The organism is Saonia flava, from assembly GCF_011927795.1.
GTDB classification, from domain to species: domain Bacteria; phylum Bacteroidota; class Bacteroidia; order Flavobacteriales; family Flavobacteriaceae; genus Saonia; species Saonia flava.
The window spans coordinates 2,416,131-2,473,801 of record NZ_JAATJJ010000001.1; the positions used below are offsets into that span (position 1 = coordinate 2,416,131).

At 36.8% G+C, this 57,671-nt stretch carries 50 protein-coding genes (2 of these 50 cut by a window edge); 23 read left to right on the forward strand and 27 right to left on the reverse strand.

Going from position 1 to position 57,671, the window contains the following annotated elements; all coding sequences use genetic code 11:
- On the forward strand, positions 1–1,897 hold the 3' portion of the coding sequence (locus tag GGR42_RS10565; RefSeq protein WP_167963650.1) for a ribonucleoside-diphosphate reductase subunit alpha. Its footprint begins 581 nt before the window's first position; the window shows 1,897 of its 2,478 coding nt (coding positions 582–2,478); its start codon lies beyond the left edge, outside the window; the stop codon is at positions 1,895–1,897.
- A gap of 614 nt (positions 1,898–2,511) precedes the next feature.
- Here the strand turns inward: GGR42_RS10565 and GGR42_RS10570 are convergent.
- Positions 2,512–3,162: a gluconate 2-dehydrogenase subunit 3 family protein gene (locus GGR42_RS10570; protein ID WP_167963652.1), complete on the reverse strand. Its 651-nt coding sequence runs from the start codon at positions 3,160–3,162 to the stop codon at positions 2,512–2,514.
- Positions 3,162–4,874: a GMC oxidoreductase gene (locus GGR42_RS10575; RefSeq protein WP_167963654.1), complete on the reverse strand. Its 1,713-nt coding sequence runs from the start codon at positions 4,872–4,874 to the stop codon at positions 3,162–3,164. Before GGR42_RS10575 ends, GGR42_RS10570 begins: the two co-directional genes overlap by 1 nt.
- A 125-nt stretch (positions 4,875–4,999) precedes the next feature.
- On the opposite strand from GGR42_RS10575, the gene GGR42_RS10580 reads away from it, so the two are divergent.
- From GGR42_RS10580 to GGR42_RS10595, 4 genes are read left to right on the forward strand one after another with little or no spacing between them, the layout of a single operon-like run.
- On the forward strand, positions 5,000–5,992 hold the full coding sequence (locus tag GGR42_RS10580; protein ID WP_167963656.1) for a sugar phosphate isomerase/epimerase family protein: 993 nt from the start codon (positions 5,000–5,002) through the stop codon (positions 5,990–5,992).
- Positions 5,993–6,012: 20 nt separating this feature from the next.
- Entirely contained in the window at positions 6,013–6,456 is a 444-nt protein-coding gene (locus GGR42_RS10585; protein WP_167963658.1) for a DinB family protein, read from the forward strand.
- A 47-nt stretch (positions 6,457–6,503) separates the two neighbouring features.
- A complete protein-coding gene (locus GGR42_RS10590) occupies positions 6,504–7,730 on the forward strand; it encodes an MFS transporter (RefSeq protein ID WP_167963659.1) in 1,227 nt (408 codons plus the stop codon).
- A gap of 39 nt (positions 7,731–7,769) precedes the next feature.
- Positions 7,770–8,906, forward strand: coding sequence for a Gfo/Idh/MocA family protein (locus tag GGR42_RS10595; RefSeq protein WP_167963661.1), 1,137 nt, complete (start codon positions 7,770–7,772; stop codon positions 8,904–8,906).
- Between the two features lie 55 nt (positions 8,907–8,961).
- On the opposite strand, the gene GGR42_RS10600 is transcribed toward GGR42_RS10595, so the two are convergent.
- Complete coding sequence (locus GGR42_RS10600) at positions 8,962–9,426, reverse strand: ASCH domain-containing protein (RefSeq protein ID WP_167963663.1); 465 nt, start codon at positions 9,424–9,426, stop codon at positions 8,962–8,964.
- Between the two features lie 147 nt (positions 9,427–9,573).
- Between GGR42_RS10600 and GGR42_RS10605 the strand changes: the two genes are divergently transcribed.
- The 6 genes from GGR42_RS10605 (at position 9,574) to nadD (ending at position 14,338) form a co-directional block, all read left to right on the forward strand.
- Positions 9,574–10,626: a sugar phosphate isomerase/epimerase family protein gene (locus GGR42_RS10605; RefSeq protein ID WP_167963665.1), complete on the forward strand. Its 1,053-nt coding sequence runs from the start codon at positions 9,574–9,576 to the stop codon at positions 10,624–10,626.
- Between the two features lie 14 nt (positions 10,627–10,640).
- Positions 10,641–11,384 carry a 3-keto-disaccharide hydrolase gene (locus GGR42_RS10610; RefSeq protein ID WP_167963667.1) on the forward strand — a complete coding sequence of 248 codons (744 nt, stop codon included), beginning with the start codon at positions 10,641–10,643 and terminating at the stop codon, positions 11,382–11,384.
- Between the two features lies 1 nt (position 11,385).
- Positions 11,386–12,198: a 3-keto-disaccharide hydrolase gene (locus tag GGR42_RS10615; RefSeq protein ID WP_167963669.1), complete on the forward strand. Its 813-nt coding sequence runs from the start codon at positions 11,386–11,388 to the stop codon at positions 12,196–12,198.
- A gap of 112 nt (positions 12,199–12,310) precedes the next feature.
- On the forward strand, positions 12,311–13,168 hold the full coding sequence (locus tag GGR42_RS10620; RefSeq protein WP_167963671.1) for a YicC/YloC family endoribonuclease: 858 nt from the start codon (positions 12,311–12,313) through the stop codon (positions 13,166–13,168).
- Positions 13,168–13,749: a guanylate kinase gene (gene gmk / locus GGR42_RS10625; RefSeq protein ID WP_167963673.1), complete on the forward strand. Its 582-nt coding sequence runs from the start codon at positions 13,168–13,170 to the stop codon at positions 13,747–13,749. Before GGR42_RS10620 ends, gmk begins: the two co-directional genes overlap by 1 nt.
- Positions 13,750–13,753: 4 nt before the next feature.
- Positions 13,754–14,338 carry a nicotinate (nicotinamide) nucleotide adenylyltransferase gene (gene nadD, locus GGR42_RS10630; protein WP_167963675.1) on the forward strand — a complete coding sequence of 195 codons (585 nt, stop codon included), beginning with the start codon at positions 13,754–13,756 and terminating at the stop codon, positions 14,336–14,338.
- Positions 14,339–14,341: 3 nt separating this feature from the next.
- Here nadD and GGR42_RS10635 read toward each other — a convergent pair whose 3' ends face one another.
- Entirely contained in the window at positions 14,342–14,806 is a 465-nt protein-coding gene (locus tag GGR42_RS10635; protein WP_167963677.1) for an Lrp/AsnC family transcriptional regulator, read from the reverse strand.
- A gap of 539 nt (positions 14,807–15,345) precedes the next feature.
- Between GGR42_RS10635 and GGR42_RS10640 the strand changes: the two genes are divergently transcribed.
- From GGR42_RS10640 to GGR42_RS10655, 4 genes are all read left to right on the forward strand, one after another.
- A complete protein-coding gene (locus GGR42_RS10640; RefSeq protein WP_167963679.1) occupies positions 15,346–18,294 on the forward strand; it encodes a TonB-dependent receptor in 2,949 nt (982 codons plus the stop codon).
- A gap of 22 nt (positions 18,295–18,316) precedes the next feature.
- Complete coding sequence (locus GGR42_RS10645) at positions 18,317–18,802, forward strand: hypothetical protein (protein ID WP_167963681.1); 486 nt, start codon at positions 18,317–18,319, stop codon at positions 18,800–18,802.
- Positions 18,803–18,829: 27 nt separating this feature from the next.
- Positions 18,830–20,023 (forward strand): pyridoxal phosphate-dependent aminotransferase, encoded by a 1,194-nt coding sequence (locus tag GGR42_RS10650; protein ID WP_167963683.1) that lies wholly within the window; start codon positions 18,830–18,832, stop codon positions 20,021–20,023.
- Between the two features lie 108 nt (positions 20,024–20,131).
- A complete protein-coding gene (locus GGR42_RS10655) occupies positions 20,132–21,262 on the forward strand; it encodes an AEC family transporter (protein WP_167963685.1) in 1,131 nt (376 codons plus the stop codon).
- Positions 21,263–21,268: 6 nt separating this feature from the next.
- On the opposite strand, the gene GGR42_RS10660 is transcribed toward GGR42_RS10655, so the two are convergent.
- Positions 21,269–21,991 carry a DUF6503 family protein gene (locus tag GGR42_RS10660; protein WP_167963687.1) on the reverse strand — a complete coding sequence of 241 codons (723 nt, stop codon included), beginning with the start codon at positions 21,989–21,991 and terminating at the stop codon, positions 21,269–21,271.
- A 44-nt stretch (positions 21,992–22,035) separates the two neighbouring features.
- Positions 22,036–24,282, reverse strand: coding sequence for an inorganic phosphate transporter (locus GGR42_RS10665; protein ID WP_167963689.1), 2,247 nt, complete (start codon positions 24,280–24,282; stop codon positions 22,036–22,038).
- Between the two features lie 173 nt (positions 24,283–24,455).
- On the opposite strand from GGR42_RS10665, the gene dgt reads away from it, so the two are divergent.
- Positions 24,456–25,799 carry a dGTP triphosphohydrolase gene (gene dgt / locus GGR42_RS10670; RefSeq protein WP_167963691.1) on the forward strand — a complete coding sequence of 448 codons (1,344 nt, stop codon included), beginning with the start codon at positions 24,456–24,458 and terminating at the stop codon, positions 25,797–25,799.
- A gap of 12 nt (positions 25,800–25,811) precedes the next feature.
- On the opposite strand, the gene GGR42_RS10675 is transcribed toward dgt, so the two are convergent.
- Genes GGR42_RS10675 through GGR42_RS10685 form a run of 3 tightly spaced genes read right to left on the reverse strand, consistent with a single transcriptional unit; the run spans position 25,812 to position 29,452 of the window.
- Positions 25,812–26,558, reverse strand: coding sequence for an arylamine N-acetyltransferase family protein (locus tag GGR42_RS10675; RefSeq protein ID WP_167963693.1), 747 nt, complete (start codon positions 26,556–26,558; stop codon positions 25,812–25,814).
- Positions 26,559–26,583: 25 nt separating this feature from the next.
- On the reverse strand, positions 26,584–27,702 hold the full coding sequence (locus GGR42_RS10680) for a DUF3078 domain-containing protein (protein ID WP_245201431.1): 1,119 nt from the start codon (positions 27,700–27,702) through the stop codon (positions 26,584–26,586).
- Positions 27,680–29,452: a 1-deoxy-D-xylulose-5-phosphate synthase gene (locus GGR42_RS10685; RefSeq protein WP_167963695.1), complete on the reverse strand. Its 1,773-nt coding sequence runs from the start codon at positions 29,450–29,452 to the stop codon at positions 27,680–27,682. Before GGR42_RS10685 ends, GGR42_RS10680 begins: the two co-directional genes overlap by 23 nt.
- A gap of 115 nt (positions 29,453–29,567) precedes the next feature.
- On the opposite strand from GGR42_RS10685, the gene GGR42_RS10690 reads away from it, so the two are divergent.
- Both GGR42_RS10690 and GGR42_RS10695 read left to right on the forward strand, forming a co-directional pair.
- On the forward strand, positions 29,568–30,017 hold the full coding sequence (locus GGR42_RS10690) for a nucleoside deaminase (protein WP_167963697.1): 450 nt from the start codon (positions 29,568–29,570) through the stop codon (positions 30,015–30,017).
- Between the two features lie 2 nt (positions 30,018–30,019).
- The gene (locus GGR42_RS10695) at positions 30,020–30,385 is read left to right on the forward strand and encodes a hypothetical protein (RefSeq protein ID WP_167963699.1); all 366 of its coding nucleotides are present in this window, start codon (positions 30,020–30,022) and stop codon (positions 30,383–30,385) included.
- A 53-nt stretch (positions 30,386–30,438) separates the two neighbouring features.
- Here the strand turns inward: GGR42_RS10695 and GGR42_RS10700 are convergent, their stop codons facing one another.
- The 4 genes from GGR42_RS10700 to aspS all read right to left on the reverse strand — a co-directional run bounded on the left by GGR42_RS10700 (position 30,439) and on the right by aspS (position 34,539).
- Complete coding sequence (locus tag GGR42_RS10700; protein WP_167963701.1) at positions 30,439–30,633, reverse strand: cold-shock protein; 195 nt, start codon at positions 30,631–30,633, stop codon at positions 30,439–30,441.
- Between the two features lie 91 nt (positions 30,634–30,724).
- Complete coding sequence (locus GGR42_RS10705; RefSeq protein ID WP_167963703.1) at positions 30,725–30,982, reverse strand: hypothetical protein; 258 nt, start codon at positions 30,980–30,982, stop codon at positions 30,725–30,727.
- Between the two features lie 11 nt (positions 30,983–30,993).
- The gene (locus tag GGR42_RS10710) at positions 30,994–32,694 is read right to left on the reverse strand and encodes a chloride channel protein (RefSeq protein ID WP_245201432.1); all 1,701 of its coding nucleotides are present in this window, start codon (positions 32,692–32,694) and stop codon (positions 30,994–30,996) included.
- Between the two features lie 93 nt (positions 32,695–32,787).
- Positions 32,788–34,539, reverse strand: a complete 1,752-nt coding sequence (gene aspS / locus GGR42_RS10715) for an aspartate--tRNA ligase (RefSeq protein ID WP_167963707.1) — start codon at positions 34,537–34,539, stop codon at positions 32,788–32,790.
- Positions 34,540–34,923: 384 nt separating this feature from the next.
- Between aspS and GGR42_RS10720 the strand changes: the two genes are divergently transcribed.
- Both GGR42_RS10720 and GGR42_RS10725 read left to right on the forward strand, forming a co-directional pair.
- The gene (locus GGR42_RS10720) at positions 34,924–35,277 is read left to right on the forward strand and encodes a toxin-antitoxin system YwqK family antitoxin (protein WP_167963709.1); all 354 of its coding nucleotides are present in this window, start codon (positions 34,924–34,926) and stop codon (positions 35,275–35,277) included.
- A gap of 116 nt (positions 35,278–35,393) precedes the next feature.
- Entirely contained in the window at positions 35,394–36,110 is a 717-nt protein-coding gene (locus tag GGR42_RS10725; protein ID WP_167963711.1) for a DUF4184 family protein, read from the forward strand.
- 32 nt (positions 36,111–36,142) lie between these two features.
- Here GGR42_RS10725 and GGR42_RS10730 read toward each other — a convergent pair whose 3' ends face one another.
- The 6 genes from GGR42_RS10730 to GGR42_RS10755 all read right to left on the reverse strand — a co-directional run bounded on the left by GGR42_RS10730 (position 36,143) and on the right by GGR42_RS10755 (position 43,850).
- A complete protein-coding gene (locus GGR42_RS10730) occupies positions 36,143–39,634 on the reverse strand; it encodes an efflux RND transporter permease subunit (RefSeq protein WP_167963713.1) in 3,492 nt (1,163 codons plus the stop codon).
- Between the two features lie 4 nt (positions 39,635–39,638).
- Positions 39,639–40,808 carry an efflux RND transporter periplasmic adaptor subunit gene (locus GGR42_RS10735; protein ID WP_167963715.1) on the reverse strand — a complete coding sequence of 390 codons (1,170 nt, stop codon included), beginning with the start codon at positions 40,806–40,808 and terminating at the stop codon, positions 39,639–39,641.
- A 28-nt stretch (positions 40,809–40,836) separates the two neighbouring features.
- Positions 40,837–42,171, reverse strand: a complete 1,335-nt coding sequence (locus tag GGR42_RS10740) for a TolC family protein (protein WP_167963717.1) — start codon at positions 42,169–42,171, stop codon at positions 40,837–40,839.
- Positions 42,172–42,777: a TetR/AcrR family transcriptional regulator gene (locus GGR42_RS10745; protein WP_167963719.1), complete on the reverse strand. Its 606-nt coding sequence runs from the start codon at positions 42,775–42,777 to the stop codon at positions 42,172–42,174.
- 107 nt (positions 42,778–42,884) lie between these two features.
- On the reverse strand, positions 42,885–43,295 hold the full coding sequence (locus tag GGR42_RS10750) for an aromatic acid exporter family protein (protein WP_167963721.1): 411 nt from the start codon (positions 43,293–43,295) through the stop codon (positions 42,885–42,887).
- 18 nt (positions 43,296–43,313) lie between these two features.
- Positions 43,314–43,850, reverse strand: a complete 537-nt coding sequence (locus tag GGR42_RS10755) for an RNA polymerase sigma factor (protein WP_167963723.1) — start codon at positions 43,848–43,850, stop codon at positions 43,314–43,316.
- 163 nt (positions 43,851–44,013) lie between these two features.
- On the opposite strand from GGR42_RS10755, the gene GGR42_RS10760 reads away from it, so the two are divergent.
- The gene (locus tag GGR42_RS10760) at positions 44,014–44,988 is read left to right on the forward strand and encodes a polyprenyl synthetase family protein (RefSeq protein ID WP_167963725.1); all 975 of its coding nucleotides are present in this window, start codon (positions 44,014–44,016) and stop codon (positions 44,986–44,988) included.
- On the opposite strand, the gene GGR42_RS10765 is transcribed toward GGR42_RS10760, so the two are convergent.
- Together GGR42_RS10765 and GGR42_RS10770 are read right to left on the reverse strand one after the other, a co-directional pair.
- Complete coding sequence (locus GGR42_RS10765; protein WP_167963727.1) at positions 44,985–45,182, reverse strand: hypothetical protein; 198 nt, start codon at positions 45,180–45,182, stop codon at positions 44,985–44,987. The two genes, GGR42_RS10760 and GGR42_RS10765, sit on opposite strands and share 4 nt — an antisense overlap.
- 9 nt (positions 45,183–45,191) lie before the next feature.
- The gene (locus GGR42_RS10770; protein ID WP_167963729.1) at positions 45,192–47,459 is read right to left on the reverse strand and encodes a TonB-dependent receptor; all 2,268 of its coding nucleotides are present in this window, start codon (positions 47,457–47,459) and stop codon (positions 45,192–45,194) included.
- A 90-nt stretch (positions 47,460–47,549) separates the two neighbouring features.
- On the opposite strand from GGR42_RS10770, the gene GGR42_RS10775 reads away from it, so the two are divergent.
- Both GGR42_RS10775 and GGR42_RS10780 read left to right on the forward strand, forming a co-directional pair.
- Positions 47,550–48,206 (forward strand): metal-dependent transcriptional regulator, encoded by a 657-nt coding sequence (locus tag GGR42_RS10775; protein WP_167963731.1) that lies wholly within the window; start codon positions 47,550–47,552, stop codon positions 48,204–48,206.
- 2 nt (positions 48,207–48,208) lie between these two features.
- The gene (locus GGR42_RS10780) at positions 48,209–49,030 is read left to right on the forward strand and encodes a ZIP family metal transporter (protein WP_167963733.1); all 822 of its coding nucleotides are present in this window, start codon (positions 48,209–48,211) and stop codon (positions 49,028–49,030) included.
- Positions 49,031–49,058: 28 nt separating this feature from the next.
- Here the strand turns inward: GGR42_RS10780 and GGR42_RS10785 are convergent, their stop codons facing one another.
- The 6 genes from GGR42_RS10785 to GGR42_RS10810 all read right to left on the reverse strand — a co-directional run.
- The gene (locus GGR42_RS10785; RefSeq protein WP_167963735.1) at positions 49,059–50,204 is read right to left on the reverse strand and encodes an efflux RND transporter periplasmic adaptor subunit; all 1,146 of its coding nucleotides are present in this window, start codon (positions 50,202–50,204) and stop codon (positions 49,059–49,061) included.
- Between the two features lie 10 nt (positions 50,205–50,214).
- Positions 50,215–54,534: a CusA/CzcA family heavy metal efflux RND transporter gene (locus GGR42_RS10790; protein ID WP_167963737.1), complete on the reverse strand. Its 4,320-nt coding sequence runs from the start codon at positions 54,532–54,534 to the stop codon at positions 50,215–50,217.
- A 70-nt stretch (positions 54,535–54,604) separates the two neighbouring features.
- Positions 54,605–55,003 carry a hypothetical protein gene (locus GGR42_RS10795; RefSeq protein ID WP_167963739.1) on the reverse strand — a complete coding sequence of 133 codons (399 nt, stop codon included), beginning with the start codon at positions 55,001–55,003 and terminating at the stop codon, positions 54,605–54,607.
- Between the two features lie 167 nt (positions 55,004–55,170).
- Positions 55,171–55,638: a nuclear transport factor 2 family protein gene (locus GGR42_RS10800; RefSeq protein WP_245201434.1), complete on the reverse strand. Its 468-nt coding sequence runs from the start codon at positions 55,636–55,638 to the stop codon at positions 55,171–55,173.
- A gap of 66 nt (positions 55,639–55,704) precedes the next feature.
- A complete protein-coding gene (locus GGR42_RS10805) occupies positions 55,705–57,129 on the reverse strand; it encodes an SDR family oxidoreductase (protein WP_167963741.1) in 1,425 nt (474 codons plus the stop codon).
- A 32-nt stretch (positions 57,130–57,161) separates the two neighbouring features.
- Positions 57,162–57,671, reverse strand: the 3' portion of a protein-coding gene (locus GGR42_RS10810; RefSeq protein ID WP_167963743.1) for an acyltransferase family protein. 594 nt of this gene lie beyond the right edge of the window; only the last 510 of its 1,104 coding nucleotides appear in the window; the start codon falls outside the window, past its right edge — the gene reads right to left on this strand; it ends in the stop codon at positions 57,162–57,164.

Sequence of the window (57,671 nt, forward strand, 5' to 3'; positions counted from 1 at the left end):
AAAGTATTTTACCCACGCTACACCAACTCTTTTTAATTCTGGAACACCAAAACCACAAATGTCCTCCTGTTTTCTTTTGGCAATGAAAGATGATAGTATAGATGGGATATACGATACTTTAAAACAAACAGCAAAGATTTCACAGTCGGCTGGAGGTATAGGATTGTCTATACATAATGTTAGGGCTACAGGTTCTTATATTGCGGGAACAAATGGAACCTCTAATGGGATTGTACCTATGTTGCGTGTTTTTAATGATACAGCAAGATATGTTGATCAAGGTGGCGGAAAGCGCAAAGGTAGTTTTGCTATTTATGTAGAGCCATGGCATGCAGATATTTATGATTTCCTAGACCTTAAAAAGAATACTGGTAAAGAAGAAATGCGAGCAAGGGATCTTTTCTATGCCATGTGGATTCCGGATTTGTTCATGAAAAGAGTGGAAGCAAATGAAGATTGGACATTAATGTGTCCAAATGAGTGTCCAAATCTTTTTAATAACCACAGTGAAGCTTTTGAAGAATTATATTTAAAGTATGAGTCTCAGGGTAAAGGGCGTAAAACAATTAAAGCAAGAGAACTCTGGGAAAAAATATTGGAGTCACAAATAGAGACTGGAACTCCTTATATGTTATACAAGGATGCTGCTAACCGTAAAAGTAACCAAAGAAATTTAGGTACTATTAGGTCATCCAATCTTTGTACAGAAATAATGGAATATACATCTCCCGATGAGGTGGCAGTATGTAATTTGGCTTCTATAGCGTTGCCCATGTTCATTAAAAATGGTGAATTTGATCATAAGGAATTATTTAGAGTTACCAAGAGAGTGACTAAAAACCTCAACAGAGTAATAGATAGAAATTATTACCCTGTTAAAGAGGCCGAAAATTCTAATATGCGCCATAGACCAATTGGTCTTGGGGTTCAAGGTTTGGCGGATGCTTTTATTATGCTGCGCTTGCCTTTTACCAGTGACGAAGCAAAGAAATTGAACCAAGAGATTTTTGAGACGTTATATTTTGCTGCTGTTACAGCTTCAATGGAAGAAGCTAAAACAGAAGGGGCTTATTCCTCCTATGAAGGTTCTCCCATATCCCAAGGTGAATTTCAACATAATTTATGGGGAATTAAGGATGAAGAACTTTCTGGACGTTGGGATTGGGCAAAGTTGAGGAAATCAGTAAAAAAACATGGTGTTCGCAATTCCTTGTTGGTTGCTCCAATGCCTACAGCTTCCACTTCTCAAATATTAGGAAACAACGAATGTTTTGAGCCTTATACATCCAATATATATACCCGAAGAGTGTTGTCTGGGGAGTTTATTGTGGTAAACAAGCATCTTTTGGAGGATTTAGTAAAACTGGGTCTGTGGAATGAGAATTTAAAGCAGGAATTGATGAGGGCCAACGGTTCTGTTCAACATATAGATGTTGTTCCTGATGATATTAAAGAGCTTTATAAAACGGTATGGGAACTAAGTATGAAAGATATCATTGATATGTCCAGACACAGAGGATATTTCATAGATCAAAGCCAGTCTTTGAATTTGTTCATGGAAAACGCCAACTATTCCAAACTTACTTCAATGCATTTCTATGCTTGGAAAAGTGGACTTAAAACGGGCATGTACTATTTAAGGACTAAATCCGCTGTAGACGCTATTAAGTTTACCTTGGACAATACCAAAAAGAAAGAAGTGCCAGTGAGTATAGCTGCGGAAGCTGAGGTGACTGCTGCGACTCCAGAGGCTGCGGCAGCCCTTAAAGTTGATGTTGAACCAGCAAGCCAACAAGAAGTGGATATACAGCCTATGACAGCTGAAGAAATGAAAGCAATGATTGCAAGGGCTAAAGAAGGCCAAGCAGATGATGATTGCCTCATGTGTGGGTCTTAAACCCAAAGCAAAGCTATTAAAAAAATGCCTTAGAAAAACTCACCCCACCATGGAGTTTCTAGGGTGTTTTTTGTTATATGAAGTTTGTATATGATTATTAAAAGTAGAACAAATAACCACCTACTACTTCTTCAGAAATGTTTTTAAGACTCTAGTTGAAAACACAAATAGGGTAGCATAAATGACCAAGAAAAGAATGTAATTGTCCATAATTAGGGGTTTTTTAGAAAATTTCTTATTATATGTACGTTTAAAATCTATTTATGGATTAAGAAATCCTTAAAATAATATGTTAAAACTGATATTAACGTATTTATTTATGTGCTTTTTTACATTTAGCATAACCTATTTTAACGATTATATAAACAAAACAGTAAGGCCAAAATACTATTGGATACTATCCCATTGGAATTTTGTTTTATTTAAGCATAAAATTACTTCAATGGAATATTAATGCTGTAAATATTTAGGCGGATTGCTTTTTTGGCTCGTCAAGTAAGTAAATAGTGTAGATGAAAGAATTTTTGTAAAAAAATGCTGTTCACTTAAAACATATAACCCCCACCAGCATGAAAAACAGATGAGGGTTATTATTTCAAATAAATATTATTCTATTATATAGACCAGGCTTTGCCACCTGTAAGTTCTTGTAAGTCGCCACAGGCAATATACTCAGGCCCAGGTACTGGTAAGTACGCTAGAACTTGTTCGCCAACATATTCAGAGGTCTTATAGGCATATATGGTATTCTCCCTAAGATTGTTTGCAAAAGCAAATCTTGCGGCAGAATCATCCAAAACAACCGTTTCATCTTCGGAAAGGGCTTCCATGTAGGCTTGGATACTCTCAAAATAAGTTTCTTGCTCCTCTTTGCCAATTTTTAAAGAACTGGCCAAAACGGGCTCTAAGTCATCTGCAGTAAGGTCTAAGGCATTTGTTTTGTTAGAGTCTGTCAAAGCTTTGTCAATAAACTTCCCCATGGTCATTTTTATGAAGTCCTGTTGTTCTTTTTCCATCACTTCATTCATGAATTTATCCAAAAAAACATGGACATTTACTTCTGAGGCAGAAGGAGTGTCTGTTTTGGGAAGAACTATATCTACCAATTGTTTTAGGACAGAACCTTCATCTGGAGTTAAATAATCTGGAACCCACTCTGCAACTTTTTCGTTCTTACAACTTTGTACTAGACCTAACAAGGTGGGTGCAGCAATGGTATACCCCATGGCAAGTCCCATATTTTTTAGTGCAATTCTTCTATCCATTATATATTTCCTTTTTTAAGTTCGTTTACAGCATGTTCAGCAGCTCTTGCTGTAAATGCCATGTAGGTTAATGATGGGTTTACACAACTAGCGGATGTCATAAAAGAACCATCAGTTACATAAACATTTTTTACAGCATGTACTTGGTTGTTTCCATTTAAAACGGAAGTTCTAGGGTCTCTTCCCATACGCGCTGTTCCCATTTCATGTATTCCAAGACCAAGTGCACTTTGTCCATCAAAAGGTTGAACATCTCTAAGGCCTGCTTTCTCTAGCATTTCTACACCTTGAATTTTGATGTCCTCTCGCATTTTATATTCATTTTCACCATATTGTGCATCAAAAGTAACTGTTGGCAGTCCCCAAGCATCCAATTTATCATAATCCAAGGTCATTTTGTTGTCATGATAGGGAAGGACCTCGCCGAAACCACCCATTCCAAAAGTCCAGCCGCCTGGCTTAAGAATACTTTCTTTAAGGTCTTTTCCGTAAGACATTTCTGCAATGGAATTTTCCCAATTGCCCCTTCCAGCTGCGCCTTGATATCCGTATCCACGGATAAAATCCTTACTATTTGTCTTACCTCCTAAATTTCTGAATCTAGGAACATAAACACCTCCCGGTCTACGACCTTTATAATATTTATCTTCATAACCATCCATTTTTCCACCAGCACCAACATTTAAGTGATGGTCCATAATATTTCTTCCTAATTCACCAGAATCGTTGCCCATTCCATCAGGGAATCGGTCTGATTTTGACTGCATCAATATAGAAGTAGATGCTATTGCAGAAGCACAAAGGAAAATTACTTTTGCCTTAAACTCATAGGTCTCTTTTGTTATTCTATCTATTACTTTTACTCCTGTTGCTTTTTGGGTATCGGCATCATACATTATCTCATGCACAATACTATCGGGTCTCAATGTTAAGTTTCCAGTGCGTTCCGCTGCCGGCAATGTAGAAGAATTACTACTAAAATAAGCTCCAAAAGGACATCCCCTACTACACCTATTTCTATGTTGGCAACGTGTACGTCCATCAAATTGTTTGTCGCTGTTTATGTGGGCAACACGTCCTGAAGTAATTACTCTGCCATCAAAATTTTCCGATACTTTTTCCCTAACATGTTGTTCAACGCAATTCAATTCAAACATGGGTTCAAATTGTCCATCTGGTAACTGGGGCAATCCCAATTTTTCTCCTGTAACACCTATATAAGACTCTACTTTGTCATACCAAGGAGCAATGTCTTTATATCTTACCGGCCAATCTACGGCCATGCCATCTACTTTGTTTGCTTCAAAATCTAAATCGCTCCATCTATAACTATGGCGTCCCCACATAATGGATCTTCCACCAACGTGGTATCCCCTCATCCAATCAAATCGTTTGGTCTCATTGTAGGGATGTTCTAAATCGTTTACAAACCAATCTCTTATGGAAGCATCTGTAGTATAACCGGTCCTGTTTTGTTTTTCTTGTTTGGAAAGGTCTTCTCTACTTGGTCTTCCATTATTTGGAAAATCCCAAACATCCATATGGGCAGTTTTGTAATCCTCAATGTGTGTTACCATTCTCCCACGTTCCAGGACTAATGTCTTTAACCCTTTTTCACATAATTCCTTGGCTGCCCAGCCACCACTGATACCTGTACCTACAACAATCGCATCATACGACTCCTGTTCTTCGTTAAAATAGAATTTACTCATTTATAAAATTGTTTATTTCATAAATTTATTAAATATAAAATTAATTCTTTACATTTATTCGCTACTCTTTTTAGTAGAGTCACACTATAACGTTGTAGAGCATTGATTAATATTAAAATACAAAAATGAAGTTAAGGAGTATTTTTAAATACATATGTGTTTTTGGCATGATGTCATTGTTGTTGGGAGGGCTTTCATGTAAGGATTCAAAGAAAAAAGAAGCTGAAGTTGTTGAGGAGACTGTTGTAGAAGACAAACCTTTCTTTAAGATTTCATTGGCGCAATGGTCTATTAATAAAATGATTAGACAGGATAGCGTGGACCCGTACACTTTTGCAGAAAAAGCAAAAAATTGGGGTTTTGATGGCTTGGAATATGTTAGCCAATTATATTATCCAGAATTGGAAGCTGCTAATTTTTCGGAGGAGGCCATGGCCTCCTTTGTGGAAAAATCCAATGCTGAAGCTAAAAAACATGGGTTGGAGAATATTTTGATAATGATAGATGGTCAAGGTGATTTGGCAACTTCTGACACAGAGAAAAGAAAAGAAGCTGTAGAGAACCACTATAAATGGGTGGATGCTGCCGCTGACATGGGATGTCATTCTATCCGTGTAAATTTGGCTGGGAGCAACGATGAAGAGGAATGGATAGCGAATTCAGTGGATGGACTAACCCAATTGGCTACCTATGCAAAGAAGAAAAATATCAATGTCATAGTGGAAAACCATGGGGGCTTGTCTTCTAAAGGCAATATGCTGGCAAAGGTTATGGATGAAGTTGGCATGGATAACTGTGGAACCTTACCAGATTTTGGTAATTTCTGTGTTAAAATGGAAAGAAAAGATGATAAATGGGAATGTGCGGAAATGTATGACATATATAAAGGTATATCAGAATTAATGCCTTATGCCAAAGGAGTTAGTGCAAAAGCATACAATTTTGACAAAGATGGAAATGAAACAAGAATGGATTACGAAAGAATACTTAAAATTGTTAAGGATGCTGGATATAATGGTTATATTGGAGTAGAATATGAAGGATGGGACCTAGGTGAAGAGGAAGGTATTTTGGCAACAAAAGAACTTTTGTTAAATGCCGTAACCAAACTAAACTAAAACCTGTTGTAAAAGATTACATGAAAGTTTTTTTTAACCAACTGTTTGACTACAATTTTTATTGCAACAAAAAACTTATAGATGAGTGCAGTACCTTGAACAGCGCTCCAGAGAAAAGCACCCAATTATTTAGTCATATGCTAAACGCGCACCATATTTGGAATGCAAGAATTATTGATAAAAAACCAACGTATGGTGTTTGGGATGTTCACCCCATTAAGGATTGGGGAGATATTCATTATGAAAACCAAAGAAGTTCTTTCGAAATTATAACCAATGCGGACAATTTTGAAAAAAGAATAGATTATGAAAACTCACAAGGGAGATTGTTTGCCAATACACTTAACGATATTTTGTTTCATATTATAAATCATTCAACCCATCATAGAGGACAAATTTTGATGGATTTTAGAAACAATGGCATAGAACCGCCTTCATTGGATTATGTCTTTTACAAACGATAACTTAAGATTAACTAACGATAAATTAAACAACCAAAAAACAAGTAATTATGAGTAATGATGTAGTAAATAAAAACAAAATTTTCTTAGCTGCGTGTATCTCTTTGATAGTAACGTCAATGACGTTTGCAATTCGTGCGGGAATACTTTCGCAATTGGGCCTAGATTTTGAAATTTCAAACGAGAAATTAGGGTGGATAAATAGTATGGCTTTTTTGGGCTTTCCCCTAGCAATGATTTTGGGAGGGTTAATCTATAATAAAGTTGGAGCAAAAAAATTGCTTTTTGTCGCATTTATATGCCATATTTTGGGCTTAGTTCTCACTATTTTCGCAGGAGGCTTTTGGACTCTAATAATTTCTACGTTTTTTATAGGTTTTGCCAATGGTTCTGTGGAAGCCGCATGTAATCCATTGATTGCGGATATGTATACCAATAACCGTACGGCTATGTTGAACAAATTCCATGTTTGGTTCCCTGGGGGGCTTGTTATTGGTTCTTTGGTGTCAAAGTTTATGACAGATGCTGGTATGGGTTGGCAATTGCAAATTGCCACTATGTTTATACCAACCTTAATTTATGGTTTTCTAGTTTTTACCCAAAAATTTCCAAAATCAGAAAATATAGAATCAGATACATCTGCAAATATTAAAGCTTTGGCCAATCCCTTGTTTTGGTTTATGATGGTTTGTATGACTTTAACGGCCACCTCAGAGTTTATTCCACAACAATGGGTAGAAACAATATTAGGTAGTTCTGGCGCTAGCCCTATGCTGGTATTGGCCCTTGTTACAGGTATTATGGCTTTAGGGAGATTTTTTGCAGGGCCAATTGTTCATAGATTAAATCCAATAGGTGTGCTATTTATGTCGGCCATTATTACGGCCTCTGCCATTTACTTTATGAGTGTTGCAGAAGGCGGTATGATATACTTTGCAGCAGCTTTGTTTGCATTGGGTGTTTGTTATTTTTGGCCTACCATGATTGGTTTCACCTCTGAGTACACTTCTAAAACTGGAGCCTTAGGGATGTCTTTAATGGGAGGTGCCGGTATGTTCGCCACTTCCATTTGGAACCCAATTATAGGTTCCAGATTAGATAATGAAAAAGCTACAGCATTAGCATCAGGCCTTGAAGGAGCGGTTGCAGACGTTGCTGCGGGCAAGGCGGTCTTGGGCTTTATGGTCTATTTCCCACTGACCTTAGTAGTGCTTTTTGGAATCCTGTTTTTTATGAGAAAAAAAATAGAGAAGAAAAGAATAGGGCACACAGCATAAAAGAGAATATAGTATAGTTTTTTAAAATTGAATTGAAATATGCCAAAGAAGATTAGATTAGGAATTTTAGGAGGGGGAGGAGATTCCCTTATTGGAGTGTTACATAGGGTTGCATCCTTCATCAATGATAATTATGAAATTGTAGGAGGATGTTTTAATCCGGATTGGGATGCCAACATTGCTTTTGCAAAAGAAATAGATGTCCCAACAAATAGAATATATAAGGATTTTGACACCTTGGTTGAGGAAGAACTAAAGCTTCCAGCGGAAGAACGAATACAGGTTTGCTCTATACTTACGCCCAATTTTCTACATTTCCCAATGGCTAAGAAGTTGTTAGACAATGGATTTCATGTTATCTGTGAAAAACCTATGACAACTACATTGGAAGAGGCCAAGATTTTACAAGAAGCCCATAAAAAGGCAGGTACTGTGTTTGCACTTACACATACCTATACTGGATATCCTATGGTGCGCCAAATGCGGGAAATGATTAAGGCTGGCGTCTTGGGAAAAATACATAAGGTAGATGCTCGTTATTATCAAGGATGGATAAATACCATTATTCACGATAAGGAAAAACGTTCATCTGTCTGGAGGTTGGATCCTAAAAAGGCGGGGATCAGTTCCTGTATGGGGGACATTGGGGTACATGCCTTTAACTTGGTTGAATTTACCACAGGTTTAAAGGTAAAATCTCTATTATGTGATTTTAACTATCTCTATGAAGACAACCAAATGGATGTGGATGGTACAGTTCTTATCCGTATGGGAGACCATGTAAAGGGAGTAATACGTGGTAGCCAGGTTGCTACAGGTGAAGAGAACGGGTTGGCTATTGCTATCTATGGCGAAAAAGGAGCTTTCCGTTGGGAGCAGGAAAAACCAAATTTCTTATATAAAATGAGTGATACAGAACCTTTACAAGTTTATAAACCAGGGCATGCCTATAATTCTGAACTGTCGTTGGATGGAACAAAACTTCCAGCAGGTCACCCAGAAGGAATCTTTGATTCCATGGCGAATATTTATAAAGGAGCAGCAAAGGCCATTAGAGGTGAGAAATACAATGATGGGGAATTCCCAACTATGATTGATGGTGTAAGAGGAATGAACTTTATAGAAAGCACCGTGGAATCTCACAAGAATGGAAATACTTGGATAGAAATGGAATAGAATTCCAAAAAATTTAAAATAAAAAAAGCCGCTTTATAGTGGCTTTTTTTATCAATTATCTTTCAAAAACCTTCTCGAATTTTTCACATACAACAATCATACTTTCTCTAGGCACCCGACTAAAAGGCTCCAATTCCCTTTTGTAATATTCCCAATGGGTTTTTTTCCAATAATCAAGGCTTTGGTCGCCTTCCCCCTCTATTTGAGCATATGAAGCATCAATACTAAAAAAGGGCTTTAACCTAACTTCGGTCGTTCTCAGGATGCATTGTGCTTTTCCTTCCCAATCCGTCATTATGGTAAAGTCGCCTAACTTGGGAAGGGCTTCATTTCGATATTGTAGCCCCAGTAGAGAATGCGAAGTGGCTTTCTTTTTGTTCGCCATGACTAATTTTGCACATTCGTTGGCATCTTTTTCATTATCGCAAAAATGCACCACCTTGGGCGTATTCACAAAAACATGCTCTAAATGGGTGTCTAAATAATCTCCCCATAAATTTCTGGCCGAAGCGTTATCCATTGTAAATTATTGTTCTAAATTCCTTAGTAATCCCTATATTTATAACTTTCCTTTTTGAAATTTATTGAGTAAATAAAAATCAACTAAATATAAGGCATAATTCTTAAACACTACCAGAATACAAAACGACCATAATATATTGAATGAATGAAAACAATTAAAGGACCTGCCGTTTTTTTGGCACAATTTGTAGATAGTGAAGCACCCTATAATTCTTTGGACGGACTATGTAAATGGGCATCCGATTTAGGGTATAAAGGAATTCAAATTCCAACATGGGAATCATTTTTAATTGATTTGGATAAAGCTGCAGAAAGTCAAACCTATTGTGACGAGCTTAAAGGGAAAATCAATTCCTATGGACTGGAAATAACGGAACTCTCAACTCATTTACAAGGGCAATTGGTAGCTGTGAATCCAGCTTATGATGCAATGTTTGATAGTTTCGCCCCAGATGCTGTAAAAGGGAAGCCCAAGGCCCGTACAGAATGGGCAGTAAAGACAGTAAAGAATGCAGCAACAGCAAGTAGACGGTTGGGTCTTAATGTCCATGCAACATTTTCAGGCGCATTGCTTTGGCATACAATGCACCCTTGGCCACAACGCCCTGCTGGATTGGTTGAAATGGGATTCGCAGAATTGGCAAAAAGATGGCTTCCCATCCTAAATCATTTTGATAAAGAGGGTGTAGATGTCTGTTATGAAATCCATCCCGGAGAAGATTTGCACGATGGGGATACCTTTGAGCGATTTTTAGAAGCAACAGGCAACCATAAAAGTGTAAACATCTTATATGACCCTAGTCATTTTGTTTTACAGCAGTTGGATTACATTACTTATATAGACCATTACCACGAATTTATTAAATCTTTCCATGTAAAGGATTCGGAATTTAATCCTACAGGTAAAAAGGGAGCATTTGGAGGCTATAATGATTGGGGAAACCGAGCAGGTAGATATCGTTCTTTGGGAGATGGACAAATAGATTTTAAATCTATTTTTTCAAAATTAACTCAATATGGATGTGATGTTTGGGCCGTAATGGAATGGGAATGTTGCATAAAGAGCCCTGAACAGGGGGCTAGAGAAGGCGCCAAATTTATTCAAGACCACATCATAGAGGCCACTGAAAAGACATTTGATGATTTTGCCGGAGGAGATACAGATAAAGAATTGCTTAAAGGAATCTTAGGATTATAAACCGACTTAGATATATGAAAAACATTTTATGGATGACAGCATTGGTGATTGTATTAACAAGCTGTAAGGAAAAAGCAAAGGAAACCCTTGAAATTACAGAAACAGAGGCTGTTACTGAGGAGGTTAATGAGAAATGGATTACCCTGTTTGATGGAACTTCTTTTGATGGTTGGCATGTGTATAACGGAGAAGGTGTTCCTGACGTTTGGAAATTGGAAGATGGTGCTATGGTATTCTCTCCAACTAAAGAGGGGCATGGTGAAGGAGCCAATATAGTGACAGATAACGAGTATACAGATTTTGTACTCTCTATAGATTGGAAAATAGGAGAAGGAGGCAATAGTGGTATCTTTTGGGGAGTAAAGGAGTTAGAGGCTTTGCCGGAAGCATATCAATCAGGACCAGAAATACAAGTATTGGATGATGAAAGACATCCAGATGCAAAAGTGGGAGCTACTCATCAGGCAGGGGCCTTGTATGATATGGTAGCACCTTCCTCCAAGGATGTTGTGAACCCCGCTGGGGAGTGGAACACCTGTGTAATTACTATTAACCATAAGACCAATGAAGGTATTATTGTATTGAACGGTGAAGAAATTGTTACTTTTCCTGTTAATGACCCTGAATGGTCAGAAATGGTTTCCAAGTCAAAGTTCAATGGCTGGGAGCATTTTGGAAAATATGCTACAGGTAAAATAGGCTTGCAGGACCATGGAAATATGGTGGCCTTTAGAAATATAAAAATCAAAGAACTTTAGTATGAAAAAGTATTGTGTAGGGGCATTGGCCCTATTATTATTTATTGCTTGTCAAGAGCAAGCAAAAGTCGAGTCAGTTGTTGAAGAAGGCCCAAAAGTAATTGTTCATGAAGAGTATATGGGCGAGGGTGAGCCGACAAAACCTGAAGAAACCGAATTTTACGAACCCAAGGTGCCACAAGTATCCCCAGCTGTCAATGGAACTCCTCCTAGTGACGCCATAGTCCTTTTTGATGGAACCAATTTTGATGAATGGGTCATGTTGAACGATAGTACAGAGGTTGTATGGCATTTAAACGAGGACAAAAGCATGACGGTGAAGGACAAGACTGGATTTATACAGACCAAAAGAAATTTTGGGGACATACAACTGCATATAGAATGGAGATCCCCTGCCGAGATAAATGGAGAGAACCAAAGTCGAGGAAACAGTGGTGTTTTTATTTCAGGATTGTATGAGGTACAAGTTTTGGACAATAACAATAATCCAACCTATGTAAATGGGCAAGTGGCGTCTTTGTACAAACAGCATGTCCCTTTGGCCATGGCTTCCGTACCCACAGGAGAATGGAATTCGTATGACATTATTTATCATGCCCCTGAGTTTAATGACGAAGGCGGAAAGATTAAATCTGGTACGATGACCGTAATTCATAACGGTGTATTGGTACAGGACCATGTTGAACTTAAAGGAACCACACCTTATATTGGATGGCCAAAAAACCCACCACATGGAAAGGGACCTATTCAATTGCAAGATCATGGTGATAATAGTAGGGTAAGCTTTAGAAATATTTGGGTGAGAGAGCTATAATCAACGAACAAATATTCAATCAAAGAAAAAGAAAACATCCCCAAGTTTCTGACTTGGGGATATTTAGTTTCAAAAAATCTTTTATCTACCTTTGCCACATTAAAATCAGTTTATGATTCAGTCCATGACAGGCTTTGGGAAGCATGTAATACAACTTCCATCAAAAAAAATAACTATTGAGATTAAATCTTTAAATAGTAAAAATTTAGATTTAAATGCCAGAATTCCATCTAATTATCGAGAAAAGGAATTGGAGCTCAGAAAAATAATAGCCAATTCTTTACTAAGGGGAAAAGTAGATTTTGGGCTGTATATAGAGCTAACGGGTAATGAGACAACCACTAAAATAAATGAGGAAGTCGTAAAAACATATATGGACCAATTGGGAAATATGGCCAATGGGGATAATCTTAGGTTGTTGGATATTGCCATGCGGTTGCCAGATGCACTTAAAACAGACAAGGCGGATATAGATGAAGAAGAATATAAAACCATTCAAGAAGTACTTAAAAAGGCATTATCCGAAATAAACATATTTAGGACGGAGGAAGGAAAAGTCTTGGAAAAAGACTTCATAACACGCATATCATCTTTACAAGAGTTATTGGAAGAGGTTAAAAAGATGGACGTTGAAAGAATTGGCACTATACGGGAGCGTTTGGAAAAAGCAGTGGCTGATTTAAAGGTTGAATTGGATAAAAATAGGTTTGAACAAGAACTTATCTATTACTTGGAAAAATATGATATTACCGAGGAAAAAGTAAGATTAAAGAACCATTTGGATTATTTTTCATCTACTTTGACTTCAGCGGACTCCAATGGAAAAAAACTTGGGTTTATCTCCCAAGAAATAGGAAGGGAAATTAACACAATTGGTTCCAAGGCAAATTTTGCTCCCATGCAGCAATTGGTTGTCCAAATGAAGGATGAGCTAGAAAAGATTAAGGAGCAAATGCTAAATGTTCTGTAATGAAAGGGGGTAAGCTTATTATATTTTCGGCACCATCGGGTAGTGGTAAGACCACCATTGTACAGCACCTATTAAAACAGGAGGAGCTAAATCTTGCTTTTTCGGTATCTGCTACATCAAGGCCTAGAAGAGGAAAAGAAAAACAAGGGGTAAATTACTATTTTATGTCCATTTCCCAGTTTAAAAAGCATATAAAGGAAGATGATTTTATAGAGTGGGAGGAAGTGTATAGAGATAATTTTTATGGCACTTTAAAAACCGAGGTGGAACGACTTTGGGCAGAAGGTAAGAATGTTATTTTTGATATTGATGTAGTAGGGGGACTGCGTATAAAAAAGAAGTTTCCAAAAGAAACATTGGCAGTTTTTGTAAAACCGCCAAGTGTTGACGAGCTTAAAATTCGTTTAAAAAAGCGCAGTACTGAAAGCGAAGAAAAAATAAATATGCGAATAGCTAAAGCCTCTGTAGAATTGGCAACCGCACCACAATTTGATAAAATCATAAAGAATTACGATTTGGATACCGCCTTGGATGAAGCCCATCAATTGGTTGCGGATTTTATTGGAGTAAAAAGAAAATAAAAAGATGGCAAGAATTGGACTTTATTTTGGCACGTTCAATCCTATACACATTGGTCATTTGGCAATTGCCAACCATATGGTAGAGTTTTCCGATCTAGACGAAGTATGGTTAATCATTACTCCACAGAGTCCTTTTAAAACAAAAAAAACACTGTTAGAAAATCATCATCGATATCAGATGGTTTATGAAGCCACTAAAGAATACCCTAAATTAAAGCCCAGTAAAGTAGAGTTTGAACTTCCTCAGCCAAATTATACTATCAATACATTGGTTCATTTGGAGGAGAAGTATGGTAAGAGACATCAATTCTCATTGATAATGGGGGAGGACAACCTAAAAGGGTTTCATAAGTGGAAAAATTATGAGGTTATCTTGGAAAACCATGATATTTATGTGTATCCCAGAATAACAGATGATATTAATGAGCATCAATTTAAGGGTCAATCAAAGATTCATGTTGTAGACGCTCCCATCATGGAAGTTTCATCTACTTTTATTAGAAAACAGCACAAAGCAGGAAAAAATATCCGAGCATTATTGCCAGATGCTGTTTGGAAGTATATGGACGAGATGAATTTTTATAGATAGAATCTACTCCTCAAAAAGAATATGCCTATTTAGGTTTTCTTCCATGGAAATAAAGGCTTCGGTCTTTTTAATCCCTTTAATGGTCAAAATCTCTTCTTGGTAAATGGTTCTGTAATGATGTATGTCCTTGGAATGTATTTTAATGAATAAATCGTACTTACCTGTAATATGATGAATTTTAACCACTTCTGGTATAATTTTCAATGCATCTATGACCTCATCATAAAAACGGCTCTCTTTAAGATAAACCCCAATGAACACAGTTAATTTCCACCCCATGTGGGAATAGTCCAAACAAAGTGTTGTACCGTTGATAACACCCATATCGCGCATTTTTTTAATTCTCATGTGCACGGTGCCGGGAGAGATGTCTATGCTTTTGGCAACTTCGGTGTAGGGCATCTGGGCATTTCCAGATAACTGGGAGAGGATACTTAGATCAACTTTGTCCAACTTATTTTTCATCATTTAAAGATTTGCTAACCACAATTTAACAAGATTGGGACATATTTTATCCAGAGAATGCCTTTCAGGAGGGCCTTAAAATCTATTTAGATTATTTCTAAATTATAATTGACAATATTTTGGTAAAATTTTGATCGATGTCTTAAAAAAAACGCCAATAATATAATTTTTTATTGATTTTTCGCCTTCATATTGGCAAAATGAAAAAAATATCAATCTCAATTTTCTTGATTTTTCGATAAATTTTAAGAAGGGATATTTATTGATTCTAACAATATGTCAATTTTTCAATATATAATTCCCATATCCTTAGCTTTTTTCAAAATAGCAATGAATACAGGTAGCCCCATGACTTTTAAGAATCTTTTAATAATGGGATTTTCTCTTTAACATTGTTATGGCCATTCAACATTGTGTTGTTTGGATGGTGGTAACCGGTTACTTCTCACATAAGACATATATGCTTCTCATCTTAAAAAAGTTGGGATGGTGTGGTATTGTCAAAACTAAAACTCAATAACTCAACCTTTAAAATATTTTGTATGAAACAATTATTACTAATGTTGTTGTTTATATCAGGCTTTTTTTCGACACTCCAGTCACAGGAGATTGGAGTTTCGGGAAAAATAACGGATGACAGCGGAGAACCATTGCCTGGAGTAAATGTTGTAATTAAAGGAACTTCTACTGGTACGACATCTGATTTTGATGGGAACTATGAAATTGATGCGCCAAGCACTGGCACATTAGTATTTTCTTCATTGGGATTTGGAACTAAAGAAATGCGAATTGCTGGAAAAACCACATTAAATGTAATGCTATCAACTTCTGCCCAAGCATTGGAAGAAATTGTAGTTGTGGGGTCTAGGGGCCAAGCAAGAACCAAGCTGGAAACACCGGTTCCTGTGGATGTTATTAATATTGCCGAGCAATCCATTAATATTCCACAAACAGACTTGTCTCAAATGCTTGCCACAACCGCACCTTCTTTTACCGCATTTGTTTCACAAGGAGGAGATTTATCGTCACATGTGGCTCCACCCTCATTAAGGGGCTTGGCTCCCAACCAAATGTTGGTGTTGATCAATGGTAAAAAAAGACATAGTTCTGCACTACTTCTTGGAAATCAAACAGGAACTCCTGCAAATGCCGTTGATATGAGCCTTATTCCTTCTGCAGCAATTGAGAGGGTAGAAATTCTAAGAGATGGTGCTTCTGCACAGTACGGGTCGGATGCCATTGCGGGGGTAATGAACATTGTCATGAAAAAGGGCACAAACAAATTTACAGGAGCTCTTACGGTAGGAGGCTATCCAAACTCTCCTCCGGACTTGAGTGATTCTGATTTAACAGATGATGAAAAGGCATTGGACAGGGATACTGGCGCGGATGGGTTTAACTACCAATTTGATGGAAACTATGGTTTTGGTTTTGAAAATGGAGGGTATTTAAATATTACAGGAATGCTTAGACAAGCAAAACGTACCATAAGGCCTACAGTATTGGCTTTGTCCAGAGCGCCTTTGTATAGCTCTAATTATTTAAACAATGAATTAACAAATACAGATGGAAACCCAATTATAACCAATCCAGAGTTAGTTGTCGCACTGGCCAACGGAGATGCTGCAGCGGCATCAGAATTAACAACAGTTGCAGGCCTTATGAATGCAAGGGGAATAGAACAAAAAGATGTTGCGACCTATGCAGGGCTTCCGGCAATGAACATTGGAACACTTGCTTATAATTTTGAGATTCCGCTTAATGATGAAGTTAATTTTTATTCATTTGGTGATGTAGGTTTTAAGTTTACTGAAGGGTTTAGCTGTTTTTATAGAAGGGCAGCGCAAACAGACCGATTTAGCTATGAACTTTTCCCCAATGGATTTAGACCCCAGATATATTCCAATCAAACCAACTTGGCCTTTTCTGCTGGTGTAAGTGGCATGTTGGGAGAGTATAAATTTGATTTGAGCAATACTTTTGGAACTAATGGAATGAACTTTAATATGTTCAATACATGGAATGCAAGTTTAGGGAACGCTTCTCCAACTGAAATGGATTTGGGAAAACATTCTTTTACTCAAAATACTGCTAACTTGGATATTTCCAGATATTTTGATAATGTAATGGAAGGATTCAATATTGCTGCAGGTGTTGAGTATAGAATGGAGAACTATAAAATAGAAGAGGGACAAGCTGAAAGTTTTACCGCAGGTGAGGCAGGAGTTTATACTGCAACCGAGGACAATGAATTGTTAATAGGGCCAGATGGTTTTCCATTGGAGGACCTTGGGGGCAACCCAATAGTCGATGATAGCGGCAACCCTTTGGTTTTGCCTTATGCAGGAATAAGTAGGGAATTGGTAAAAAGTTTTGCCCTGAACTGTCAGTGCTTTAGTGGGTTTTCTCCAGAAAATGCAAGTGATAGCTTTAGAACAGTAATAGCGGCCTATTTGGATGCCGAATTGGATGTGACCGATAATTTCTTTGTTGGTGCTGCGGTTAGAACGGAAAATTATTCAGATTTTGGAAGTGTATTTACTGGAAAAGTGGCATCTAGATTATCACTTTCAGATAATTTTGCTTTAAGAGGGTCCTTTAGTACTGGTTTTAGAGCACCTTCCTTACAAGAACTTAATTACTCGCATAGTTTTACATTCTTCGTTAACTTGGTGCCTTTTGATGGTACTTTATATCCTAACAGCAGCTCTGCAGCAAGGGCCATTGGAGTTGGGCAATTAACAGAGGAAAAATCTACAAATGTCAGTTTTGGATTTACAACCAAATTGTTCGATAAATTGGATTTAACAGTAGATGCATACAAAATTGATATAAAAGATAGAATTTTTCAAACAAACACGTTTAGCTCAGCAGATGCGCCTGCATTAGGCCCAGTAATAGGCTCAGGATTGGCAAACTTTAGAATCAATGGAGGAGATATCAGTACAAAAGGGATAGAAGTGGTGGCCAACTATAACACCTATGTAGGTGAAAATAAGCTGGGGTTAGTTTTGTCGGGAACCTTTAGGGAAAATAAATTTGAAGGCGCCACTGTGCCAGATTTAAATACGGCTTTGACCGATGAGGAGTTGGAGGCCAAATATGTTAGTAGAGCTTCAATAGGTCAATTCGAGACCGGTACGCCAAACTCCAAAATTATTGGAACTGTAACGTATGATTTTGGAAAGTTTTCAGCATTACTCAGAGGAACAAGATATGGATCGGTTACAGATTTGGATAATAATCAGGCGGATTTACAGGATGGGACTTTTGGATATCCAGATCAAACCTATACTCCTGAGTTCACTACGGATATAGGGCTTACCTATAAGTTTTCTCCAAGCCTTAGTCTAACTGTGGGTGGAAACAATATATTTAATGAATATCCAGAGATACAAAGGTATGAACAAAGAACTTTCTACTTGTATTCTACCTACCAACAAGGCTCAAGTGGAGCATATTATTTTGGCAGATTAACATTTAGTCTATAGTAAAATTGCAAAAAACATAATTATGACAAAATTTATAAAAAAAATATCGTTTTTGTTCCTGATAATTTCTACCTTTTCTTGTGAACATGAAAGATTGGAGCCCGTACTTACTACAGCAGAGGGAGGTGGAACGTTAACAAAGTTCATAGCCTATACTATAGAATCTGTAGATGCTGGAACTGATATATATGGTAGGGTGGTATTCTGGGAAGATACAGCTGGGCAGACATTGGTTCAAGTTTCTGTTTATAACACGGTTGCTGGAGAAATGTACCCAACAAGTATAATGATGGGAGATATTGGAATGGAAACATCAACTATGTTAGATTTATATGATGTTTCTGGTGATAGTGGGGAGTTAAGCGACACCAAGTTTTATGCTATTACAGATACCTCTTTTTATGACACTGTTCCAACAATGGATTCACACATAAATGTTTATTCGGGGACAACTATTGTAGCTGCTGGAAGCCTTGGAATCAACGCAGAGCCGGTAGAATCAAATTAAAAATCATTTTAGAACAATAACCACATCATGGAAACAAAAAAGTTAAGCAGAAGAGATTGGATTAGAACCGGTGCCTTAACAGCAGGCGGTATGACATTATTACCTTATCTAGGGATAAGCGAGACTCCTAAGGCACCATTACTGCTAAATGAGCTTGGCAATGTGGAATATAGCCCGTTTTTCCAAGAATTTGTTTTAGAGGAGTATCCAAAACCAGATGCCCTATTGGCAAAATTAAATGCCAATGAAAACCCTTACGGCCCATCACCTATGGCTGTAGATGCTTTGAAAAAAGTTGCAACAAAAGGGAACAGATATGCTTGGAGAGAGCTTTTTGATCTTATAGACAAGATTGCTGCTCATGAGGGAGTAAAAGCAGAAAATATTATTATGGGTCCAGGCTCGTCGGATATTTTGGAAAAAACTGGAATGGTCTTTTTTAAAGGAGGAGGAAATGTAGTATCTGCAGATCCATCTTATATGTCCTTGATGAGAGTGGCAGAAGCTACTGGAGGAACATGGAAACCAGTTCCTTTAAAGGATGATTGGTCGCACGATCTGGATGCAATGGAAGCTGCAGTAAACGAATACACGAATTTGGTATACATATGTAACCCTAACAATCCAACAGGGACTTTAACAGATCCTACCAAGCTTTTGGATTTTTGTTCTCGTGTTTCTGAAAAAGTTCCTGTTTTTGTTGATGAAGCTTATCTTGGGTTTTTAGGAGATGGTACCAAACAAAGTATGGTGTCCTTGGTCAATGAGGGTAAGGATGTGATAGTAGCAAGAACATTTTCTAAAATTCATGGAATGGCGGGATTACGAGTCGGTTATGGTGTGGCTCAACCAGAAACTATTGCGAGAATTCAGGAAATTACACGAGGGGGTATGGGAATATCTTATACTTCTATTTTTGCCGCAATGGCCAGTATGGATGATGTTGCATTCCAAGACAAGTCAAGAACTTTAAATGCTGCGGCTAGAGATTATGTCTTTACTAGTTTAAAGGATATGGGACTGGAGCCAGTGCCCTCGTATACTAGTTTTATGATTTTCCCAATTGAAATGGAAGGAAAAGATTTTCTTGAGAAAATGACGGCTCTTAAGGTGGGAGTTAGGGCATTTCAATTTTTAGGAAAGAAATGGTGTCGTGTTAGCATGGGCACCATGGACGAAATGAAAATATTCGTAAGTGCACTTCAAAAAGTGCTTGTTTAAATAATCAATTAATAGCTGAATCAGATATTGGATAATGGAATTTATACCATTGTCTGGTTTGGCTATACACTTTAGTTTCGAGTTTCAATTTTAAACTTTTTGTTTTCTATGAATATTGCTTTGCAAAAAACATTTGAACTGCTTCTCATTATTCTTTTAGGGATTCTGCTTCAAAAAAAAGTGCCTAAAAAAGAAAGTCTTGGAGGCTTAAAAACCATTATACTTAGTATAGCACTGCCTGCGACTATCTTTTTGGCCCTTTTAAAAATAAAGTTGGATGAGTCTTTGTTGGTATTGCCCTTGATGGCTCTTTGTTTTAACTTTTTAATGTTTTTTGCTGTTAGGTATCTATTGGATTTTTCCATTCCTATTCATGATGAAAATAAGAAAAGAACCTTGAATATGTTATTGCCTTCCCTGGCACCGGGATTATCCTGCTTTCCGTTTATTATTGCATATTTAGGGGATGATTTTTTGGCGCTGGCAGCATTGGCAGATGTTGGAAACAAGATTTTTGGTCTCATTATATTATATATGCTTGCCATGTATTGGTATAGAAAAAGAGCAGAAAAAAGCAATGCCAGTAATAAGAGCAAACTTAAAAGCCTGCTACTTTCCTTATTGAATGAGCCTATAAATATGGTTATTATAATTGCCTTATTGATGTTGGCTTTTGGTTTTAACATTACTTCGTTTCCAGAATTTTTACAAAATACAATAGGTAGATTAAGTGTGATCATGGTTCCGTTGGTGCTTCTCTTTATTGGAATGGCAGTTAGGATAAAGTTTTCTGATTTTAGGTATATATTTCAGATGTTGACTTGGAGAGCTGGAATTACATTTTGTATATCGGCGGTTTTTATATTTTTATTACCAGAGCTTTCCACAGGCATGATGCTTCTTTTGATTGTTTTTCCACAGAGTTCTTGCAGTTTTTGGCCTTTTGCCCACATGAGTGCCGTAAAGGGCCTTGAGGATAAGGATGGTCAAGATAAGCCTACTTTTGATTTGGATTTTGCTGTTTCTATTCTGGCATGCTCACTACCTTTTTCCACACTTTTAATTATTTCCGTGTTTTATTTTGGGGATTATGTTGCAAATCCTATGGCACTTATTATTTTGGGAATAGCCATGATTTTATTTTCACTTATTCCAAAAGGAATAAAAGCAGTCAAAAAAAAAACTAAAAAACCGGAGTGGAAAAATGGAATTATAAAAGAGTTGGAACTGGATGAATAACGGTCTCTAAAGAGAACTTGTCTTGGTTAATATGTCTGTTCCAAGATATTTATCATCTTTGTTAAAGTACCAAGCTCTGGTTTTAGGCATTTTTATTCCCTGAACTTCCTCGATTCCATTTAAAATGATGAATTCACCATCATTTTTTCTTTCATCGTGAAAAAACTGATAGATTTCCATGGCATAGGTTTCCGGATCAAAATAAAAATACCAAGTGTCTTTACCAACACTTTCGTCATAGGTTACTTTTATTGCCAAATAGTCTTTTCCTCTAAAATGTTTTGGATACACCTTGGGGGCTACATGGGTCCCTGGGTCTCTTAATTTCATGGGTAGACCATATAAGTAGGTATAATAATCCTTCATCATTTTTGTGCGGTCACATGTTAGCCTATGATTTTTAATATCTTTGGGGGATAAACTAGTATTGCCATTTAGGGCCAGCTCACATTTTTCTTTGTGTAGCGTTTGTTCCGTGATGTCCCCATCCTTCTTAACGGTAAGACTAAAGTACTTTTCGGGGAGGTCTAAAATAATATCACTTATCCTATTACTTTTATCAGGGGTTTTCATAGTAATGGAAAGTTTTCCTTTAAAGGTTTTCCAAGTTCCATTGGGATCGTGGTATTCTATTGCACGATTTAGAAGTTTAGGGCCTGTTAATTCTTGTCCAACGGATAATAAAGGACAAAACAGAAAACAGAAAAGTACAATATAAAGTGTCTTCATTTCAAAAGGGGGGAGAATTCACCTCCAAATTACAAAAATTCCCTTTAAATGTTTACATGCTGGTCATAGGTTTCCAAAAGATTCATAGTGGCAACAAGTAAATCTTTGGTTTCCAATAGAAGACTAAAATACAATGCGGTATTCTTGGGACTAGATTCGTCGGCCCTTGTTCGAGCCACCTGTTTTTGAATTTTTTGGTCTACTTTACTAAATAAGGCCTCTTTATTTATAATGAGGGGCGTTAATTCCGAGAAGTTTTTTGTTCTAAAAATATCGGCAATCTTTGAGAAAAGTTCATCAACATAAACATCTGTCTCTTTTAAATCTTTGATTTGATTGAATCTTAGTTTTTTATGGTTGTTGTTTACATGTTTATGACCAGCTCTGGAAATATATTCCAAGGATTGTGTCATGTCCTGTAAAAAACTCAAAGAAGTAATATAAAAATTACTGGCACCAACATTGGATTCATCCAGGTTTTTAATAAAGTAGAAGATATTATCCCTTAATTCTTCTACCTCGTCATTAAGCTTTCCAATGCCCTTTTTGCTCTTTTTAAGTTCCTCCAAATTGTGCTTGGCCAACCCCTCAATACTTTGGGTGTATATTTTATTGGCTCTAGTTATTGCCAAGGACACATTGCTGGTACTTTCATCTATTAAACCAAGAATGGAATTACTTTCTGCTTTTTGGAGTTTTTCCTCTAGCTTGGTCTCTTTTATTTTTTTGTTATGGGACAAATAGTTTTTGCCAATCAATAGAAAAGCAACAATTAATAAAATAATAATGGCAACTATACCACCAAGATGGATAATATAAGCAATGACAGCCGCTGCAAAAAAAGCACTTATTGCTGTAAAGAACCATCCACCTATAACATTTAATACCCCAGCTACTCTATATACCGCACTTTCTGGCCCCCAAGCCCTATCTGCCAAGGATGTTCCCATGGCCACCATAAATGTCACATAGGTAGTGGAAAGAGGTAATTTCATGGATGTGGCAATGGAAATAAGAACACTTGCAACCATTAGGTTTACTGATGCTCGAATTAGGTCAAAGGCAGGTAAGTCCTGAACCCTACTTTTTGGGACATAAACATATGGTTTTTCAAACTGACGGTCTATTTTATTGTTCAATGAAGTTGGAAGTATTCCTCCCATACTTTCCGATGCTCTAATAGAAAATTTTACAATTTGACGGGATAAAAAATTTGGTTCAAAGCGCTCATCTCCTTCATCTTGTCTGGAAAGATCTACACTGGTTTTTACTACATTTTTAGCCTTTGAGGAGAACCAAAGGGTAATGACCATTACAATTCCGGATAACAACAATAAAAGAGTGGGGGTTCTTACTGCGCCGGTTGCAAGGGCATCCATGGAGTAATCAGAGGCCATAACACCTGAAGCTTGCCAATCTTGGAAAGACTGTAAGGCGGCAATGGGAACTCCAATAAAGTTTACCAAATCATTTCCGGCAAAGGCCATGGCCAAGGCAAAAGTACCCAAGACGATAATGATTACATAGATGTTCCATTTAGTTACAGAGGTCACCAGCCAAGAAGCAAGTGTCCAAAATACAAAATTCGCCAACAAAAATAACTCAGGGTTTGTGGCAATATACTCGGTTACTGAGCCTCCTAAAATAGAGGCGCTTTTTAAGCCTTTAACAATAATGAAATAGATTATAGCGGTAATGGCAAAACCACCAAATAAGGCACCAACCCATTTAGGTTTTTTATCAAACTTAAAAGAAATTAATACACGGGATATAAATTGGACCACAGCTCCTATTGAGAATGCTACCACAACTGAGAGAAGAATGCCAAAAATAATTTCAGTTGCTTTTTCTGTGTTAATATAATTGGGCAAATCTGAAAAACCACCTCCGCTACCAATAATTTTAACCAATGAAATGGCCACCGCTGCACCCAAAAGCTCAAATACGATGGAAACCGTTGTAGAAGTGGGCATTCCCATAGTATTAAAGAAGTCCAAAAGCAGAATGTCGGTAATCATTACTGCCATAAAAATGATCATGATTTCAGAAAAGACAAATTCAGTAGGATTAAAAATTCCCTTTCTGGCCACCTCCATCATGCCACTTGAGGTCATAGCACCAAAGGCAATACCCACACTGGCAACAATCATTATAGTTTTAAAAGAAATGGCTTTGGAGCCAATAGCGGAATTTAGAAAGTTAACTGCATCATTACTAACACCTACCACCAAATCTGTAACAGCAAGGATTGCTAGAGCAGCAATCATGAAAACATAAATATTTTCGCCCATAAAATTTCAAATAATCACAAAAATGCCACTATAATTTGGCTCTAAGGTTAAAATAAGGTTATCAAACACATTTGTGAGAACAACCCATTATGCAAATTTAGCTTTTACCATATGGTTTGGAAACAAAAAGCATCCAATTTCATGTATCTTAGCCTTAAATTTTTATTTGAACCATGAACTGGGAGCAATTACTATCCTTAAAACGCCAAGGCGATACCCTTAAAAGACTTAGAAAAGAACAAGATGAGACCCGTTTGGGCTTTGAGGTAGATTATGATCGCATTATATTTTCTTCTGCTTTTAGGAGTTTGCAGGATAAAACCCAGGTAATACCGCTTTCCAAAACAGATTTTGTACATACGCGCCTTACACATAGTTTGGAAGTTTCCGTTGTTGGCCGAAGTTTGGGGCGGATTGTGGGCAAAAAATTGCTGGACAAGCATCCATATCTCTCAGAAGTCCATGGTTATAGATTTAGTGACTTTGGCTCTATTGTGGCGGCAGCGGCTTTGGCGCACGATATTGGGAACCCTCCTTTTGGACATAGTGGTGAAAAGGCTATTGGGGAATATTTTAAGTCGGGTAAAGGGGCAAAATATCAAAAAGATTTAACGAAGAAAGAATATCGGGATATCATAGATTTTGAAGGGAATGCCAATGGTTTTAAATTGCTTTCAGAATCCAAGGAAGGAGTAAAAGGAGGGCTTAGACTTAGTTATGCGACCTTGGGCGCTTTTATGAAATATCCAAAGGAATCCCTTCCTAAAAAGCCTACAAAACATATTGCAGATAAGAAGTTTGGTTTTTTTCAGTCGGAAAAAGATTTTTTTAAGGAAGTGGCAGATGAATTAGGGTTGATACCAACAAGAACGGGAGAGGATTTTAGTTTTTCTAGGCATCCACTTACTTTTTTGGTTGAAGCTGCGGATGATATTTGCTATACTATTATAGATTTTGAGGACGGAATTAACCTTGGACTAATTCCAGAAGATTATGCTTTGGAGTATTTAATAAAATTAGTGAAGGATAAGATTAATACAAAAAAATACAATGCTATTGCCTACATGGAAGATAGATTAAGCTATCTAAGGGCATTGGCAATAAACACCTTAATACAGGACGCAGCTGACATTTTTGTTGAGAATGAAGATAAAATATTAAGTGGTGATTTTGATGTTTCCTTGCTGGATAAAAGTAAATATATAGCACAGACCAAGGATATAATTAAATTGAGTGTGGAGAGAATTTACCAATCCCATGAAGTGATAGAAAAGGAAATAGCCGGGTATAAAATTATTTCTGATATTTTAGATGTCTATACTGGTGCCTTGGTTAGAAAAAAGGAAGGTAACAGTTCTAATTATGATGGGTTATTAATACAGACCTTACCAGAATTTTATCAAAGAACAAATATGTCTTTATATCATATTTTGCTAAATACCTGTTGTTATGTTGCGAGTTTGTCTGATAGTGCCGCAGTGCATATTCATAATAAAATTATGGGGAAACAACTATAGAAACTTTTAGCCTTACATTTCTATATTAAAATATTCTTTTAGCTTTTTTTCAAAATCTCTTTTTTTAAATTGGATTACTTTTTCCACCCCAGAATGAGTAATTTTAAGTTGCTCATTGTTCAAAGTAACTCTTCCATCGATATTTACAATTGAGATTAATTTTTTCTGGGTAAAATGGGAATGTTCGCTAGTTTGGTTGTACTCACATCTTTCCTTAAATTCTGATAGTTCTCGAGCTTTGGTCTTAAAAATATATACGGGTGCCAACTCTTTATTTTTTAGCTCATTTATTCTAAAATAATCTAAATCATATTTATCAAATTGAAAGTACCCAAAACTATCATTGATTTGTTTGCCCATTTCAATTTTAAGAGGCTCCAATGAAAATTTTCCAAAACCAACATCCACCAAGTATTCTTCATTGTTTAAATGGACTACAATGGCCAAATGATCAAACTCGGGATAATAGGTCCCATTCTCATAAACTCTAGCTGAAATCAACTTTGAGTTAAAACCAATTTCTTTAAGTAAGTGAAAAAATAATCCGTTGAGTTCATAACAAAACCCGCCACGTTTGTCAACAACAATTTTTTTATAAATGTTACTTACCTCAAGGCTTATTTTTCTGTCATAATGAATATCTAAATTTTCAAAAGGGACATGTAACAGATGGTTTCTTTGAAGTTCAAAAAGAACCTCTTTGCTTACTTGTGGTGACTTATGAAAATTTATTCTATGCAAGTAAGGTTCAATATTCATAGTATGGGAGAATAATAAAATTCTGTTAGAAAATATAACCTATCCCAACTCCCAAAAGTTGTTTAAACTGTATTTTTGGTTCACCAGGATTAATTATCGTTCCATCATTGGCAATTTCTTCATCAAATTTAATGTCATCATCAAATATAACATGGGTTCCAATAGAGGCATTTACATATTGGTTTACTTTAAGGTTGAGGTTTAATTCCCAATCTAGGTCCACATTCCCAAAACTGTGCAAATAATCTGTATAAAGATTAATTCTGTTGTTTAAGAGAATATTTTCTGCCACTGTAGTCTCCCAGGAATTGGTAATTAATATTCCCAGTTCCATATACCTGCTTTCACCTTCCTTAATAATGTTTCCCTCATCATCTATCAAAGCTTTTTTTACTCCAAAAGCTCCTTGATTGGCCAAGTCTTGGTCCAGTACGTAGGTTGCTTTGTGGGTTATAGGGGAGAAGTAAAAATTTAATTTTTTTCCTTCAGGAATGTAAGAGGTTCCCGCTCCAAGGAACACATATCCAGGAGCCATAAATCTGGATATGGGATTATCCCTGTCCGGGTATTTATATCCGTTGGAAAATTGGGTATTAAAATTTGCTTTAAGTGAATAGTACCAGTTTGTGATGGTGTCCTTTCTAAATCCAAAAGTGGAAGCAAATCTTATCTCGTCATTTGTCTTTCTTACTTTACGACCATCTTGGGCATTTAGTCCATATCTAAACCTAAGGCTGTTATCCCATTGTATATATCTAAATTTATAATTTCTTTCAAACTCCATATTTCCCAGGGTAGAAATTGAATTTTCACCCCCGGCATTCCAGTTGACAAAGGCCACTTCGCTTAATTTTATATCCAATTGGTTTTTTTTTGTCCAAAAAGAAGGAGGTATAAAGGGTTTGTACTTTTCTGTTAAGGGTTTAGTCTTTAAAAAGGATGGAAAGGGAGTGGCAAGAAAAACGCCACGAGGTCTATTGGCAATTTTAATATAGACGGGCCTATAGCCATTGGTCTTAATGCTTACAGTGTCCAATTTGGAAAGCGCAGGAATACGCTGTGCGCTAATTTGTCCAAAGAATAAAGCAATAAAAACAAACAAAATTGTTTTTGGTAATGGTTTAGTTGGTATTAAGTGTATCAAGAATAAAACTTTTAAGTGTTCCTACATCTATTTTTGCAATCTTATAAAGCTCATCGACTCTTCCATGTTCTATAAAAAAGTCTTCGAGCCCAAAAATGGTTATGGGTTTTGTATGTTGTAATTCATTGGCATATTCCAGAACAGCGCTGCCAAAGCCGCCTATTTTACACCCATCTTCCAGGGTAATGATATGCTCGTATGTATCAAAAATAATATCCAGTTGTTTAACATCCAAAGGTTTTATAAAGCGCATATTATATTGCCCAATTTCTTTAGGTTGGTTTAATTCTTCCAAAAGTTCTGCAACATGGTTTCCAATTGATCCAATAGAAAGTATGGCCAGTCTAGAACCTTTTCTGAGCTCTTTAGAAGTGCCAATTTCAATCTTCTCAAAAGGAAATTTCCATTCTTTGGTTACACCGTGCCCTCTGGGATACCTTATGGCAATGGGATTTGGTAATCCCAACTGTGCTGTGTACATAATGTTGCGCAATTCAACCTCATTCATTGGGGCAAACATAATTAGATTGGGAATACATCGTAAATAGGACATGTCGTACACTCCATGATGTGTGGCACCATCTTCACCCACTAGACCCGCTCTGTCCAAACAAAAGATAACAGGTAGATTTTGAATGGCCACATCATGAATGACCTGGTCGTAGGCACGTTGTAAAAATGTGGAGTAAATATTACAGAAAGGTATCAGGCCTTCAGCAGCCATACCGGCTGCCATGGTAACTGCATGTTGTTCTGCAATACCAACATCAAAAGCTCTTTCTGGAATCTGTTCCATCATAAATTTAAGAGAACTCCCGGTTGGCATAGCAGGGGTAATGCCCACAATTTTTTCATTCTTACGCGCCAATTCAACTAAGGTGTACCCAAATACATCTTGATATTTTGGCGGCATTGCCTCCTTACTTTTTTGAATTAATTCTCCAGTTGACGCATTAAACTTTCCTGGAGCATGATAGGTTACCTGATTCTCCTCGGCTTTTTTTAAGCCTTTTCCTTTTGTAGTAATTATATGAAGCAGTTTGGGACCATTAATATGCTTTAGGCGTTCCAGTTCTTTTAAAAGACGGGGTAAGTTGTGCCCATCAATTGGACCTGTATAATTTAAGTTAAGACATTCAAAAACATTCTCGTCTTTGGCCGTTCCTTTTTTAACATTGGTCAGGTATTTTTTCAGCGCGCCCACACTGGGGTCAATTCCAATTGCGTTATCGTTTAGAATAATAAGAACGTTTGTATCTGTAACTCCCAAATGATTTAACCCCTCAAAGGCCATTCCACTTGCAATGGATGCATCACCAATAACAGCTATGTGTTGAGTGGATTGATCTCCTTTTAATTTGGAGGCAATGGCCATACCCAATATTGCAGAAATAGAAGTGGAGCTATGTCCCGTTCCAAAAGCATCATATTCACTTTCACTTCGTTTAGGAAAACCACTGATGCCCCCAAGTTGTCTATTGGTGTCAAAAATCTCTTTTCTGCCTGTTAATATTTTATGTCCGTAGGCTTGGTGGCCTACATCCCAAATAAGTTTATCATTGGGCGTGTCAAAAACATAGTGCAGGGCAACAGTGAGTTCCACCACTCCTAAACTTGCTCCTAAATGGCCTTCTTTAGCTGCCACAATATCAATTATGAACTCTCTTAATTCCTTGGCAAGTAGAGGTAGTTCGGAAGTGTTTAACTGACGAAGATTTTTTGGAGAATCAATTTTTTTAAGTAGTTCCATCAATGACTAACAAAGGTACGTTAAATAGATGTTTTAAAATGCTAATAAAAGAAGGGCAAAATTGTATTTTTAATAGGAAAAATATAATAGTATCTTGGCTTTTTAATTTCTATTAATGATACTTCCCTTTGATGATAATTATTTTATGAAAAAGGCCTTGCAAGAAGCTGAAGCGGCTTTTGATTTGGGAGAGGTGCCTGTTGGAGCTATTGTGGTTGTGCAGGATAGGATCATAGCAAGAGCTCATAACCTAACAGAGCAATTACATGATGTCACTGCCCATGCAGAAATGCAAGCCATTACCGCTGCGGCCAATTTTCTAGGAGGAAAGTACCTACACAATTGTACTTTGTATGTGACCTTAGAACCCTGCCAAATGTGTGCTGGGGCGCTATATTGGAGCCAAATACCTAAGATTGTGTACGGTGCAACGGATACAGAAAGAGGTTGTGGTGTCATGGGGACCACACTTCATCCAAAAACCAAAATAGTTGGGGGAATAATGGAGGACGAAGCATCAGAATTGTTAAAAAAGTTTTTTATCAAAAAGCGTAACCTAAATTGAAAATGAGAGTATTATTAAGTCTAGTTGCCTTAATTTTCTTGGTTTCCTGTTCTGGAGAAACCATGGAAGAAAAAATTGTTTCTATCTGGAAGGTGGATAAAATGAAGCGAAATATGGGCGGTGGCTTTCAAAATATGGTCATAAACCCTAAAATGGAATTTGAATTTGAAGAGACGGGAGATGTCAGAATTATTACGCATTTGGGACAGACCATTAGAGGTACATGGTCGTATTCTGAAGAAGAAAAGGCAATTCATGTGAGGGCGGAAAATGAAGTCAAAAGTTTTGTGGTAGATAGCATCCTAAACAATATGCTTTACTTAACATCGGCAGATGTTAAGCTACACTTAAAAAAAGAACAGAAATAAAAAAACGCCCTATTTTTATAGAGCGCTAAATCTTAAATCAAAATAAAATATTATTAGCTGACCACTTGCACTTGTGCAGCAACCATTCCTTTTCTGCCTTCTTCTTCTACGTATTCTACTTTGTCGCCTTCGTTTAATTCAACTCCGTTCAACGCAGTTACATGAACAAAGATGTCTTTTCCGGTTTCGTCGTTGGTAATGAATCCGAATCCTTTGGACTCATTGAAAAATTTTACAGTTCCAGTCATTAAATTAAGTATTTGTAATAAATAGGTTAAAGTACTAAGATATGTTTTTTTGTGCAGAAGCGCTTTGATTGTGTATTAAATAAGCTGAAAATTATTGATTCTCAGGTTTTTCCATTTCCTTTTTTTGCATTCTTCTAATATTTTCTTCTGTTAACATATAATCTTTCATTTTTTTCCCTTTACTTTCCTTAAAAAGAAAAAGTGGCATTGCAACGAGGAAAAGGCCAACAGTGCCAAATCCAATAAATTTATGGCTTAGGGCCTCCGTCTCTTCCTGTATTGAAAATCCATAACCAATAGCTCCAAAAGAAGCCAATACAATGAGTAGGATAAAATATTTTAGTTTCATTATCGAGGTCATTAAGGCGTAAAATTAATTAACTTTCTTCTATAGGCGGTCAATAGCTTGGATTTGGACACAAACCCATAGTATTTCCCTTTTTTAATAACAGGGAGATTCCAAGCACCACTATCCTGAAATTTCTGCATCACTTTTTGCATGGTATCCGTTTCATAAAAAATGTGTTCTGGTGCACTGTGCATGTAGGTCTCTACTGTTGAAGTTGTATATAGGGATGTGTCAAACATAAACTCTCGTATATCATCCAAAAGAACAATACCTTTCAGTATGTTATTTTCGTCCACCACAGGAAAAATATTTCTAGTTGACTTAGATACAGATTGGTGAAGCATTTCGCCTAAAGTCATTTCAGGATGAACGCTTTTAAAATTTTGTTCCACCACATCATCCAATTGCATTAACGTTAATACCGTTTGGTCTTTGTTGTGTGTCAATAACGCCCCAGCTTGGGCAAGTTCCCGGGTATAAATAGAATAATCTATGGCGTTTTTTGTAATTAGAAATGAAATGGCTGAAGTAATCATTAAAGGGACAAAAAGTTCATAGCCACCGGTTAGTTCAGCAATCAAGAATATAGCCGTAAGAGGGGCATGGAGTACGCCTGCAATGAGTCCGGCCATTCCTATTAAAGTAAAGTTGCTTTCACTTACATTGAATCCAAGGCCTAAATTATTGATTACTTTGGCTACCACATTTCCCAAAGCACTGCCCATAACCATAGTAGGAATAAATATTCCCCCAGATCCGCCAGCGGCGAATGTGGTTGTCATGGCAACTGCCTTAAAAATTGTAATGCCAAATAATAGGGCAATAACCACCCAAATATTGTAGGTAAACTCGTCAAAAGGAGTTTTTCCAAGTGCCTTTATATGATTGCCTTCCAATAGACTGTTTATGAACCCAAAACCTTCACCATATAGAGGTGGAATAAAATAAAGCATGACTCCAATTGCCATGCCCCCTACCAACAATTTATATTTTGGACTTTTAAAAGGTTTAAAAAGAGATAAAATCCAAAAATACATTTTGGTGAAATAGATGGAAGCAAATGCAGTTCCTACTCCCAATAAGATATAAAACAAGGTGTCCTTTATTTCAAACTTATCCGTAATGGTGAAATTAAAAAGGACTTCGTTTCCTAGAAAAAAATAGGATGTTAATACTCCAGATATGGAAGCCAATAACAAGGGCAAAAGGGAAAGCATTGTTAAATCTAGGCTGAACACTTCTACAGCAAAAATAATAGCTGCAATGGGAGATTGAAAAATTGATGCAATTGCGCCGGCAGATGCGCAAGCAATGAGCAAAGAACGGGTCTTTGCATTAATGTGCAACAATCTGCCTAAATTGGAGCTTATCGCAGCACCGGAAGCAACAGCAGGCCCTAGCAAACCAACAGAACCTCCAAAGCCCACGGTTAAGGGGGCTGTAATCAATGGAGTGTAGATTTGGATAGGCCTAATCAACCCTTTTTTCTTTGACAGCGAAAAAAGAATGGAAGAAATGGCATGTTCCAAAGGTTTTTTAAGAATAAATTTTACATATAGAAATACAAGGAAAAGGCCAATGATAGGTAAGATGAAATATAATTGATTGTTAGAGAATATAATTCCTTGCTCCAGTAAAGCTTCAATAAAGTATGTTAAGTTTTTTAGAAAAACGGCCCCAAGCCCAGCCAAAAAACCAACTAAAACGCTCATGATTTGAGTAAATGTCTTACTAGAGATATGTTTATACCTCCATTTCAAAAAGCGGGTCGGCCAATTTTTCTTTTGCGTTGGCATACTTACATATTATTGGGTATTTAATTTAAGATTTAATTCTTTTAGTTGTTCTTCATCAATTGGTGCTGGAGCATCTATCATAACATCACGACCCCTATTGTTTTTGGGAAATGCAATGAAATCCCTTATTGTTTCTTGTCCTCCTAAGATGGCAACCAATCTGTCCAATCCAAATGCAAGTCCCCCATGAGGCGGTGCCCCATATTGAAAAGCATCCATAAGAAAACCAAATTGTGCTTTTGCTTCTTCTTCCGTAAATCCAAGATGCTTAAACATGGTGGCCTGGGTTTCTTTATCGTGAATACGAATAGAACCTCCCCCGATTTCATTGCCATTTAACACTAAGTCATATGCATTTGCCTTTACATTTCCTGGATTGGAATCCAATAGCTCCAATTGTCCGGGCTTAGGCGATGTAAAAGGGTGGTGCATAGCGTGATAATGACCAGTTTCTTCATCAAGCTCCAGCAAAGGAAAATCTACAACCCAAAGGGGTGCAAATTCTTTAGGGTTTCGCAATCCAAGTCGCTCTGCCAATTCCATGCGCAAAGCACTTAACTGCGCTCTTACTTTGTTGGTAGCGCCGGATAGGACACAAATTAAATCACCTGCTTTTGCTCCTGTGGCTGCAGCCCATTTGGCCAAATCATCTTGGTCATAAAATTTGTCCACAGACGATTTAAAGGAGCCATCTTCATTGCACCTGCAGTATACCATTCCCAAGGCTCCAACTTGTGGGCGTTTTACCCAATCTGTTAGTTTGTCAATCTCTTTTCTAGTATAGCTGTTCCCTCCGGGAACGGCAATACCAACAACCAATTCGGCAGAATTAAAGACGTTAAAATCTTTGTGCTGAGCTACAGCGTTTAATTCTCCAAACTCCATTCCAAAGCGAATGTCCGGTTTATCATTTCCATATTTGGTCATGGCATCATCAAATGTCATTCTAGGGAAGGATCCAATTTCTACGCCATTGATTTCTTTGAGTAAATGGCGGGTCAATCCTTCAAAAACAACTAAAATATCTTCTTGTTCCACAAATGCCATTTCGCAATCTATTTGCGTAAATTCTGGTTGTCTATCCGCCCTTAAATCTTCGTCCCTGAAACATTTTACAATTTGAAAGTATTTATCCATGCCTCCCACCATCAATAATTGCTTGAAGGTCTGAGGAGATTGTGGAAGTGCATAAAATTGCCCCTCGTTCATACGACTGGGAACCACAAAATCCCGGGCTCCTTCTGGAGTGGATTTTATAAGATATGGGGTTTCTACCTCAATGAACCCTAAGTCCGAAAGATAATTACGAACTTCAATAGTGACTTTGTGTCTAAAGATTAGACTGTCCTTAACAGGATTTCTTCTGATATCCAGATAACGATATTTCATTCTGATGTCTTCTCCACCATCAGTTTCATTCTCAATGGTAAAAGGAGGCACCAGTGCTTTGTTTAAAATTTGAAGTTTGGAAACCAAAATTTCTATCTCTCCAGTCGGGATATTGGGGTTTTTGGAAGACCGCTCTATCACGGTTCCATGAGCCTGTATGACAAATTCCCTACCCAAGGCCTTGGCTTCTTCCAGCAATTGCTTGGAGGAACGTTCCTCATCAAATACTAATTGAGTGATTCCATAACGATCGCGAAGATCGACCCAAACAACAAAACCTTTGTCACGTACCTTTTGTACCCAACCACTTAATACAACTTCTCTATTTATGTGTGATGCTCTTATTTCACCACATGTATGGTTCCTAAACATAAAAATTATTCTTGGGGCAAATTTAGTGCGAATGGATATAAATTTTGCAGGATATACAAACTTTCTGACAGGATATAAAATTTTATAGTATTTGGATAGTTATTAACTGGATATTTATAGCAACATTAACTTTACATTAAATTCACGTTGAAATATTTTTTATCCTATTTTATTGGGAATTTGAATGATATTGAAGAATTCTCAATAATATTTTCGTTTAAAACCACTATTTGGAATATAGTAATATATTGTAAATAAGCAAATTACAAGTTTAATGTTAAGTTAATGTAAATAAAAAGTTAGGTAAATATATATTTATTGTAAAATATTTGTACATTTGTATCGTTAATGTAAATGAAGTACTAATTTTAAATCACAGGTACAATGAAAAAAGCAATATTATTTTTAGCCGTTATATTTTCAATTTCTACTATATATGCACAAGGCGAAAAACCTACTTTTAAAAAAGAAGGTGATTTGGTAAAAGCTACTTATTTCCATGGTAATGGAGAAGTGGCCCAAATGGGATATTTTTTGAATGGAGAGTTGCACGGAGAATGGAAAATGTTTAACGAAGAAGGTCTTAAAATTTCCTCTGGAGAATATTTGAACGGTAAAAAAACTGGAAAATGGTTTTTTTGGAAGGGAGAAGAATTACAAGAAGTTGATTTTGTTGACAGCAGAATCGTAAATGTTACCAAATGGAATAATTCGGAGCCTGTTGTATTGAACAAATAAGGATAGATTATTTCTTAAGAGATTTAAAACCCGGCACGGAGAGTGCTGGGTTTTTTTATTTTCCTTTTTTTATCTTCACCCTCTAAAATGTCCATATTTGGACCATTATTACAATTATGCCATTTACTGCTTCCCACCCCGCTATTATACTTCCTTTTTTGAAGAATAAATATTTATCTGCATCTGGGCTGATTATGGGAAGTATGGTACCAGATTTTGAATTTTTCATAAGAATGAAAGCGGAAGGACCATATGGACATACATTTTTAGGGATGCTTTGGTTGAATATTCCCTTGGCAATGGTGTTTCTTTTTCTATATCACAATGTGGTGCGGAATGAGTTGATATATAGCTTACCTCTATTTTTTGAGAAAAGATTCAATGATTTTTTGACATTTAATTGGAACAGATATTTTGGCAAGAACTTTTTAATAGTTATAGTTTCCATCCTTTTAGGAAATATGAGTCATTTACTATGGGATAGTTTTACACATTTTGATGGATTTTTTGTTGAGAGAATACCTTTTTTGCAAAGGGAAATACTTGGAATTCCTATATATGATGCATCACAATATATATGTAGTCTAATAGGTCTAATTGCCATTTTGTTTTTTGTTTTTAAAATGCCAATTGATACAGAAATAGAATCAAAAAAAGGAAAAATAAATTATTGGCTCTATGTTGTCCTTGTCACAGCTGCGGTTATGTTCTTAAGATTTAGAAATGAAAGCCCAATATTTTTTGGAGATGGCATAGTTTCCCTACTGTTTGCTTTTATGGTTGGTTTATTTTTGGCTTCATTGACGAAGGTGTATAAATACAAAAAAGCCTAGAAATAATATTCTAGGCTTTTCTTAATGATGTGCTAAGCAGCAGCTCTTTCTGCAACTTCCGATTTAGTCCTCCAATTTCTTATCCTTATTTTCAGTCGGTATACTATATTAAATAATACTGGAACAATAATAAGGGTCAAGAAGGTGGCAACTATCAATCCGAAGATTACTGTCCATGCCAAAGGTCCCCAGAATATGACATTATCTCCACCCATATAAATTTTTGGGTCAAATTCTGAGAACAACGAAAAGAAATCAATATTTAATCCAATTGCCAAAGGAATAAGTCCCAAAACTGTTGTAATGGCAGTAAGAATTACAGGCCGTAACCTGGCTTTTCCTCCTTTTGTTAATATTTCAGTAATTTCTTCCCTACTCAGTAAAGCTTTTTCATCTAAACCTAGGGTCAATTTTTTCCTGTCAATGAGTATTTGTGTGTAATCTAATAATACCACCCCATTATTTACCACAATACCTGCTAAGGAAATAATACCCATCATGGTCATCATAATTACAAAAGACCACCCTGTAAGCATTAAACCGCCGAATACACCAATAAAACTTAGGAATATGGCAATCATAATAATAAGAGGTTTGGATATGCCCCCAAATTGGAAAATTAGGATAAGCATAATTAAACCTAAACCTGAAAAGAATGCACCTACAAGAAATTGCATTTGTTTGTTCTGCTCTTCTATCTGACCTGTATAGTCTATTCTTATATCGGAAGGTAGGTTTTTATAATCTTCCATTTCCTTTTGGATTTCCGCTACAATGGCGGCAGCATCTGTAAAACCAGGTTTTAGTCCAGAATATACCGTTACAACACGTTTTTTGTCACGATGTTTAATCGCACTAAAACCAGAGGAGTTCCGTTGAGTGGCCACGGCAGAAACAGGGATTTCTTTTATTTGACCACTTGAGGCGTCCCTAAATATAATATTTTGATTAAACAGGGCGCTTTTATCATATCTAATGTCCTCGTTAAAACGAACATTAATATCATAATCTTCGCCATCTAATTTATAGACACCGGCTTTTTCTCCAAAAAGAGATCTACGTAATTGTTGGCCAACTTGACCTACGCTAACACCTAATTCTCCAGCTTTCTCTCTATCTACAACAACCTGCATAGAAGGCTTGCTCTTGTTTACATCAATTTTTAGTTCCTCTATTCCCGCAATGTTTTTAGTGTTTACAAAATTTCGAATATCTTCTGCCGCACCAATTAACTCATCATAATCTTTACCTTCTAGCTCAATATTAATTGGGTAACCAGCTGGTGGGCCATTTGCCTCTTTTTCAACAGAAATACCAACACCTGGGTAAACCCCCGTTAGTTCATTTTGTATAGTTCCCCTTAATTTTTCTGTATCTCTACCTTCACGGTATTTATACTCGCGCATGGATGCTGTGACTTTACCTCTATGGGGCATTTCCGCAGAAGACCCACCATCGGTTTGTGGATTTCCAGCTCCTTCGCCCACTTGGGACACGGTAGATTCTACCAAGTAATTATAATCCCCATCCCTGTATTCGTCCCTATTTACAATTTCAAAAACCTTTTTTTCAATTTCCTTGGTAAGGGTATTGGTTTTTTCAATCGAAGTTCCCTGAGGATACTCTATATATACATATATTTCATTGGGCTTGTTATCCGGAAAAAATTCAATTTTAGTTCTTCCCGAACCTACAGACATTCCAAACAACATGAACACGGCAATTAACATGAAAAAAGTGATTCCAAAATACCAATACACATTTTTTCCCTTAAGGGCATGTATTATGCGACGTTCATACCAATTTTCAAAACGGACCATGGTATTATTCTGAAAATTGAGCGCCCATTTTTTAAGAGTGTATTTATATACCCAAAACATAATGGCCGTTACAATCATTACAGAACCAAGTCCCCTCATAGCACCGCCAAATATTAAAATAAACAGTCCAAAACCACCTAGTATAATACTTATCCGAATTAATTGTTTAACCTTGAGTACTTTTTCACCAAGCTCCATAAATTGAGAAACCAACATAGAGTTCATAAAAATGGCTACAAACAGGGAAGAACCTAATACTACTGAGAGCGTAATAGGGAAGTATTTCATGAATTGGCCAAAAATACCAGGCCATAATCCCAAAGGTACAAATGCCGCTACCGTAGTAAGGGTTGAAATAATAATTGGAACTGCGATTTCACCAATACCTTTCTTGGCCGCTTCTGTACGGGTCATTCCTTCGCTCATTAATCTATATACGTTTTCCACTACAACAATTCCATTGTCCACTAACATACCCAGCCCCATAATCATCCCAAATAAGATCATAGTGTTTAAAGTATAGCCCAACAATGAAAGAATCATAAAGGACATAAACATGGACATAGGTATGGCAAAACCTACAAAAAGAGCGTTCCTAAACCCTAAAAAGAACATCAATACGGTAACCACCAAGATAATTCCGAAAATTATATTGTTTACCAAATCATCTACCTGATTTAATGTTCTTCCAGAAGAATCATTGGCTATGGAAATATTTAAGTCGGCAGGATAATAATTTTCCTGAGCTTCTTTTACCAATGCACGAATTTTTGTAGTGGCTTCAATCATGTTTTTTCCAGACCTTTTTTTAATGTCTAGCATTACCACGCTTTCCCCAAATTCCCTGGCGAAAGTAGTTTTATCTTCTTCGTGAAAAGTAACAGTTGCAATATCCTTAAGATAGATGGCTCCGTCTTCTGATTTTACTACAAAATTATTTAACTCTTTTGGGTCTTCTATTTCGCCCAGAATCCTAATAGTTCGTCTTTGGTCATTTGTCTTAATATTACCTGCAGACATTGTAGTATTACCATTACTAATAGCTCCAATTACATCTTGAAAACTAATTTTAGCGGCCATCATTTTATAGATGTCGACAGCAATTTCAACTTCTCTTTCCTGCGCTCCCCGAATATCTACTTCTTTTATTTCGGATAAATTTTCAATTTCATCCTGCATATATTCGGCAAATTCCTTGAGTTTTTCTACTGGGTAGTCACCCGTAAAATTTACGTTCATTATGGGGAATGATTCTGCCAAGTTTAAATCAAAAACATTGGGCTCTACCTTTGCTCCATTAAAAGTAGGCCAGTCTTCACTTGCTTTTTCACTGTCTACCTCGTCTTTTACTTTTTGCTTGGCTTGCTCAACTGTAAGGTCTTCATCAAATTCTACAGTTATTATAGAATAATCTTCCTGAGATGTAGAAGTAATTTCAACGACATTACTAATGTTCTTTAGTTTGTCTTCTAGAGGGTCCGTAATTAGACGTTCTATATCTTCTGCCGTATTTCCTGGATAGGGAGTACTAACATAAACCTTTGTTTCTACTATCTCAGGAAAATCCTCTCTGGGCATGGCAAAATAAGATTTTAGACCAATCCACAAAAAGATAGCTATCATTACATAAATAACCGAAGGATTATCTATGGACCATGAGGACAGCTTAAACTCTTTATTTGCGTTTTTTTTCTGCTTGCTCATAGACTTAATCGTTTAATATTTTTACGCTTTGACCGTCTTTTACACTTCTAGCACCTTCTTTTATAAGCTGGTCTCCATCAGAAATACCAGAAATAATTTCTACCATGCTATGCTGGGTTCTTCCTGTTTCTACAATTTGTCTGGAGATGACGGCTTCATCGCCATTTTTTGTTTTTGCAACATAAACATATTGTTCACCTTCAGCGTTTTCAGAAATAATGCTTTGAGGAATAATAATGGCACTGTCATTAGTGTAGTCATTAATTTTAACTTTTGCCGTTAGGTTAGGCTTAATATTCCCATTTTTATTGGGCACTGGAATTTCAACTGAGAAAGCACGATTACCTGGATTAATAAAATTACCCGTTTGTCTAACCTTGGTTGTAACAGAATCTCCAAGAATGGGGAAATATACCACTGCCTTTTTGCCTTCTTTAACACCCTCTATATAGGTTTCAGGAACTTCTACCTCTACATACATGTTAGAAAGGTTAACAATCCTAAAAACCTCGGAACCAGGACCTGGGGAAACTACGGTTCCTTGATCTTTGATTACGTCATCAATAATACCAGAAAATGGTGCTCTTATGGTAGATTTTGCCAATTGGCTTTCCATTTGTTTTATTGCGCTTTCTTGTGCTTCATAGGTTGTTTTCGCCTGTAGATACTGGATTTCTGATCCAATTTTTTGTTCCCACAAGCGCTTTTGACGCTCAAAAGTAGTTTTTGCCAATGCCGTCTGTGTTTTCATTTGTGCAAGCTGACTGGAAAGACCTCCATCATCAATTGATGCTAAAAGCTGACCTTTAGCTACTTTTTGACCTTCTTGGACATAAACTCGTTGTAAAGTTCCAGGCATTTCTGGGTATATCAATACGTTTTGTTTTGTCATAACATCACCTTGCAACTCTAAATAATGGTCAAAATTTTTAGCTTTTGCCTCAAAAGTGGTTACCAAAGGTAATTTTGCATTATTATCCAATTCCGCGATAAGAGAATCCAACAACTTAATTTCATTGTCCAATATTCTTTGCTTGGAAGAAATTTCTGTTCTTTTTGCCCTAATTGTTTGTAAATCTTTACTTGCCAATACGCTGTCCAGTGAGTTATCACTGCTACTGCCACATGATGCTAGTATTAGTATTGTGGACAAAGTGAATAATATCTTTTTCATTGTTTACTATTTTAAAGATTGATGTAGTTTAATTGTTATAGATTGTTTCGAGTTCTGTTTTCTTGTTTATAACATTGACCATTGACTGCAGATATTCCTGTTGGGAAGAATATAGTTGTATTTGCGCTTGTCTTAGATCAAAGCTGGATGCCAAGCCTTCGAAGTATTTAATCTCATTTTTCTTTTCAATTCGTTCTGCCAAGTCTAAATTATTCTTAGCGGTCTTGTATTCTTCTATGGCCAAAATGTAGTTGCTCTTGCTGTTCTCTAGTTGCAGACGAATTTGCTCTTCTGCTTCGGTCATTTGCGTTTTGGCTTTTTCTACAGCTATTTTTGCCCTTTGTGTGCTGGCACTTCTGCCTAAAGAACTAAAAATTGGAATGTTTAAATCAAAACCCAATATGGAAGAATCAAACCATTTTTGCTCACTTTTAAAAAAGTCGAACCCATCTGCATAGGAAGTGGAGCCATAATTTAAAAAGGCATTCAAAGTGGGGAGCGCTCTACTTTTTGCTAATTTAAGCTCTAAAGTACGCTGCTCGTTAAGGTTAAGGGCAAATTTGTAATCTACATTATTGTTAATGTTTAGTTCTGATTCCACTAGGTCATAATCGATTTGTTTTTGCGTTAGGGTATCCAAATCTTCGGATAATATTGTGGAAGAATCTATGGGAATACCCATGACCAAATTCAGCATTTGCAATGTAATGTCCTTTAACCTAACGGCATTTTTCAATTGATTTTCAATGGATGATAATGTAATTTGGAGCTGCTCCACACTTTCTTCTTCACCCAGTCCGTTTTCAAAGATTTTTTGTGTTTCGTCAAGGTTTTTTGCCAAGGTAGCTTGGTTTTTTTCTAGGATGGTAACACTTTCTTCGGCTAAAAGAACATTGCCATAAGCTTCTACTACAGCTTTTCTAATTTCCAAATCTGTCTTTTCTTTGTTGTTGGCACTGTACTCTAGAAAGGTCTTGGTAGCCTGCACCCCTACAATATAAGAGCCGTCAAAAATTTGTTGCCTTAGTGTGGCTGTTGCGCTCATGGATTGTGGCTGTCCAAAAGTGACTTCAGCAAAATCGCCAGGCTCACCGCCAAAAAATTCTGCAGGAATCAAAGAGACAGGTTGTTTTAATTGGTTTTGGTAACTAACCGCACCACTAATTTGTGGCAAACCCGTAGCAATGGTTTCCCATTTTTGTTTTTCGGCATCTACTAAATCCCTACTGGCATTTATAGAACTATAATTATGCTCCAAAGCAAAAGCAATGGCTTCCTCCAATGTATAGCTATTTGGTTTGTCCTGTGCATAACCTAAGGAGATTGCAAATAGACTTATGAATAATAAAAACTTACCTCTCATTTATTGTTGATTTGAATTGATGATTTTATTTAATATGGTTCTACCTTTGGGCGTAACAATGCCCCTAAGATGATATTCTAAATAATTGTCCATGAGCTCGGTCATGGGAAAAATGTCTTGGGGGAAAATCTCAATATTTTTTATGCTCATGGCACCAGAAAAATATATTCTTGAAACAAAAGCTAGATTCAGATTTTCTCTATATATGCCCATTTCTATACCCTTGTTCAGGTTTTCCAATACACATTCCCTCATTACCTCATATTGCTTATTTCGCAGAGTGTCATAAATCTGTGGATAATACTTTTGCAATTGGTATTGCGGAGATGATTTTTCATTTTTAAGATGAACCATCATATGTTTCTTAATCTCATATAATTCCTCAATGGGATTTTTGTTCATAGAACAAATTTTTTCGATCGCTTCTGAAATTCTGTGGAAAACATGCAATGTACATTCGGCAACCAACTTGGTTTTATTAGGGAAATGGGTATAAATTGTTTTTTTGGAAATACCCATTTCATTGGCCAAATCATCCATGGTAACACTTTTAAACCCTAAGCTTAAAAACATTTCTGCCGCTCTATCAACTATTTTGTCTTTCATAATAGGGGGCAAATGTAATACAGGAAACTTTTAAAACATAAAAAGTTTCCAAAGTTTTATGTTTTTTTAACATTTTATTAATCTAATGCCCAATGAAAACACAAACTTCATTGTTCCTTTTGCTTTCTTTCAACATATTCCTTGTAAGCAGTTTCTCCTTCCTCTTTCCAAAATTTGTCATAGTGCTTCCACTCAGAAAAATCATTTCTGAAAGACTCACATTTTCGATTTTTAAATTTGTTTTTGGCTTTTTTTCCACCACCATTAGAGCCGCAATGTCCCATTCCAAAAAACAATTTGGCCAAAATAAAAATACCTACCGCTTGCCAATAGGTTATGGTGGTCAACCCAAATAAATCGGGCATTAACCAGTTCCACAGCCTCATGACCACATAACCCACCAAAATTGCCATAAGAATACCAAATATGATGGCAAAGATTATCTTAACGGCTTTGGTCAATCTTTTTTTCATTCTTCTTTCGATCTTCTTCTCTATTTTTTTCTCAATCTGTTCCATATTTTTAGAGTTTATCTTTTATACAATTACTTCTATCTCAAGTTTCTTAAATAATAATGAAATTGCCCTATGCCTTCTGGACATTAAAGTCCCTGCTGAAATCCCTGTTTGCTGGGCTATTTCTCTATAGGTATACCCCTCAAAATCCACAGCCAGAATAATATCCCGGTAAGCGGGTTTTAAGTCCATTATGGCATGTTTTAGCTTTTCTTTTAAATGTTCTGGATATTCAGAATCGGATTTTCCATAGAAGAGCTCGGCAAACTCGGTCCAAAAGCTTTCAAGTTCCTCATCACCGTATAGTTTTTCTTTACGTGTGCGCATAACATCTATAATTTTGTTTCTAATAGAATTGTATACAAAGCCGGCAATATTATTTATGGGCAATGCATCTATTGGTCTTGAGAAGACCCTTAGGGCAACATCTTGGATAATATCTTCGGCATCACTATCTACTGTATTGTTAATCCTAGACCGCACGTAACCTTTTAAAGAACTATATTCTTCTTTAAAAAAAGTATTCAGTTTTAAGTAGTTTTCTTCTTCAGAAACCATTTAAAGGTTATTTGTGCCGGTTTTTCAATTATATAGACGAAGCTTTTTGAAAGTATTGCATTATCTGACGAATTATTTTCAATATTGTTTCAATTTATTGAAAGGAATGTCCATAGAAGGTAGTTTGTTAAAATGGATGTATTTTTGAAATAAAATTGGCTCAATGCACACTATTGAAGAGTATAGAACACTATTTATATCTTATTTAAAGGAAAAAGTTAGAACCAAGGAGCCTAAAAACCTCTATGCACCAATTACCTATATTATGGAATTGGGAGGAAAGCGTTTACGTCCTGTATTAACTTTAATGACTACCGAAATCTTTGGAACTAATTATAAAAAGGCATTGGACGCCGCCGCCGCCGTAGAAATATTTCATAATTTTTCATTGGTGCATGATGATATAATGGATGCAGCCCCTTTGAGAAGGGGAAAGAAAACTGTTCATAAAAAGTGGGATGTTAATACGGGTATTTTATCTGGAGATGCCATGTTAATTACAGCCTATCAATTTTTTGAAACCTACGAAGATGCTATTTTCAAAGATTTGGCAAAAATTTTTAGCACTACTGCCTTGCAAGTTTGTGAAGGCCAGCAATATGATATTGATTTTGAAAGTAGGGATCTTGTAACCATCCCAGAATATCTAAAAATGATTGAGTATAAAACAGCAGTACTCGTTGCTGGCGCCATGAAGATGGGAGCCATTATAGCCAAAGCTCCCAAAGAAAGTCAAAATGTAATATATGAGTTTGGAAAAAATTTGGGAATTGCTTTTCAATTGCAAGATGATTATCTCGATGCTTTTGGAGACCCTAAAACATTTGGGAAGCAAGTAGGTGGTGATATCATAGAAAACAAAAAAACCTTTTTGTTCATAAAGGCAATGGAAATGGCAACCACCGAACAATGTCAGGAATTGGGACATTTATTTTCTATTCAGCCTAATGACTCTGAACCCAAAGTGACTACCGTAAAGCAAATTTTTAAGGAAAGTGGTGCAGCAGAACTTGCACGCAAGGAAATTGAAAATTACACCAACAAAGCGTTTTCTATTTTGGATTCTATATCAATTGATTTGGACAAAAAACAAATACTTTTGGATTTTGGCAAAGGTCTAATGAATCGTTCGGTTTAGGCTTTCCCATTTTTAGCTTTCTTTTTCTTTCTAATAAAAAATACAGTTAAGCCGATAACGGGCAGAATTAGGAAATACCAATTGCTCCACATTCCTTTTTTATACAAATAGGTTCCTATTAGACCCAAAAGTGTCCATTTTAGAAGCACATAGCCTATTCCTAAAAGAAGTCCTTTTTTTAAGGTATTTTTCATTTTACTCCATTATAAAGTGTACCGCAGCCCTACAAAACCTCTAATTCCTTGGTTGGGACCATATACATAAGAAGGGTCAAAAGTTAGACCATAGGGATTGTCTGGGGTTGCTTGGGCATTTCCATTGGCATTAAAACTTACATTTTTATCAAAAGGGTCGTTCGCTCTGGCAATAATGAAAGGGTTCCCCTTGTTAGGTGTCCAGTTTAATAGGTTTTTAATACCTCCATAGATTTCAAAATCCTTAAAACCCTTATAGGTAAACTGAATATTTTGAATGCTCCAATATGGTGAAAATTCCTCTCTTGGGTCTAAATTCCCCAATAGTGGCAATCGCATTGGGCTGTATAGATTTCCTGTGTAGTCAACACTTAAATCCAAAGACCTAAAGGTATAGGACATATTCCAGGTGCCTGTAAAACGTTCTGTTAATATTTGCCTTGTTTTAACGCCGTTTTCAGTATTGCTCACATCTTGATAAGTACCTCCAATCAGGATTTTTAATCCATTAAAAAAGACGACATCTACGTTGGCACTGATTCCTTTCGAAACTGATTTTCCATCCAAATTATCGTAAATAATCTGGTTGGGATTGGTGTCATAATCAGGTAAAATAATATTTTTAAAGTGGGTGTAAAAGATGGAAGCATCAATGCCAACAAAGGTGCCGTTATCACCATATACTTTTTTAAGGTAGTTAAGGTTCATGTTCATAGAACGTTCTGGCTTTAATTCTTCTGCAACAATTACATCTCTAGCGCCTGTCAATGCCGCATGCTCCTCGGTAAAAAGGTTTACAACTCTAAATCCCGTACCGGCATTCACCCTAAAAATATCATTGTCTGATAGTTTCCATTTGTACGCCACCCTTGGAGTAAGGATATTTCCATGTCTCTTATCATAATCGTACCGAAGACCAGTTAAGAGTGAATGTTTTTTAGTAAATTTTAGTTCATCCTGAACAAAAAAGCTAGGAATCACGACTTCATCCGCATTAACAGTTGCAGGAGTATTGTCGTTGTAATATTGATATCTCATAGCAGAGCCAAAAAGTAAATCATGACTCTTGATGGTTTTGTCCCAAGTTAATTGAGCAAACCCAATTCTTTGTTGTGCCAAATAAGGAACATTGCCATAAACCGAATTTTGGTCGTGGTCATTGTATGAGAAAGAAAGCATTAATTTTTCTGTTGTTGGGAGTTGGTATTTTCCCAACAGTTCCCATCTTCTCGTGTAGATGCTTTCACCGTACACTTCATCACCACCCCTATATTCTGGAGTCCATTGCATTTCTCCCCCCCATCGGTCTTCGTAGAAAAATCGACCTGCAAAAGAGAATATTCTGGATTCACTTCGTTTAAAATTCCATTTCTGAAAGATTGATATTCTATTTTGAAGTGTTAAATCGGTAAAATTATCGTTGTTGTTGTCAATAGGGTTGTCATAATTAAAATAGTTTGCCCCCAATAACAAATCGGTTTTGTTGCCCACTTTAATTTTTGCTCCTATATCCAAATTGTATTCTCCCCATCCAGAAATAAAACTGTCGACAAAAAAGCTAGGAGCATTTAGTGCGTTTTTGGTAATAACATTGATAAGACCACCAACCGCTTCACTGCCATATAGTGTAGATGCGGGCCCTTTTACAATTTCAATTTGTTCAATAAGAGAGTTAGGTATCCCAGAAAGCCCATATACTGTTCCTAAACCACTTACAATGGGCATGCCGTCTATCAATACCAAAGTATAGGGGCCTTCCAATCCGTTGATATGAATATCTCCAGTATTACATACATTGCAATTTATTTGGGGACGTACACCATTTACATTTTGTAATGCCTCAAAAATATTGGGGGTAGGGTTCTTTTTAAAAAAAGTTGGCTTGTAAACCTCTACAGGAACCGGACTTTCCAACCTGCTTACCGGTTTTAATGTTCCTGTTACCACCATTTCATCCAAAATTTCGGAGGAGGCTTCCAGATGAATGTCCAATGTTTTTGTTTGATTGCCAGTAAGTTCTATTTTGGTTTCATAGGGAACATAACCAATGGCAGAGACAACCAAAGTATACTTGCCATTTGGAATATTAGAGAGTGTATAGAATCCATTCTCCTGTGAGGAGGTCCCCAACTCAGTTTTTTTTAAATAGATGTTTACAAAAGAAACAGCTTGTCCATCACTGGTCACCACTCCTTCTAATGCACTATTTTGCGAAAACAATAGTGAATAAGAAAAAAGCATGAGAGCTAGTAGAAACCATTTTGCAGCCTGGGACATAAGTGCTTTTGTTAGTATAAAATAATTTTTAGACAAATCTAAAAATTTGTTTTTATAAATAAAAATGTATTTTTGTTAAAACGGTTTTTAATGACCCATTCAGAGGAAAACTATATCAAAACCATATTTCATTTGGAAAAAAATGAAAAGAAAGGTATTTCTACCAATGCAATTGCCAAGCAAATGGAGACGAAACCTTCTTCGGTAACGGATATGATAAAAAAATTGTCAGAAAAAAATTTGGTGAACTATAAAAAATACCAAGGAGTGTCTTTAACCACTTTAGGTAGAAAAACCGCTTTGGGAATAGTTAGGAAGCATCGTCTATGGGAGGTTTTTTTGGTTGAGAAACTGGATTTTTCTTGGGACGAGGTGCATGAAGTAGCCGAACAATTGGAACACATTAAAAGCGAAAAACTAATAGATAAACTGGACAAGCTTTTGGATTTTCCCCAGTTTGATCCCCATGGGGATCCCATTCCAACTAAGAATGGGGAGTTTAAAGAGCGTGAGAAAAAACTGTTAAGCAAACTGCCTATCCTTAGTAAAGGTATTTGTGTTGGTGTCAAGGATTCATCTGCACCTTTTTTAAAGTTTTTGGACAAGCACAGTATTGCCCTGGGTCAAGTTGTTAAGGTGTTGGAAAAAGAGGAGTTTGATGGCTCCTTTATTATAGAAATTAATGACAAAAGGATGCATATTTCCAATCAAATAGCATCAAATTTATATTTAAAAATTGATAAATAACTATGGAACAGATAATTGATTATTTTGAATCTATAGACCCAATTTTAGCGGCATTTTATGCCACTCTTTTTACTTGGGGCTTAACCGCTGCAGGAGCGGCATTGGTTTTTTTGTTCAAAACTATGAACCGAGCAGTCTTGGATGGCATGTTGGGGTTTACAGGTGGAGTAATGGTGGCCGCTAGTTTTTGGAGCTTACTTGCCCCAGGGATTGAAATGAGTCCGGGCGAAGGTTTTGTAAAAGTGATTCCTGCTGCAGTAGGATTCTTGTTAGGGGCTCTATTTCTTTTTGGGTTGGACAAAGTACTCCCGCATTTACATATCAATTTTAAGGAAAGTGAAGCTGAAGGTGTAAAAACACCTTGGCACAGGACTACCTTATTAACATTGGCAATTACGCTTCACAATATTCCGGAAGGCTTAGCTGTAGGTGTTCTTTTTGGTGGTGTAGCAGCCGGTTTTGATGGTGCAACTATAGGAGGTGCCGTTGCATTGGCCTTGGGGATTGGTTTACAGAATTTCCCAGAGGGTTTTGCTGTTGCCATGCCTTTAAGAAGACAGGGGATAAGTAGAAGGAAGAGCTTTTTATATGGACAAGCATCCGCATTGGTGGAGCCATTTGCTGCGGTTTTGGGCGCCTGGGCGGTACTTACATTTCAACCTATTTTACCATATGCCTTATCTTTTGCTGCAGGAGCAATGATTTTTGTTGTTGTGGAGGAAGTCATACCAGAGACCCAACTGGATAAGCATACAGATATTGCTACCATGGGATTTATTGGGGGTTTTATTGTAATGATGAGTTTGGATGTTGGACTTGGTTAAATTTGATTTTTAATAGAAGAAATACCTTTTACTCTCCAATAAGATCAAACACACCTTTGGTCAAGAAAGTACTGGTAGCACCAAATTCCCCTACATTTTTAACAGCGGTATAACCACCATAGGTGTTGCCGGTTTTAATTTCCACTTGTTTAAAAGTATAGCCTGTTTCATTTTTGGAATCCATTAGAAGCACATAGGAAATATCATTTATGGTAACAATTGCTTCTGTTGGCAATGCCTGTTCCAATGAAGAATCTGTAATTATTGAGGCATCCACAAACATCCCTGTTAAAATGTTTTGATTGGATTCATCTTTAAGATGTCCGTGTACTTTTATAGTTCTGCTTTCATCAATAGAGGTGCCTATTAAATAAACTTCCGCTTCATAGGTTTCATCCGAAGCTTCTGGGATAACAAACAGTATTTGTTGTTCTTTTTTAATTTTCATGATGTCTTTTTCAAATACAGATAACTCTAGATGAATATGGTCGTTATCAATAATTTCCAAAATGGACGTTGCTGGGGAGACAAACATGCCTTTGGTTATATTAACTTTTGTAATACTTCCACTAATTGGAGCGTAGATGGGAGCTGTTGTAGTAATTATTCCATTTTCAACATTGGCTATGGAGATGTTGAGCATGGATAATTTTTTACGGAGACCGTTGTGCCTTGCAAGGGCGGTTTTATATTCACTCTCTGATTGAAGATACTTTTTTTGAGAACTTATATTTTCATCAAAAAGGATTTTTTGGCGGTCATATTCAGATTTTAAATAAACCAAACTTTCGTTTAGTTCAATATAGTTCTGTTGCATGGTAACAAATTCTGGATTTTCAATAGTCACCAATGCCTGTCCCTTTTTCACGGAATCCCCAATTAGAAAAGGAGTATTTTTAATATACCCTCCCATTGTGGCATTTATGACCACTTTATTCTCTGGCGGAACATCTATCATTCCATTGGTCTTAACAATCACAGGAAAAGATTTTTCTTCCAAACTTCGCAGTTCCATGGAACTTTTGTCAAATTGTTCTAGGGAAATATTGATTAGGTTGCTGGCAGTTTGTGCATTGTCCTTGACAGTTTCAGCTCCTTTTTTTTCAGAAGAATTGCAACTGGAAAAGTTTGCTACTAGTGCTATGATGGCTATTTTATATATGAAATGTTTCATGAACATGATTTTAAAGAGTTAGGTAGTTAATATTGATGACTGTTTGGTTGTATTGGTTGAGATTGTCCAAATAACCAAGCTTAACTTCATAAGCATTTTCAATGCTCTGTATATATTGAAAAAAATCTATTTCCCCATTTTTAAAACTTACCATGGCAGTTTTAAGAATTTCATCGGATAGGAAGGAACCTTCCTGTTCATAATAGACCAGGGCCTTTTCTCGTTTTGTGAATTCTGCCAATAGGGCATTGTAGTGTGTGTTCAATTGAATTTTATAATCCTTGGATTCCTGCAAGGCTATGTCTTCTGCAATCCGTGATGCTTTAATTTTTGAAGATTGCCCACCAAACAATAAAGGTATTTTAAGCCCTAGTTGATACCCATAAAGATTCTCATTTAAGTTATCATTGGTACCCACAAAATAATTAAGGCTTATATCGGGCAACAATTGCTGTTTCTGCACATTGTTATGTGCTTTCATTACTCCCAATCGGTTTTGATAATAGACCATTTCTGGGCTTTCCTCAATACCAATTTTCTCTAATGGAATTTTATTGATGGGAACCGGGGCAATTTTAATACCGTCGTCCGTCTGAACCCGCTTTATTAAATTGCCATAAGCCACCGAAGCATCTTGAATTGCCTGATTGTACAGGATATTTATTTGTTTTTGTTTGGACTGTGCCGTTATCTTTTCTAGATAATTGGTTTCGCCCAATTCAAATTTTCGCTGTGCCATGCTGGAAAAATTTTGATAAATACTGTCCAGCATTCTATAAACACCTTCCTTTTCCTTTTCGTAAAGGTATTGGTAGTAATTTGCCGTAACTTCCCGTTCTAGCCCTTTCTTTTGAATTTCGTAGGTACTGGATGCTAGGTTGTAACTGGTTTTATTCAATTTTTTTTCAGCAAAATATAGGGATGGAAATAGAAAATCCTGTTGTACACCAAATACTTTTAGAGGGTCATTGTTTACGGCAAGATTGTTCTCATCATAATGGTAATACACTTGAGTCTTATCAAAACTAAAAGCACTATTTATTAGTGCATTGGATTGCTCAACTTTGAGTTCTTCAGCTTTTAGACCCGCATTGTTTTTTATGGCCAGTTCAATCAAATTGTCCAAGCTCAATGGTTTTTCTTGTGACCTAGCAGATAATGAAAAGCACATTAAAATCAATAAAATCCCCAATCCCTTAGGGCTTTTTTTATGTCTTGGAGTGCTTAAATATCCATATAATACAGGTAGCACAACCAAGGTCAAGAGTGTTGCTGTAATTAGCCCACCAATAACTACAGTTGCCAGTGGCCTTTGTACTTCTGCCCCTGCGCTTGTAGATAGGGCCATGGGCAAGAACCCTAAAGCGGCTGCTGAAGCCGTAAGCAATACTGCCCTTAACCTATCTTTTGTTCCTTGTTTAATGAGTGCTTCCATGCTTTCATATCCTTTGGTTTTTAATTCTTTAAAATGCTCAATTAGGACAATGCCGTTAAGGACTGCAATACCAAATAGAGCTATAAACCCTACCCCAGCAGAAATACTAAATGGCAATCCCCTTGCCCATAATAATAATATGCCACCAACCGCAGCAAGGGGTATGGCAGAATAGATGATCAATACTTCCTTGACCGATTTAAAGGCAAAATAGAGCATCACAAAAATTAATAAGAGTGCTATGGGGACAGCGACTTTTAACCTGGCCGTTGCACTTTGCAGATTTTCGAACTGGCCGCCGTAGGTTATGGAATAGCCTACGGGCAATTTTACATTGTCATTGATCAATTTTTGAACATCATCCACAACAGATTGTAGATCTCGGTTGCGGACATTGATTCCCACTACAATTCTTCGTCTGGTATCATCCCTGGATATTTTTGCAGCACCTTTTTGATAGGTAATTTCCGCAAGTTCGCTCAGTGGAATTTTTCCACCGGAGGGTACATCCACATACAGATTCTTCAGATTGTCAATATCCTTTCTATTTTCTTTTTCTAAACGGACCACAAGGTCGAACCTTTTTTCACCCTCATAAATACTGCCCACGGTGCGCCCGGCAAAGGCCATGGATACCATATCATTTAGATCTTTAATGTTTAGACCATATCGAGCAATTTTTTCCCGATGATAAACCACACTCATTTGGGGAAGTCCAACAATCTTTTCCACCGAAATATCTGCGGCACCGGGTACATTTTCAATCAATGATTTTATTTCGTTGGCCTTTTTGTTGAGAATATCCAAGTCTTCCCCAAAAATCTTAATGGCAATGTCTGCCCTTACCCCTGTAATCAATTCATTAAAGCGCATTTCTATGGGTTGTGTAAATTCTACTTCCATACCGGGAATAATGGCAAGCGCTTCTTTGAATTTATCGGCCAGGTCATCCTTGGTTTTAGCAGAGACCCATTCTTTAATGGGTTTTAAAATAATGATCACATCACTTTCTTCCATGGACATGGGGTCTGTGGGAACTTCTGCTGCACCTATTCTGGTGACCACCTGTTCCACCTCTGGAAACTCATCTAGCAGTATTTTTTCAATTCGTGTGGTGGTTTCTATGGTTTTGCTCAGGGATGTTCCCGTCTTTAAAATAGGTTGAATCACAAAGTCGCCCTCATCCAAGGTGGGAACAAATTCACTTCCCATGGTGCTAAATAAAAAGGCAGCGAGGGCAAGCAAAAAAATTGAAATACCCAACACCCATTTTTTACTTTGCAAGGCCCAATTTATAATGGAGTCAAATAGGTTGTTTAGCCAGCTCATTAAGCGAACCGAGATATTTTTATCGGATACGTTTGATGGTTTTAAAAACATGGATGCTACCACTGGGACATAGGTAAAGCAAAACAACATGGCACCGATCAATGCAAAACTAAAGGTAAGTGCCATGGGCTTGAACATTTTTCCTTCCACACCACTCAGTGAAAGAATAGGAATAAATACAATAAGGATAATGAGCTGTCCAAAAATGGCGGAACTCATCATTTTAGAGGCGCTTTTTATGGTGATGGTATCCTTTGCTATTTGATTGTCTAGTTTGGAAAGCAGTTCCAGTTCAGATTTTTTTGAGGTAATCCTAAATGCAATAAACTCCACAATGATGACTGCACCATCAATGATTATCCCAAAATCAATGGCTCCCAAACTCATTAAATTGGCATCTACACCAAAAATATACATTAGGGAAAGTGCAAACAACAAACAAAGGGGTATAACAGAGGCCACTACCAATCCAGAACGAAAATTACCCAATAAGAGCACCACTACAAAGATGACGATCAAACATCCCAAAATAAGATTTTCGGTAACGGTAAAAGTTGTTTTTGCTATGAGCTCGCTTCGATCTAAAAAAGGATTAATATAGACGCCCTCTGGCAAAGATTTTGATATGGATGCCACACGCTCCTTTACTGCATCTATGACTTCTTTGGAGTTGGCGTCCTTTAGCATCATCACCTGACCCAATACTTTCTCGCCTTGGCCATTGCCTGTAATGGCCCCAAAACGGTTGGCACTGCCATAATCTACCTGTGCTACATCTTTAATATAAACGGGTATGCCCTCGGTTGTTTTTACCACAATATTTCTAATATCATCTAAAGTGGTTACTAGCCCTTCCGCTCTAATGAAGTAGGCTTGGTTCACCTTTTCAATATATCCACCACCGGCTATACTATTGTTCATTTCTAAAGCCGTAAACACTTCATGGGCCGTAATGCCCATGGCCAACAACCTTTCTGTGGTTATGGCCACTTCATATTGTTTTAAACGCCCCCCCCAAGTGTTTACTTCCACGACTCCAGGAATACCAGAAAGCTGTCTTTTTATAATCCAGTCCTGTATGGTTCTAAGGTCGGTTGCATTGTATTTATCTTCATATCCTGGCTTAACATCCAAGATGTATTGGTATATTTCTCCCAATCCTGTGGTGATAGGCCCCATTTCTGGAGTGCCAAATCCGGCAGGGATTTTTTCAGATGCTGTTTTTATTTTTTCTGCAATGAGTTGACGTGGGAGATAGGTGCCCATATCGTCTTCAAAAACGATGGTGACCACGGACAAACCAAATTTGGAAATAGAACGAATTTCCTTAACCCCTGGAAGGTTGGCCATTTCCAGTTCCACGGGATAGGTGATAAATTGTTCCATATCCTGAGTGGATAAATTTCTTGATGTTGTAAGCACCTGTACTTGGTTGTTAGTAATATCTGGAACAGCACCAATAGGGATTTGGGTGAGCGAATAGACCCCAAAACCGATAATAAATAAGGTAAACAAGAGTACAACAAACTTGTTCTTAATACTAAAATTGATGATATACGAAAGCATAATCCATTATATAAAGTTGTGAAGCTACTGGTATATAGCTTGTTAAAAAATGATATGTGTCAATAATGAATTAAGCGTGCCGGGGTGGCTGAAAAGGGCCATCCTTTTCAAAAAGCGAATAGGAGGCCTGATAGAAGTAATTGGTTGCACTATCCATCCTAAATTCTGGAGTGCTTGTATATAAAAAAGCCTCATTAAGAACAAAGGCAGAAAGCGTTACGGTATGGGCTTGGTGCTGAAAGGGCATTTCTTCATGCTCTTCCTGTTCCTCTTGATGTTTTTGGCTATGTTCTGCTTTTAATTCCCCGTAGTGCTTGGAAAGAAATACCAAAAAATTATCCCCATATTCTTCTGAATGGAATTGGGCATGTTCTATCAATTCATCCAGTTCAACAATTTCGCCAATGCCAATATGGAAACTTTGAACCAAAATTAGAAAAGAGATCGCTATGGAAATAAATTTTGTCATAAAATGGTCTATTAAAGATAAAACATTTTAGAGAACCTTTCTTTTCACAAGTACAATTCATTCACAGTTTAGGATTGTTCTAAATAATTGATTTAAATATATTTAGATTGGAAAATAGTTTTTTTTTAAGTCTCAATGAGTTATAATCGATTGGGTCAGTTGGTATTCTACCAATATTCGAAAACCCTAAAAATTTTCCCGTTCCTAAATTCAAAAAGAGTCATTTCCGATTTATCTTCTTGATTTTCTTCTTCATTTTTATTGACAAATATTTTTTCCACTACAACAGCATTTAACCCTACAATTTTATTGATAATTTTAAAGTCAATAATACTGCCGTCATAACCCCCATTTTTCTGATTCTGTAGATAACCATTGTACAAATCTTCTCGGGTATAGGTTCCTCCATATTTTGGGTGGACATATGTAAAGTCATCTGTAAAAAGGTCAAAAATGGCATTGATGTCCTCTGCCTTTGAATTGGCCTGAAACACTTTAAGATTTAATTCATAGTACTTATTAATAACGGAATTTAGTGAGTCTTTATGAGCTTTTGTTGCATCTTGGGCACTAGTTGCAGTACTCAAGCCTAGTAAAAGAAGAATTAAAATCTGGGCTTTAATAAATTTGACCATGTAGTATTATTTTTGGAGTAATATAGTGGCAATTTTAGCTAAAACCAAAAGACTTTAAGAAGCTACTTAGCCATCTGAACTTGTTATTCTTTTGATCATTCCATTGAAAATAAGGCCATGGAAAGGAAGAACAGAGTACCAATATAATCTTCCCCATAAACCTAGTGGTCTAAAGGTGGCGGTTTGGATCAATTTATCATCAACTATTTTAAATTCCAGCCAAGCTTCACCGGGCAATTTCATTTCGGCAAATAAAAGCAACCTTCCTTCATCTTTATTTGCATACAAAACTCTCCAAAAGTCCAGAGCATCTCCTGTATTTAATGAATTTTCATTGGTACGGCCTCTTCTTAAGCCAACTCCTCCGCTCAATTTATCTACAAAGCCTCGTATTCGCCACAGCCAATTGCCATAGTACCATCCGTTTTCGCCGCCAATTGCCCATATTTTTCGAATGCACTCTTCACGGTTTTCAATTTTCTTTTCCCGAACATCCAAAAAGCATCCATAGGAGGGTACTTGTATGAACTCGGATATATTTACATTGAAACCGCTGCTTGCATAGGCATCTTTCCAGCTAGAAACTACTTCATTGCTTTCAATTTTTCTAAAAGCTCTTTCAAGGGATTCTTTGTACCCCAATGGTTTTATTCCTAAAATGGAGTTCAGTTCGTTAGTACGGCAAACCACTTCAATTTTCATGCTATTAACTAGTGCTGCAGCGAGTTTGTATGAGGTTGAGGTCACAAAATATAACCAGTAGGAGGAGAGCTTGGGGGTCATGACAGGTACGATAAAAATATAACGTTTTAAATTTCTTGTACGGCCAAACTCTAGCAACATATCTTTATAGGACAATATATCTGGCCCCCCAATGTCAAAATCCCGATCAAATGTTTTTGGGTTAAAAATAGTTTTTGAAAGAAATTTAATAACATCGGATATTCCTATAGGTTGGCACTTGGTATTTAGCCATTTGGGGGTAATCATAACAGGAAGTTTTTCTACCAAATCCCTTATAATTTCAAAAGAGGCGCTTCCTGAGCCAATAATAATCCCGGCTCTTAAGGTTGTTAAATTATAGCTTCCCTTGCCAAGTTCTACTTCAACATTTTTTCTTGAGGCCAAATGTTTTGATAAGGAAGATTCATTCACAATACCACTTAAATAAACAACATGCTGTGCGTTGGTTTTGTTTAACGCATTTCTAAAATTTATGGCAGATTTTTGTTCCAGTATTTCATAGTCGGAAGAAGCTGACATTGAATGAACCAAATAAAATGCCCCATCAATATCTTTTGGAATTTTTTTCAAAGAATCATTATCTAACAAGTCAAGTTGTAGTATACTTATTTTAGATTTTAAATATCCTGGCGGATTAAATCTATTGACATCCCTAACGCAACAGATAACATCATGTCCTTCTTCCACCAAAACGGGAAGAAGTCGTTTTCCAATATATCCAGATGCACCTGTAAGTAATATTCTCATTTTTTTGGGGAGGAACAAGCCCCCATTTTTTATTAAACTTTAATAAATGTTTTGTTTCTGTACATGTACCATAGTAACAAATAGAGAATTCCAAAACCGCCAATGGTGGTTATAATGCCATAATAGGCTCCCGTATATTGCTCTAATCCAAAGAATAAAAAATTGGCAATTTTAGGAAAGCTCACTACATGGGAAATCACATATGCCGTTATGGCGTTCATGCCAATCACTTTTAATGGGAATGACCATTTTATGTTCTTTCTCACATCAATAATCCAATAGAACAAAGCCATCAAAAGAAAACAAACTCCCGATGATGCCAATACAAAGGAGCTTGTCCATAGTTTTTTTACAATAGGATGCCATATTCCCCATATTAAGCCCAATACCAATCCAACTACTCCACCAATTAATAAATAGAGTAAAACTTTTTTTCGGGGCAGTTTAGATTTAATTAATTCGCCCGCGAAAACTCCTGATAGCGTTGTGGCCGTAAATCCTAGTCCGCTCAGTAGCCAGGTATACTGGGTGCCATCATCAAA

Bases quoted from the DNA above. Each gene is read 5' to 3' on its own strand.
- GGR42_RS10660 (WP_167963687.1), bottom strand. From the start codon at position 21,991: ATGAAGACACTTTATATTGTACTTTTCTGTTTTCTGTTTTGTCCTTTA.
- aspS (WP_167963707.1), bottom strand. From the start codon at position 34,539: ATGTTTAGGAACCATACATGTGGTGAAATAAGAGCATCACACATAAAT.
- GGR42_RS10780 (WP_167963733.1), top strand. From the start codon at position 48,209: ATGGAACAGATAATTGATTATTTTGAATCTATAGACCCAATTTTAGCG.
- GGR42_RS10755 (WP_167963723.1), bottom strand. From the start codon at position 43,850: ATGGTTTCTGAAGAAGAAAACTACTTAAAACTGAATACTTTTTTTAAA.
- GGR42_RS10635 (WP_167963677.1), bottom strand. From the start codon at position 14,806: ATGATGAAAAATAAGTTGGACAAAGTTGATCTAAGTATCCTCTCCCAG.
- GGR42_RS10575 (WP_167963654.1), bottom strand. From the start codon at position 4,874: ATGAGTAAATTCTATTTTAACGAAGAACAGGAGTCGTATGATGCGATT.
- GGR42_RS10585 (WP_167963658.1), top strand. From the start codon at position 6,013: ATGAAAGTTTTTTTTAACCAACTGTTTGACTACAATTTTTATTGCAAC.
- gmk (WP_167963673.1), top strand. From the start codon at position 13,168: ATGAAAGGGGGTAAGCTTATTATATTTTCGGCACCATCGGGTAGTGGT.
- GGR42_RS10805 (WP_167963741.1), bottom strand. From the start codon at position 57,129: ATGAGAATATTACTTACAGGTGCATCTGGATATATTGGAAAACGACTT.
- GGR42_RS10695 (WP_167963699.1), top strand. From the start codon at position 30,020: ATGAGAGTATTATTAAGTCTAGTTGCCTTAATTTTCTTGGTTTCCTGT.
- GGR42_RS10735 (WP_167963715.1), bottom strand. From the start codon at position 40,808: ATGAAAAAGATATTATTCACTTTGTCCACAATACTAATACTAGCATCA.
- GGR42_RS10665 (WP_167963689.1), bottom strand. From the start codon at position 24,282: ATGGGCGAAAATATTTATGTTTTCATGATTGCTGCTCTAGCAATCCTT.
- nadD (WP_167963675.1), top strand. From the start codon at position 13,754: ATGGCAAGAATTGGACTTTATTTTGGCACGTTCAATCCTATACACATT.
- GGR42_RS10770 (WP_167963729.1), bottom strand. From the start codon at position 47,459: ATGTCCCAGGCTGCAAAATGGTTTCTACTAGCTCTCATGCTTTTTTCT.
- GGR42_RS10795 (WP_167963739.1), bottom strand. From the start codon at position 55,003: ATGACAAAATTTATTTCCATAGCGATCTCTTTTCTAATTTTGGTTCAA.
- GGR42_RS10615 (WP_167963669.1), top strand. From the start codon at position 11,386: ATGAAAAAGTATTGTGTAGGGGCATTGGCCCTATTATTATTTATTGCT.
- GGR42_RS10750 (WP_167963721.1), bottom strand. From the start codon at position 43,295: ATGGAACAGATTGAGAAAAAAATAGAGAAGAAGATCGAAAGAAGAATG.
- GGR42_RS10790 (WP_167963737.1), bottom strand. From the start codon at position 54,534: ATGCTTTCGTATATCATCAATTTTAGTATTAAGAACAAGTTTGTTGTA.
- GGR42_RS10800 (WP_245201434.1), bottom strand. From the start codon at position 55,638: ATGGTCAAATTTATTAAAGCCCAGATTTTAATTCTTCTTTTACTAGGC.
- GGR42_RS10595 (WP_167963661.1), top strand. From the start codon at position 7,770: ATGCCAAAGAAGATTAGATTAGGAATTTTAGGAGGGGGAGGAGATTCC.
- GGR42_RS10690 (WP_167963697.1), top strand. From the start codon at position 29,568: ATGATACTTCCCTTTGATGATAATTATTTTATGAAAAAGGCCTTGCAA.
- GGR42_RS10760 (WP_167963725.1), top strand. From the start codon at position 44,014: ATGCACACTATTGAAGAGTATAGAACACTATTTATATCTTATTTAAAG.
- GGR42_RS10655 (WP_167963685.1), top strand. From the start codon at position 20,132: ATGAATATTGCTTTGCAAAAAACATTTGAACTGCTTCTCATTATTCTT.
- GGR42_RS10650 (WP_167963683.1), top strand. From the start codon at position 18,830: ATGGAAACAAAAAAGTTAAGCAGAAGAGATTGGATTAGAACCGGTGCC.
- GGR42_RS10700 (WP_167963701.1), bottom strand. From the start codon at position 30,633: ATGACTGGAACTGTAAAATTTTTCAATGAGTCCAAAGGATTCGGATTC.
- GGR42_RS10645 (WP_167963681.1), top strand. From the start codon at position 18,317: ATGACAAAATTTATAAAAAAAATATCGTTTTTGTTCCTGATAATTTCT.
- GGR42_RS10580 (WP_167963656.1), top strand. From the start codon at position 5,000: ATGAAGTTAAGGAGTATTTTTAAATACATATGTGTTTTTGGCATGATG.
- GGR42_RS10605 (WP_167963665.1), top strand. From the start codon at position 9,574: ATGAAAACAATTAAAGGACCTGCCGTTTTTTTGGCACAATTTGTAGAT.
- GGR42_RS10740 (WP_167963717.1), bottom strand. From the start codon at position 42,171: ATGAGAGGTAAGTTTTTATTATTCATAAGTCTATTTGCAATCTCCTTA.
- GGR42_RS10570 (WP_167963652.1), bottom strand. From the start codon at position 3,162: ATGGATAGAAGAATTGCACTAAAAAATATGGGACTTGCCATGGGGTAT.
- GGR42_RS10775 (WP_167963731.1), top strand. From the start codon at position 47,550: ATGACCCATTCAGAGGAAAACTATATCAAAACCATATTTCATTTGGAA.
- GGR42_RS10610 (WP_167963667.1), top strand. From the start codon at position 10,641: ATGAAAAACATTTTATGGATGACAGCATTGGTGATTGTATTAACAAGC.
- GGR42_RS10620 (WP_167963671.1), top strand. From the start codon at position 12,311: ATGATTCAGTCCATGACAGGCTTTGGGAAGCATGTAATACAACTTCCA.
- GGR42_RS10590 (WP_167963659.1), top strand. From the start codon at position 6,504: ATGAGTAATGATGTAGTAAATAAAAACAAAATTTTCTTAGCTGCGTGT.
- GGR42_RS10785 (WP_167963735.1), bottom strand. From the start codon at position 50,204: ATGAAACATTTCATATATAAAATAGCCATCATAGCACTAGTAGCAAAC.
- GGR42_RS10705 (WP_167963703.1), bottom strand. From the start codon at position 30,982: ATGAAACTAAAATATTTTATCCTACTCATTGTATTGGCTTCTTTTGGA.
- GGR42_RS10600 (WP_167963663.1), bottom strand. From the start codon at position 9,426: ATGGATAACGCTTCGGCCAGAAATTTATGGGGAGATTATTTAGACACC.
- dgt (WP_167963691.1), top strand. From the start codon at position 24,456: ATGAACTGGGAGCAATTACTATCCTTAAAACGCCAAGGCGATACCCTT.
- GGR42_RS10765 (WP_167963727.1), bottom strand. From the start codon at position 45,182: ATGAAAAATACCTTAAAAAAAGGACTTCTTTTAGGAATAGGCTATGTG.
- GGR42_RS10720 (WP_167963709.1), top strand. From the start codon at position 34,924: ATGAAAAAAGCAATATTATTTTTAGCCGTTATATTTTCAATTTCTACT.
- GGR42_RS10745 (WP_167963719.1), bottom strand. From the start codon at position 42,777: ATGAAAGACAAAATAGTTGATAGAGCGGCAGAAATGTTTTTAAGCTTA.
- GGR42_RS10725 (WP_167963711.1), top strand. From the start codon at position 35,394: ATGCCATTTACTGCTTCCCACCCCGCTATTATACTTCCTTTTTTGAAG.
- GGR42_RS10640 (WP_167963679.1), top strand. From the start codon at position 15,346: ATGAAACAATTATTACTAATGTTGTTGTTTATATCAGGCTTTTTTTCG.
- GGR42_RS10675 (WP_167963693.1), bottom strand. From the start codon at position 26,558: ATGAATATTGAACCTTACTTGCATAGAATAAATTTTCATAAGTCACCA.
- GGR42_RS10730 (WP_167963713.1), bottom strand. From the start codon at position 39,634: ATGAGCAAGCAGAAAAAAAACGCAAATAAAGAGTTTAAGCTGTCCTCA.
- GGR42_RS10685 (WP_167963695.1), bottom strand. From the start codon at position 29,452: ATGGAACTACTTAAAAAAATTGATTCTCCAAAAAATCTTCGTCAGTTA.
- GGR42_RS10710 (WP_245201432.1), bottom strand. From the start codon at position 32,694: ATGAGCGTTTTAGTTGGTTTTTTGGCTGGGCTTGGGGCCGTTTTTCTA.